48 protein-coding genes and 2 pseudogenes (1 of these 50 running past the window's edge) are annotated in these 57190 nt (G+C 71.2%); 32 read left to right on the top strand and 18 right to left on the bottom strand.

What is annotated here, in order from left to right:
* The 5 genes and pseudogenes from QF027_RS36375 to QF027_RS36355 form a co-directional block, all read left to right on the top strand.
* A pseudogene (locus QF027_RS36375) lies at positions 1-3955 on the top strand (NEW3 domain-containing protein) (it extends 261 nt beyond the left edge of the window).
* Positions 3952-4638 carry a peptidyl-prolyl cis-trans isomerase gene (locus tag QF027_RS36370; RefSeq protein WP_306975085.1) on the top strand — a complete coding sequence of 229 codons (687 nt, stop codon included), beginning with the start codon at positions 3952-3954 and terminating at the stop codon, positions 4636-4638. Before QF027_RS36375 ends, QF027_RS36370 begins: the two are co-directional and overlap by 4 nt.
* Before the next feature lie 118 nt (positions 4639-4756).
* Positions 4757-6130, top strand: a complete 1374-nt coding sequence (locus QF027_RS36365; protein WP_306975086.1) for an extracellular solute-binding protein — start codon at positions 4757-4759, stop codon at positions 6128-6130.
* Complete coding sequence (locus QF027_RS36360) at positions 6130-7152, top strand: carbohydrate ABC transporter permease (protein ID WP_306975087.1); 1023 nt, start codon at positions 6130-6132, stop codon at positions 7150-7152. Before QF027_RS36365 ends, QF027_RS36360 begins: the two co-directional genes overlap by 1 nt.
* Complete coding sequence (locus QF027_RS36355) at positions 7149-8030, top strand: carbohydrate ABC transporter permease (protein ID WP_306975089.1); 882 nt, start codon at positions 7149-7151, stop codon at positions 8028-8030. Before QF027_RS36360 ends, QF027_RS36355 begins: the two co-directional genes overlap by 4 nt.
* On the opposite strand, the gene QF027_RS36350 is transcribed toward QF027_RS36355, so the two are convergent.
* Entirely contained in the window at positions 7994-10222 is a 2229-nt protein-coding gene (locus QF027_RS36350; protein WP_307079377.1) for a glycoside hydrolase family 3 N-terminal domain-containing protein, read from the bottom strand. The two genes, QF027_RS36355 and QF027_RS36350, sit on opposite strands and share 37 nt — an antisense overlap.
* Positions 10219-11295 (bottom strand): N-acetylglucosamine kinase, encoded by a 1077-nt coding sequence (locus QF027_RS36345; protein ID WP_307079375.1) that lies wholly within the window; start codon positions 11293-11295, stop codon positions 10219-10221. Before QF027_RS36345 ends, QF027_RS36350 begins: the two co-directional genes overlap by 4 nt.
* 8 nt (positions 11296-11303) lie before the next feature.
* On the opposite strand from QF027_RS36345, the gene QF027_RS36340 reads away from it, so the two are divergent.
* Entirely contained in the window at positions 11304-12608 is a 1305-nt protein-coding gene (locus QF027_RS36340; RefSeq protein ID WP_307082631.1) for a glycoside hydrolase 5 family protein, read from the top strand.
* 71 nt (positions 12609-12679) lie between these two features.
* On the opposite strand, the gene QF027_RS36335 is transcribed toward QF027_RS36340, so the two are convergent.
* The 6 genes from QF027_RS36335 to QF027_RS36310 all read right to left on the bottom strand — a co-directional run bounded on the left by QF027_RS36335 (position 12680) and on the right by QF027_RS36310 (position 17925).
* The gene (locus QF027_RS36335) at positions 12680-14158 is read right to left on the bottom strand and encodes a glycoside hydrolase family 3 N-terminal domain-containing protein (protein WP_306975096.1); all 1479 of its coding nucleotides are present in this window, start codon (positions 14156-14158) and stop codon (positions 12680-12682) included.
* A 56-nt stretch (positions 14159-14214) separates the two neighbouring features.
* On the bottom strand, positions 14215-14415 hold the full coding sequence (locus tag QF027_RS36330; RefSeq protein WP_307079373.1) for a wHTH domain-containing protein: 201 nt from the start codon (positions 14413-14415) through the stop codon (positions 14215-14217).
* Between the two features lie 160 nt (positions 14416-14575).
* On the bottom strand, positions 14576-14983 hold the full coding sequence (msrB, locus tag QF027_RS36325; RefSeq protein ID WP_306975100.1) for a peptide-methionine (R)-S-oxide reductase MsrB: 408 nt from the start codon (positions 14981-14983) through the stop codon (positions 14576-14578).
* A gap of 13 nt (positions 14984-14996) precedes the next feature.
* Positions 14997-16388: a UDP-N-acetylmuramate--L-alanine ligase gene (gene murC, locus QF027_RS36320; protein ID WP_307079371.1), complete on the bottom strand. Its 1392-nt coding sequence runs from the start codon at positions 16386-16388 to the stop codon at positions 14997-14999.
* Positions 16389-16503: 115 nt separating this feature from the next.
* Entirely contained in the window at positions 16504-16977 is a 474-nt protein-coding gene (locus tag QF027_RS36315) for an indole-3-glycerol phosphate synthase (protein WP_306975104.1), read from the bottom strand.
* Between the two features lie 153 nt (positions 16978-17130).
* Positions 17131-17925, bottom strand: a complete 795-nt coding sequence (locus QF027_RS36310) for a pyrimidine reductase family protein (protein WP_307079369.1) — start codon at positions 17923-17925, stop codon at positions 17131-17133.
* A 73-nt stretch (positions 17926-17998) separates the two neighbouring features.
* Between QF027_RS36310 and zapE the strand changes: the two genes are divergently transcribed.
* From zapE to QF027_RS36230, 16 genes are all read left to right on the top strand, one after another.
* On the top strand, positions 17999-19081 hold the full coding sequence (gene zapE / locus QF027_RS36305) for a cell division protein ZapE (RefSeq protein ID WP_306986496.1): 1083 nt from the start codon (positions 17999-18001) through the stop codon (positions 19079-19081).
* A 208-nt stretch (positions 19082-19289) separates the two neighbouring features.
* Positions 19290-19667, top strand: a complete 378-nt coding sequence (locus QF027_RS36300; RefSeq protein WP_307079367.1) for a hypothetical protein — start codon at positions 19290-19292, stop codon at positions 19665-19667.
* A gap of 113 nt (positions 19668-19780) precedes the next feature.
* Positions 19781-20359: a carbonic anhydrase gene (locus QF027_RS36295; RefSeq protein WP_306975111.1), complete on the top strand. Its 579-nt coding sequence runs from the start codon at positions 19781-19783 to the stop codon at positions 20357-20359.
* Between the two features lie 5 nt (positions 20360-20364).
* On the top strand, positions 20365-21846 hold the full coding sequence (locus QF027_RS36290) for a SulP family inorganic anion transporter (RefSeq protein ID WP_306975113.1): 1482 nt from the start codon (positions 20365-20367) through the stop codon (positions 21844-21846).
* Positions 21847-21945: 99 nt separating this feature from the next.
* Positions 21946-22722, top strand: coding sequence for a slipin family protein (locus QF027_RS36285; protein WP_307079365.1), 777 nt, complete (start codon positions 21946-21948; stop codon positions 22720-22722).
* Between the two features lie 100 nt (positions 22723-22822).
* Positions 22823-24190, top strand: a complete 1368-nt coding sequence (locus QF027_RS36280; protein ID WP_307079364.1) for a PhoX family protein — start codon at positions 22823-22825, stop codon at positions 24188-24190.
* Positions 24191-24270: 80 nt separating this feature from the next.
* Positions 24271-25167, top strand: a complete 897-nt coding sequence (locus tag QF027_RS36275; protein ID WP_307079362.1) for a PPK2 family polyphosphate kinase — start codon at positions 24271-24273, stop codon at positions 25165-25167.
* Between the two features lie 21 nt (positions 25168-25188).
* The gene (locus QF027_RS36270; RefSeq protein WP_307079359.1) at positions 25189-26706 is read left to right on the top strand and encodes an FAD-dependent oxidoreductase; all 1518 of its coding nucleotides are present in this window, start codon (positions 25189-25191) and stop codon (positions 26704-26706) included.
* A gap of 60 nt (positions 26707-26766) precedes the next feature.
* Positions 26767-27588 (top strand): polysaccharide deacetylase family protein, encoded by an 822-nt coding sequence (locus tag QF027_RS36265; RefSeq protein ID WP_307079357.1) that lies wholly within the window; start codon positions 26767-26769, stop codon positions 27586-27588.
* A 9-nt stretch (positions 27589-27597) separates the two neighbouring features.
* Positions 27598-27777: a hypothetical protein gene (locus QF027_RS36260; RefSeq protein ID WP_307079355.1), complete on the top strand. Its 180-nt coding sequence runs from the start codon at positions 27598-27600 to the stop codon at positions 27775-27777.
* A gap of 16 nt (positions 27778-27793) precedes the next feature.
* Complete coding sequence (locus QF027_RS36255) at positions 27794-28510, top strand: peptidyl-tRNA hydrolase (protein ID WP_307079353.1); 717 nt, start codon at positions 27794-27796, stop codon at positions 28508-28510.
* Complete coding sequence (locus tag QF027_RS36250; RefSeq protein ID WP_307079351.1) at positions 28507-29139, top strand: TIGR03086 family metal-binding protein; 633 nt, start codon at positions 28507-28509, stop codon at positions 29137-29139. The genes QF027_RS36255 and QF027_RS36250 overlap by 4 nt, the downstream gene beginning before the upstream one ends.
* Before the next feature lie 150 nt (positions 29140-29289).
* Complete coding sequence (locus tag QF027_RS36245; RefSeq protein ID WP_307079350.1) at positions 29290-30594, top strand: DUF692 domain-containing protein; 1305 nt, start codon at positions 29290-29292, stop codon at positions 30592-30594.
* 273 nt (positions 30595-30867) lie between these two features.
* Positions 30868-31656, top strand: coding sequence for a DUF4142 domain-containing protein (locus QF027_RS36240; RefSeq protein ID WP_307079347.1), 789 nt, complete (start codon positions 30868-30870; stop codon positions 31654-31656).
* A 100-nt stretch (positions 31657-31756) separates the two neighbouring features.
* The gene (locus QF027_RS36235; RefSeq protein WP_307079345.1) at positions 31757-32599 is read left to right on the top strand and encodes a TIGR04222 domain-containing membrane protein; all 843 of its coding nucleotides are present in this window, start codon (positions 31757-31759) and stop codon (positions 32597-32599) included.
* Between the two features lie 116 nt (positions 32600-32715).
* On the top strand, positions 32716-34350 hold the full coding sequence (locus tag QF027_RS36230; RefSeq protein ID WP_307079343.1) for an alpha/beta hydrolase: 1635 nt from the start codon (positions 32716-32718) through the stop codon (positions 34348-34350).
* On the opposite strand, the gene hemQ is transcribed toward QF027_RS36230, so the two are convergent.
* Positions 34351-35082 carry a hydrogen peroxide-dependent heme synthase gene (gene hemQ / locus QF027_RS36225; RefSeq protein WP_307079341.1) on the bottom strand — a complete coding sequence of 244 codons (732 nt, stop codon included), beginning with the start codon at positions 35080-35082 and terminating at the stop codon, positions 34351-34353.
* A gap of 5 nt (positions 35083-35087) precedes the next feature.
* Positions 35088-36527 (bottom strand): protoporphyrinogen oxidase, encoded by a 1440-nt coding sequence (gene hemG, locus QF027_RS36220; protein WP_307079339.1) that lies wholly within the window; start codon positions 36525-36527, stop codon positions 35088-35090.
* Positions 36528-36686: 159 nt separating this feature from the next.
* On the opposite strand from hemG, the gene QF027_RS36215 reads away from it, so the two are divergent.
* Together QF027_RS36215 and QF027_RS36210 are read left to right on the top strand one after the other, a co-directional pair.
* Positions 36687-37676 (top strand): DUF4349 domain-containing protein, encoded by a 990-nt coding sequence (locus QF027_RS36215; protein ID WP_307079337.1) that lies wholly within the window; start codon positions 36687-36689, stop codon positions 37674-37676.
* A gap of 27 nt (positions 37677-37703) precedes the next feature.
* Positions 37704-39098, top strand: a complete 1395-nt coding sequence (locus QF027_RS36210) for an FAD-dependent oxidoreductase (RefSeq protein ID WP_307079335.1) — start codon at positions 37704-37706, stop codon at positions 39096-39098.
* Between the two features lie 3 nt (positions 39099-39101).
* Here the strand turns inward: QF027_RS36210 and QF027_RS36205 are convergent, their stop codons facing one another.
* A complete protein-coding gene (locus QF027_RS36205; RefSeq protein ID WP_307079334.1) occupies positions 39102-39422 on the bottom strand; it encodes a hypothetical protein in 321 nt (106 codons plus the stop codon).
* A 136-nt stretch (positions 39423-39558) separates the two neighbouring features.
* Here QF027_RS36205 and QF027_RS36200 point away from each other — a divergent pair, with 136 nt between their 5' ends.
* Positions 39559-40386, top strand: coding sequence for a rhomboid family intramembrane serine protease (locus QF027_RS36200; protein WP_306975152.1), 828 nt, complete (start codon positions 39559-39561; stop codon positions 40384-40386).
* A gap of 1 nt (position 40387) precedes the next feature.
* Here QF027_RS36200 and hemE read toward each other — a convergent pair whose 3' ends face one another.
* Complete coding sequence (hemE, locus tag QF027_RS36195; protein ID WP_306975154.1) at positions 40388-41443, bottom strand: uroporphyrinogen decarboxylase; 1056 nt, start codon at positions 41441-41443, stop codon at positions 40388-40390.
* Positions 41444-41601: 158 nt separating this feature from the next.
* Between hemE and QF027_RS36190 the strand changes: the two genes are divergently transcribed.
* The 3 genes from QF027_RS36190 (at position 41602) to QF027_RS36180 (ending at position 44517) form a co-directional block, all read left to right on the top strand.
* Entirely contained in the window at positions 41602-42228 is a 627-nt protein-coding gene (locus tag QF027_RS36190; RefSeq protein ID WP_373432088.1) for a DUF3000 domain-containing protein, read from the top strand.
* A gap of 211 nt (positions 42229-42439) precedes the next feature.
* Positions 42440-43102: a response regulator transcription factor gene (locus QF027_RS36185; RefSeq protein WP_019073943.1), complete on the top strand. Its 663-nt coding sequence runs from the start codon at positions 42440-42442 to the stop codon at positions 43100-43102.
* 134 nt (positions 43103-43236) lie between these two features.
* Complete coding sequence (locus tag QF027_RS36180; protein ID WP_306975169.1) at positions 43237-44517, top strand: ribonuclease D; 1281 nt, start codon at positions 43237-43239, stop codon at positions 44515-44517.
* Between the two features lie 102 nt (positions 44518-44619).
* Here QF027_RS36180 and QF027_RS36175 read toward each other — a convergent pair whose 3' ends face one another.
* Genes QF027_RS36175 through QF027_RS36165 form a run of 3 tightly spaced genes read right to left on the bottom strand, consistent with a single transcriptional unit; the run spans position 44620 to position 47701 of the window.
* On the bottom strand, positions 44620-45450 hold the full coding sequence (locus QF027_RS36175; RefSeq protein ID WP_307079331.1) for a carbohydrate ABC transporter permease: 831 nt from the start codon (positions 45448-45450) through the stop codon (positions 44620-44622).
* Positions 45447-46388, bottom strand: a complete 942-nt coding sequence (locus tag QF027_RS36170; RefSeq protein ID WP_307079329.1) for a carbohydrate ABC transporter permease — start codon at positions 46386-46388, stop codon at positions 45447-45449. Before QF027_RS36170 ends, QF027_RS36175 begins: the two co-directional genes overlap by 4 nt.
* Complete coding sequence (locus QF027_RS36165; protein ID WP_306975173.1) at positions 46388-47701, bottom strand: ABC transporter substrate-binding protein; 1314 nt, start codon at positions 47699-47701, stop codon at positions 46388-46390. Before QF027_RS36165 ends, QF027_RS36170 begins: the two co-directional genes overlap by 1 nt.
* Before the next feature lie 162 nt (positions 47702-47863).
* Between QF027_RS36165 and QF027_RS36160 the strand changes: the two are divergent.
* The 4 genes and pseudogenes from QF027_RS36160 (at position 47864) to QF027_RS36145 (ending at position 55113) form a co-directional block, all read left to right on the top strand.
* Positions 47864-50612 (top strand): annotated as a pseudogene (locus QF027_RS36160) (glycoside hydrolase family 2 protein).
* Entirely contained in the window at positions 50609-51646 is a 1038-nt protein-coding gene (locus tag QF027_RS36155) for a LacI family DNA-binding transcriptional regulator (RefSeq protein WP_306975178.1), read from the top strand. Before QF027_RS36160 ends, QF027_RS36155 begins: the two are co-directional and overlap by 4 nt.
* A 117-nt stretch (positions 51647-51763) precedes the next feature.
* Positions 51764-52990, top strand: a complete 1227-nt coding sequence (locus tag QF027_RS36150) for a thiolase family protein (protein ID WP_059207128.1) — start codon at positions 51764-51766, stop codon at positions 52988-52990.
* Complete coding sequence (locus QF027_RS36145) at positions 52987-55113, top strand: 3-hydroxyacyl-CoA dehydrogenase NAD-binding domain-containing protein (RefSeq protein WP_307079327.1); 2127 nt, start codon at positions 52987-52989, stop codon at positions 55111-55113. The genes QF027_RS36150 and QF027_RS36145 overlap by 4 nt, the downstream gene beginning before the upstream one ends.
* A 53-nt stretch (positions 55114-55166) precedes the next feature.
* Here the strand turns inward: QF027_RS36145 and QF027_RS36140 are convergent, their stop codons facing one another.
* From QF027_RS36140 to QF027_RS36130, 3 genes are all read right to left on the bottom strand, one after another.
* Positions 55167-55313 carry a hypothetical protein gene (locus QF027_RS36140; RefSeq protein ID WP_306975184.1) on the bottom strand — a complete coding sequence of 49 codons (147 nt, stop codon included), beginning with the start codon at positions 55311-55313 and terminating at the stop codon, positions 55167-55169.
* A gap of 10 nt (positions 55314-55323) precedes the next feature.
* A complete protein-coding gene (locus tag QF027_RS36135; protein ID WP_307079325.1) occupies positions 55324-56037 on the bottom strand; it encodes a hyaluronoglucosaminidase in 714 nt (237 codons plus the stop codon).
* A gap of 92 nt (positions 56038-56129) precedes the next feature.
* Positions 56130-57158 carry a hypothetical protein gene (locus QF027_RS36130; protein WP_307082629.1) on the bottom strand — a complete coding sequence of 343 codons (1029 nt, stop codon included), beginning with the start codon at positions 57156-57158 and terminating at the stop codon, positions 56130-56132.
* Positions 57159-57190 lie beyond the last annotated feature (32 nt).

The raw sequence follows: 57190 nt of genomic DNA, 5'->3' as shown, positions 1-57190 counted from the left end.
ACGGTCGCCGAGCCCGGCTGGACCATGTTCATGGTCAGCCACTTCCACTACGACCCCGTCTGGTGGAACACCCAGGGCGCCTACACCGAGACCTGGGACGTCGCCGACGACCCGGCCACCACCGGCCTGCCGGCCCGCACCTTCGACTCGCGCGGCCAGTCGGGCATGAGCCTGGTCCGCGCCCACAGCGACCTGGCCCGGCGCGACCCGGCGTACACCTTCGTGCTGGCCGAGGTCGACTACCTCAAGCCGTACTGGGACTCCTTCCCGGAGGAGCGCGGCTTCCTGCGCGAGCTGATCCGCACCGGCCGCGTCGAGATCATGGGCGGCACCTACAACGAGCCGAACACCAATCTCACCGGCGCCGAGGCGACCGTACGCAATGCGCTGTACGGCGACGGATACCAGCGCGCGATCCTCGGGGCGTCCCCGGAGACGGCCTGGCAACTGGACGCGTTCGGGCACGACCCGCAGTTCCCGGGGCTGATGGCCGACGCCGGGGTGACGTCCAGCTCCTGGGCGCGCGGTCCCTTCCACCAGTGGGGACCCACCCTGTCCGTCTTCGGCGAGGAGCCGCGGGACCCGACGCGGATGCAGTTCCCGGCGGAGTTCGACTGGATCGCCCCCTCCGGGCGCGGGATCCTCACCGCGTACATGGTCAACCACTACGGCGCCGGCTGGCGGATCGACAACGCGCCGACGCTGCCGGAGGCGGAGGCGGAGGCGTTCAAGCTCTTCCAGGGGCTCAAGAAGGTCGCGCTCACGCGCAATGTGCTGCTCCCGGTCGGCGGGGACTACGCGCCGCCGTGCCGCTGGGTGATGGACATCCACCGGGACTGGAACGCCCGTTACGTCTGGCCCCGGTTCATCAGCGCCGTTCCCCGGGACTTCTTCGCCGCCGTGCGCGCGGAGCTGGACGCCGAGGGCCGCAGGGCCTCGCCGCAGACCCGGGACATGAACCCGATCTACACCGGCAAGGACGTCTCCTACATCGACACCAAGCAGGCCCAGCGCCACGGCGAGACGCTCCTCGCCGACGCGGAGGCCTGGGCGACGCTCGCCTCCCTCGTCACCGGGCACGCCTATCCGGACGCGGCCCTCGACAAGGCCTGGCGGCACCTCGTCTACGGCGCCCACCACGACGCCATCACCGGTTCCGAGTCGGACCAGGTGTACATCGATCTCCTCACCGGCTGGCGGGAGTTGGCCGACCTCGCCGAGACCGTGCACGCGGACGCCACCAAGGCGCTGGCCGACCGGGTCGAGCCGGGCACCGGCCCGGACCTGGTGGTCTTCAACCCGGCGACCTGGGAACGCCAGGACGTGCTGACCGTCGACGACCCGGGCCTGGTGCCCGTCGGCGACGACTTCCAGCCGCTGCCGGCCGTGCGCGAAGGGGACGGCACCCTGCGGGTCGTCGTCCCGCAGGTGCCCGGCATGGGCCTCAAGACCCTGCCCCTGGCGGCCGGTTCCCTCCCCGGGTGGACCCCCGGCGAGGGGACGACCATCCGCAACGAGTTCTACGAGGTGACGGTCGACGCAGCGCGCGGTGGTGCCGTGAGCAGTCTGCGGGCGGTGACCGAGGGCGGCCGGGAGCTCCTGCCCGCCGGGGAGATCGGCAACGAGCTCGTCGTCCAGGAGGAGTTCCCGAGGCACCCGCGCTTCGGCGAGGGCCCCTGGCACCTCACCCCGACCGGCACGACCGCCGCGCGCGGCCGTGACGTGACCGCCGAGGTCGATGTCGATCACTCCCCCGGCCGGCTCCCGGATCACCGTCCGCGCCGACCTCGGCCTCTTCAAGTACACCCAGCGGCTGACCCTCTGGGCGGGCGTCGACCGCCTCGACGTCTCCACGACGATCGACGGCTACGACGGCGCCGACCGCCTGATCCGGGTCCGCTGGCCCTCCGACGTGCGGGGCGGGCTGCCCGTGCACGAGGTCGCCGACGCGGTGATCGGGCGCGGCTTCGGCTTCGTCGAGGTGGACAGCGAGCAGTTCCCGTGGACGCTGGACAACCCGGCCAACACCTGGTTCGCACTGGGGTCCACGGCCCGGGTCCTCCTGCACGACGACTCCGGTGCGCCGCTCGGCAGGCGGGCCATCGGTGTCGCGGAGCTGGTGTACGCCGACTGGGACGAGGCCGGTGAGCTGGGCACCCCGCTCGCGGCGGCCCTGGTCCGCGCCGGCGTCACCGCCACCTCGACCATCGCGGGCGGCCCCCGCTACGGAGATCTGGAGGTGGACTCCAACCTCCCCGACATCCGGATCGCCGTCGGCGGCCCGCAGCGCAACTCCCTGGTCGCCGAGGCGCTCGCCATGGACCCGGCCGCCGACCGCGAGCTGCGCCGCCAGGTCGCCGAGCGGGGCGTGGCGGCCGTGTGGGTCGCACCGCGCGCCTCTCTGCGCGAGGAGTGGGTACCGGGCGCCGACCTGCGCGACCTGGAACGCCTGCCGCTGCTGGTGATCGCGGGCGCGGACCCCTCGGGTGACGCCAAGGCGGTCGACGCGCTGATCGCCGACCTGGAGGACTTCACCGTCACGGCCACAGCGCCGGGCGGTGGCGAGGCCCTGCCGCCGGGCGACGCCTGGGACGGGCGCGGCTTCGCCGTCCTGAACCGCGGCACGCCGGGCTGTGTGGTCACCTCCTCCGGAGACCTCTACATGTCCCTGATGCGCTCCTGCACGGGCTGGCCGTCCGGCATCTGGGTCGACCCGCCCCGCCGCACGACCCCCGACGGGTCGGGCTTCCAGCTCCAGCGCTGGTCGCACACCTTCGAGTACGCGGTCGTGGCGGGCGAGGGTGACTGGCGGGACCTCCGACTCCCCGCCCGCGGCCATGAGTTCAACCATCCGCTCACGGCCCGGCTGCGCGGCGAGGGCACGTCCCCGCTCCTGCCCAGGAAGACCTCCCTGCTGGCGGTCGAGCCCGCCCGCGAGGTGCTCCTCGACGCCCTCAAGCCGCTGGGCTCCCCGCTGGCCCGGGGCGGCACGACGCCGGCGGACCCGGGGCGCGGGGTCGTCGTCCGCGTGCACGAGGTGAACGGACGGCCGGTGCGGGCCCGGGTGCGCGGGCCGGTCGCCTGGACGGAGGGCGCCCGGGCGGACGTACTGGAAAGGCCCGGGGAGTCGCTGATCCCGGACGGCGAGGGGGCGCTGGAGGCGGAGCTGACCGGCTTCGAGGTGGCTACCGTCCTGGCCACGCCCCCACAGGCGCCCGAGCCGACGGCCGATCCCGGGGTCGCCGCCCACGAGCCCGCCCAGCCCGTCCACACCCGCTACTGGCTGCACAACTCCGGGCCCGCCCCACGCGGCAACATGCCCGTCTCCGTCTACCTCTCCCCCACGGCGCTGACCGCCTCCGGCCCCGTCACGGCGACGGTCCGGGTCAGTTCGGAGCTCACCGACACCTCGACGAACGGCACCGTGGTCTTCGAGGTGCCGCCCGGCTGGTCCGCGGAGCCCGCCGAACTGCCGTACACGCTCGGCCCCGGCGGCTTCTCGCTGGCCGAGGTGACGGTGACACCGCCACCGGACGCCGATCCCGGCCGCCACTGGCTCACGGCCCGGCTGTCGTACGGCGGTCAGAACTACGAGGACGTCGTCGGCCTCGACGTGCCCGGCGGTCCGCCCGCCGGTCAGGGGCTGGTGTGCGAGCTGAACGCCGACCGGGTCACCGTGCGAAAGGGTGAGCGGGCTCAGGTTCCGGTGAGCCTGCGCAACACCACACGGGGCCCGGTCGGCGGCCAGCTGTGGACGGTGTCGTCGTGGGGCACGTGGCGGGGCGTGGGACCCGGGCTGCGGGGCTTCACGGTGCCGGGCGGGGAAGAGGTGGAGTGCGCGATCGAGGTGGATGGCTCGTCGATCCCACCGGGCTCGTACTGGCTGATGGCGAAGGCGGCGTGGAACGGCCACGTGGCCTACACGAGGGCGATCGCCCTGGAGGTGACCCCGTGACGCCGGAACACGCGGCGCTGATAGACGGTGAGCCGCTACCAAGAGAACGGGTCGACTCGTTCCTGAAAGCGCCCCGCAGGGGCGCGGGGCTGTATCGATTTGCGGCTCCGCCGCGGGGCGCGACCAGCCACCACGAACCCGCACCCGCCAGACGGCAACCAGAGGCACCCTCTGCCGCGAGACAACGCCGTCGCTGGGCCACTCAAGTCGTCGTCACCGACGAACTCGCCCGCCGAGCCTGCGCCGACCGGGGCCTGAAAGTACCGGAAGAGGTGTCACCCGCCTCCGTCCTGGCCGTCGCCGAGACAGACGTCGCAGACCTCGGCAGCATCGTCGCCGCAGCCCTCGCCCACTCCCCCGCCGCCCGCACCCTCCTCGCCGCCCTGGAGTCCGAACAGACGGTCCCGGAAACCGCCGTACGGGACTATTACGACCGCAACCGGGACCGCTTCCTCACCCCGGACGCCCTCAGGCGGGGCGTCGATCCCTTCGACGAGGCCGCGCCCAGCGACACGCTGCCGTACGACGAGGTCCGCGAAGGCATCTCACGCGAGCTCCGCAAGGCAGCCGGCCGCAAGGCATTCTTCGGTTGGCTGGACCAGGCACGCGGCGGTGTGACCTACGCCCACGGGCACGAACACCCCGGCGATCCCTCGCACCCGGACCACGAACACCGTCACTGATCTCGCACGGAACCTAAACGCAACACGGGAAACCATTGACCTCCGATGAATTCTGGTCCACCTTTTCATCAATCGGAGTCGGAGTTGGTTCATTGAACCAGCCGTGGAGGGGCATCACATGCGCGCAAAGAGACTGACCCGCACCCTGACCTGTTTCGCCGTTCTGTCGCTGACGGCCGCCGGCTGCGGCCTGTCCGGCGGCGGATCCGACAGCGGTGACGCCACCGCCGGCGGCTGCAAGGTCGACAAGGGCAACGTCGGGTCGGGCAAGCTCACCGGCGAGGTCAAGGGCGACATCACCTTCCAGACCACCAACCTGAAGAAGGACTTCGGGGACTTCTTCAACGGAGTGATCAAGGACTTCGAGACGGCCCACCCCGGCACCAAGGTCAAGTGGATCGACGACCCGGGCGACTCGACGTTCGGCCAGCGCACGGTCGCCGACGCCCAGGCCTGCACCCTGCCGGACGTCCTCAACGTCGACTCCCCCACCGCGACCTCCCTCACCAAGGCCGGCTACCTGCTGAACGTGGGCGTCAAGGACCCCGACGCCGCCAAGCCCTTCGTCCCGGCCTTCTGGAAGTCCAGCGTCATGAAGGACCCCTCCGGCGCGTCGGTCCACACGGTCCTGCCCTGGTACACCGGCGGCATCGTCCTGACGTACAACACCGACCTGCTGAAGAAGGCGGGCATCGACCCGGCGAAGCCGCCGACGACCCTGTTCGGGCTGTTCGCGGACTACGAGAAGGTCGCCAAGGCGGGCGACGGCAAGTTCTACGCGACGATGGCCAACCCGGTGTGGCGGATCCCGTCCGACTGGGACCAGATGAACATCAAGACGCTGTCCGCCGACGGCAAGTCCGCCGTCTTCGCCGACGACCCGCGCACGGTCCAGTGGGTCGAGTGGATGACCAAGCTGTACAAGGAGGGCGCGATGCCGAAGGACTCGCTGTCCTCCAGCAACGACCCCTCCACGCTCTACAGCCAGGGCAAGGTCGCCTACGGCTCGACCAACCCGAGCTTCGTGCGCTTCGTGCAGCAGAACAGCCCCTCGGTCTACGACAAGACCGCGGTCGGCCAGCAGCCCTTCGACGCGCTCGGCCACACCACCGGCGCCCCGCAGTACATAGCCACCGCGGCGACCAGCAAGAACGCCCCCACGGCACTGGCGTTCTCCGAGTTCCTCACCAACGCCGAGAACCAGACGGCCTGGTGCAAGGACCCGAAGGTGGTGATCTTCCCGACGACCTCGGCCTCGCTGGACGACCCGTTCTTCCAGAAGGTCACCGGTGACGACCCGTTCGCACAGGCCCGCAAGCTGGTCGCCGAGCAGCTGAAGACGGCCACCGCCTACCAGACCAACATCTCCTCTGCCATGCAGAACGCCATCGTCGCCCAGGTGCAGCTGGCCATGCAGGGCAAGAAGAGCGCGGCGGACGCGGTGAAGGACGCCCAGGCGAAGGCCAACGAGATGCTGAAGCAGAGCAGCTGATGGCGGCGACGCACACCACGAACCCGGTGTCCGTGCCCGGTGCGGAGGCGAAGGTCTCCGCACCGGGCCCGGCCCCGTCCCGCGCCCGCCGACTCGCCAGGGCCGTCCTGCCGGGACCCGCACCCGGCGCCAACGGCGCCGCCATGTACCGCCGTTGGTGGCTGCCCTGGCTGTGGACGGCGCCCGCGATCGCCTGCGCGGTGATCTTCGGGGTGTTCCCGTTCCTCAACACCGTCCTGCTGTCGTTCACCAACGCCAAGCCGCTGGGCGGCGCGTCGAGTTTCGTCGGACTCGACAACTACACGCGGATGCTGGACGACTCGGACTTCTGGCTGGCGACCCGCAACAGCATCCTGTACGCGCTGATCGTCGTACCGCTGATGGTGCTGCTGCCGCTGCTGCTCGCCGTGCTGGTGGAGAAGAACCTGCCGGGCATCGGCTTCTTCCGGTCCGCCTTCTACACACCGGTGCTGGCCTCCAGCGTGGTCGTCGGACTGAGCTGGCAGTGGCTGCTGGCCGACGACGGACTGGTCAACACCTGGCTCCAGAAGGCCCACTTGATCAGGTCGGCCGTCCCGTTCCTGTCGGACTCCTGGCTGATCCTGCTGTCCGCGATGGGCCTGACCCTGTGGAAGGGGCTCGGCTGGTACATGGTGTTCTACCTGGCCGCCCTCGGGAACGTCCCCAAGGAACTCCACGAGGCCGCCGCCATGGACGGCGCCGGAGCGGCCCGCCGCTTCTGGCACATCACCGTGCCCGGCGTACGGCAGGCCATGATGCTCGTCGGCACCCTCACCGGCATCGGATCGCTCAGGGTCTTCACCGAGATCTACATGCTCGGCAGCGCCACCGGCGGCCCCGGTGGCGCCGACCGCACCCTGCCCTTCTACATCCGGGACGTCGGCCTGGACCCGATCACCGGCAACGCGGGGTACGGCTCGGCCGTCAGCGTGGCCCTGTTCCTGCTGACGCTGGGACTGACCCTGCTGGCGCAGCGCCTGACGAAGGAGGACGAGGCATGACGACCGCTGTCGCACCCAAGCGCCGCCGCCTGATGCCGCGTTGGCGGGACTACGGCCGCCCCCGCGAACTCGTCGTCCGCTATCTGCTGCTCCTTCTGGTCCTCGGCCTCACCGTCGGCCCGCTGCTCTGGCAGCTCCTCGCCTCCCTGAAGAGCACCGGCGAGGACGTCTTCGGCGCGAACGCCACCCTGCTGCCCCACCACCCGACCCTGCGGGCCTACCGGACCGTCTTCGACCAGGTGCCGGTGGGCACGTACATCAGGAACAGCCTGATCGTGGTCGCCCTGTCGGTCACCAGCCAGCTGGTCTTCTCCACCACCGCCGGCTACATGCTCTCCAAGCCCGGCTGGAAGGGCCGCAAGGCGGTCTGGGTGGTCCTGATCGCCTCGATGATGTTCCCCTTCGAGTCGATCATGGTGTCGCTGTTCCTGAGCATCCGGGACATGGGCCTGGTCGACCACCTGGCCGGGGTGTGGCTGCCCGGATTCGTCGGCGCCATCAACGTCCTCCTCATGCGCGGCGCGTTCCTCGCGGTCCCGCGCGAGATCGAGGACTCGGCCATGCTCGACGGCGCGAACGAGTGGCAGCGCTTCCGGCACCTGTATCTGCCGTCCGCGTGGGGCGCGATCCTGGTGGTCGTCATCAACACCTTCATCAGCGCCTGGGACGACTTCCTGTGGCCGCTGATCGTGCTGCGTTCCGAGAGCAACATGACGCTGACGCTGGGACTTTCACGCCTGCAGAACTCGTCGTTCGGCTACGACCAGCGGATGGTCATGGCCGGCTCGGTGATCTCCGTGATCCCGGTGCTGGTGCTGTTCGTGATCACCCAGCGGTGGTTCTACAAGGGTGTCTCGTCAGGGGCCGTCAAGCTGTGACCCCGCACGCCGAGCGCCTCCCCGGCTGACGCGGCGACCCTGATCTCGACCGTCCGGGAAGGGGCGAGCTGCTCGGGGTCCAGGGTCAGCGAGACCGTACGGCGCTCACCCGGAGCCAGGCCGACACCCTCGAACGCGCACAGTTCGAGGGTGCGCGGCCAGGTGGGAGTGAGCAGACGGCGCAGATAGACCTGGACCACCGAACGCCCGTAGCGCTGACCGGTGTTGGTGACATCGACCTCGACCGTGAGGCCCCTCAGCCGTGGCGTGCCGTACGCGAAACTCGTGTACGACAGCCCGTGCCCGAAGGAGTACCGCGGCTGCGCGCTCTCGTCCACGTATCCGCCGTACTCGGTGTCCTTGTGGTTGTAATAGACGGGGAGTTGGGCCGCCGAGCGCGGGACGGAGACGGGCAGTCGGCCGGCCGGCTCCGTGAGCCCGAGCAGTACCCGGGCGATCGCCTCGCCGCCCCACGGGCCCGGATACCAGGCGGTGAGCAGCGCGGCCGGGGTGTCGGGGACCAGGTGCGGGCGGCCCTGGATCAGGACGACCGCCGTAGGTGTGCCGGTCGCGACGACGGCGTCCAGGAGCGCGTACTGGGCCCTGCCGAGCCGCAGTCCGGCCAGGTCGACGCCCTCGCCGCAGGTCATCTCGGACACGGCTGTGCGTGCGGCCCCGTTGGCGTCGAACTCGGTCCCGGGGGTACGGGCGCTGCTGCCGCCCAGCACCAGGACGGCCAGGTCGGACGCGGCCGCCTGGGCGATGGCCTCGGGGATCCGGGAGAGGTCGGCGCCGGTGAGGGCGCAGCCGGGGGCGTGGCGGATCTCCAGGCCGGGCGGAGCGAGGCGGCGCAGGGCGTCGAGGACGCTGCTGCCGGTGCCGGGGCGCTGCGGGGCCGTGTAGTCGCCCAACTGGTGTGCGGTGGTGGCGGCCTGGGGTCCGAGAACGGCGATCCGTGAGACGCGCGCGCCGATGGGCAACACGCCGTCGTTGCGCAGGAGCGTGACGGCCGCCCGGGCGGCCTCCCTGCTGATCGCCTCACCGGCGGCCGGCGGGCGGGCCGTCGCGTCCTGCTGTTCGAAGAGGCCCAGCCGGAACTTGAGCCGCAGCACCCGGGCGACGGCGGCGTCGAGGGTCTTCTCGCTCACCAGCCCACGCTCGACCGCCTCCTCCAGATGCGTGAAGCCCTCGTCCCACAGGCTCAGATCCACACCGGCGTCGAGGGCGAGAGCACCCGCGGAGACCTTGTCCCCCGTGATCCGCGCCAGCCGGTCGACGGCCAGGCCGTCCGCCATGACGAGCCCGTCGAAGCCCCAGTCCTCGCGCAACAGCCCGGTGAGCAGGGCGCGGTTGCCGGAGCAGGGCATCCCGTCGACCTCGTTGTAGGCGGCCATGACGGCGGCGGCGCCCGCGCGGACACCGGCCCGGGCGGCGGGGAGGTGGATCTCGTGGAGTTCACGCAGGCCGAGTTCCGACTCGGCGGAGTTGCGGCCGCCGACGGTGGCACCCTGGCCGGCGAAGTGCTTGAGGACGACAGGAGCCTTGTCGGCGGCGAAGACGTCGTCGTCCGGGACGCCCTGCATGCCCCGGACCAGCGCCTCCGTCAGCCGGGCGGCCAGGTAGGGGTCCTCGCCGAAGCACTCCTCCGTACGGCCCCAGCGCGGGTCGCGGACGATGTCCAGCGCCGAGACGAGGGCCACGTGGCCGCCGCGGGCACGCAGTTCGGCGGCGGCGTGCGCGGCGGCGCGCTCGTGGAGGTCGGGGTCCCAGGTGGCGCCGATCGCCAGATTGACCGGAAGGACCGTGCCGTCGAGGGCCATGTGGCCGTGCGGGACCTCCTCGACGAAGAGTGCGGGGATGCCGAGCCGGCTGCGGCCCACGACGTGCCGCTGGACCAGCTCGGCGAGGGCGGCTCCGTCCTCTGCGCCGGGCCCGCTCCCGTGCTCCACGCCGGACCAGGCGTCGGCGCGCTGGAGGCCGTACAGGGCACCGAGTCCCTCGAAACGGTCGGTCTCGGCGTGCAGGGCCTCGGTGAGTTCGAAGCCGCCGTCGGGCGTGCGGCGGTAGGCGTCCCAGCCGTACATGCGCTGGTTGAGCTGGCCGACCTTCTCGCGCAGGGTCATCCGGGACAGGAGGTCACGGACGCGGGCGTCCACGGGTGCGGTGGGGTCGCGGTAGAGGACATCGCTCATGACGGGTGCGCCAGCCGTGCGAGGGCCACCGCGCCGGGACAGCCGTCGGCCACCCAGTCGAGGCGCAGGCCGTGGGTGTGGAGCCGTTCGGCCAGCGGGGCCGTGAGCGGACCCCGGGGGCCGAGCAGGCCGCCCGTGGCGACGATCCGCTCGCCGGGGCGCGGTTCCAGCGCCCGTACGGTCTCCAGCAGGTGGTCCGCCGCCTCGCTCAGGATCGCCTCGGCCACGGCGTCCTGCTCGGCGGCCGCGTCGGCGACCAGCGGGGCGAAGCGGGCCAGCCGGATCGGCGGATCGGCCATGACGGCGGGCAGCAGATGGCGGCGGAAGTCCTCACGCCGGGCGCGTGACCAGCCGGGGACGCCGGTGGGGTGGGCGCCGGTACCGCTCGGGAGGGCGGTGCCGCCACGGTCGTACGAAGGGATTCCGCCCTTCGGGAGGACGTCGACCGGCAGGCCGAGGGTGCGGCCGACCCAGCCGGCGAGGACGGTCGGACGGCCGCGGCCGTCGGCCATGCGCAGGGCCGCGCGGACCGCGCTGCGGCCGATCCAGAAGCCGCTGCCCTCGTCGCCGAGGAGCCAGCCGTCGCCGTCGACCGTGGTCGTGGCGCGACGGTCGGTGATGCGCATGGCGACCGCGCCCGTGCCCGCCACCAGGGCGAGGCCGTCGGAGGGGGTGCCGGGGGCGGCGGCGAAGGCGGCCTCGATGTCGCTGCAGACGCCCACCCGGCCGGTCGGGATGCCGAGGCGGCCCAGGGCCTCGGTCAGGGCCGTGCGGGCCCTGGAGGTGCCGGGGTCCTCCTCGGAGGCCGCCGTGGCGCCCGCGAAACCACCGGTCACGGCCACCACCCGGGCGCGCGCACCTTCGGGCACCACCCGGGCCAGCGCCTCGGCGAGGTGGTCGGTGAGCTGCGGGACCGGCACGGTCATGGCGTTGCCCGGGCCACCGGTGCTCTCGCCCAGCACGCGCCCGTCGTCGGCGGCGGCGAGGACCGCGCGGGTGCGGGTGCCCCCGGCGTCGAGGCCGACGACCAGGTCGCGCCCGTCGCGCAGTTCGTGGTTCAAATCATTACCCATCAATGACTATGGTGATTGATACATTCGCGCAGGACAAGAGCAGAACAAGAGCCGGACCGAGGTCGGACCGGGCCGAACCCGAGGAGGATCCCATTCCCACGCTCCGCTTCGGCGTCAACTACACGCCCCGCCACGGCTGGTTCCACGCCTGGCACGACTTCGATCCGGGCCGCGCCCGCGAGGACCTGGCCCAGATAGCCGGGCTCGGGCTCGACCACGTCCGGGTCTTCCACCTCTGGCCGCTCCTGCAGCCCAACCGCACGCTGATCCGCACCGCCGCCGTGGACCAGCTGGCGCAGCTGGTCGAACTGGCGGCCGAGGCGGGCCTCGACGTCCTGGTGGACGGCGTGCAGGGCCATCTGTCGAGCTTCGACTTCTATCCGGAGTGGACCCGCAGCTGGCACCACCGCAACGTCTTCACCGACCCGGAGGCGATCGACGCCCAGGCGGACCTGCTCCGCACCCTCGGCCGCGCTCTCGCCGGCCGCCCGAACCTCATCGGCCTCCAGCTGGGCAACGAGCTCAACAACCTCATCGAGCACAACCCGGCCACGGTGGCCGAGGTCGACCACTACCTGGACACCCTGCTGGCCGCCGCCCGGGACGGCCTGGGCTCCCAGGGCCTGGTCACCCACTCCGCGTACGACGCGGCCTGGTACGGCGACGACCACCCCTTCACCCCGGAGGCCTCGGCCCGCAAGGGAGACCTCACCACGGTCCACCCCTGGGTCTTCTCCGGCGGCTGCGCGAGCCTCTACGGCCCCCGCTCCCCCCAGGTCCTGCACCTCGCCGAATACGGCACGGAACTGGCCAAGGCCTACGCCGAGGACCCCGCCCGCCCGGTCTGGGTCCAGGAAACCGGCGCCCCCGAACCCCACATCCCGGCCGCCGACGCCCCGCACTTCGCCCGCGAGACGATCCTGAACGCGTCGGGGTGCGAGAACCTGTGGGGCGTGACGTGGTGGTGCTCCCACGACGTGGACCGGTCACTGGCGGACTTCCCGGAGCTGGAGTACACGCTGGGGTTGTTCGACGCGGAGGGGCGGCCCAAGCCGATCGCGGAGGCGCTGGCGACGACGATCGCCGAACTGCGAGCCGGATCACTGCCGGCTGAGCCGCGCGACACGGCCCTGGTCCTGGACTGCACGCCGTCCACGCGATCGGTGTCGGGGCCGGGCGGGGCGTACTTCGAGGCGTGGATGAAGCTGCGCCAGGAGGGGATGCGCCCGGCAGTAGTACGGGCCGACCGGGCGGAGGACGAGGCGTACCTGGCGGCACGGGGAATCAAGGAGATCATCAACGCGCCCCTTTAGGCGCGCGGGGCTGTGTCGATATGCGGCTCCGCCGCGTGGGCGCGACCAGCCCCCACCGGCCCGCAGACGAATCACCGCGCTCCCGCCAGCACTTCAGCCACCGCCCGCAAATTGACCCGCCCCCGCCCGTAAGAACACAACGCACCCCCCTCCGGCAGCCCCGTGGCGACCCGCACCGCCCCCGGCCGCCGGGCCACCAGCTCATCCCGCATGCGGGCCTGCCACGGGTACAGGCCCGCATCACAGGTGGCCACGACCAGCGGCGCACTCCCGGCGTCGGTCAGAATCACGTCGACCAGCGCGGCAGGATCGGCCGGCTCCCCGGCGACCGCCGTCCCCGTGGCCGTCGGATCAACGGCGAGCACCTCGGTCAGCAGATCCTCCCCACCCCAGTTCAACGCCGGATGCGGCGCCGGGAACAGGTCCACGACATGCGCCCCGGACACGGCACCCGGCGAAACCTGCCCCCGCAGGGCCCGCCGAGCCGCCTCCAGCCCGGCCCCCGCATCCCATACGTCCACCTCGCTCACCGGTGTCGCATACCGTTCCGCCAGCCGCTCCACCCGCCCCGCGGCCTCCCGAACCCGTTCCTCGCCCAGCACCCCGTCCCGCAACGCCTCGAGCACAGCGTCCCGGCACTCCAGGGTCACCCTCAGATCCGCCACGGCGACGATGACCTGGTCCGCTCCGGAGGCGAGGGCGATCCGCGCCCCCGCGGCCTCCCCGTACAGGTCCGCGATCGACTTCATCTCCAGCGCGTCGCTGACCAGCACCCCGTCGAAGCCGAGCTCGTGCCGCAGCAGATCCCCCAGGATGCGCCGGCTGAGCGTGGCCGGCCGGTTGGGGTCCAGCGCCGGAAAGACGACATGCGCGCTCATCAGCATCGGCACGCCCGCGGCGATCGCGGCCCGGAAGGGGCCGAGGTCCAGTTCGTCGTACGGCCGCGGGTCGACGGCGAGTTCGTGGTGGCTGTCGGTGAGCGTGCCGCCGTGCCCGGGGAAGTGCTTGGCGCAGGAGGCGACGCCCCGCGCCTCGGTGGCCGCGATCCAGGCGCCCAGGTGCCGGGAGACCAGCTCGGACTCGGTACCGAAGGCCCGTGTGCGCACGATCGGGTTGTCGGCCTGTCGCTGGATGTCGGCGACGGGGGCGTAGGAGGCGGTGATGCCCAGCGTGGCCAGATGTCCGGCGAGGGCGTCGGCGCAGCGGGCGGTGAGGTCCGGGTCGTCGACGACGCCGAGTGCGTAGGAGCCGGGGACCTCCGGGGCGCCCGCGGCGACCAGGTGCCCGATGCCGCCGCCCTCGTTGTCGATGGCGACCAGCAGGTCCGGCCTCAGCGCCCGCAGCGTGTCGGTGAGCCGGCGCACCTGTTCCGCGTCGCGCACGTTGCGAGTGAACAGGATGACTCCGCCGAGACCGCGGTCGATGAGCCGCTTCAGGGTGTCGGGGACGACCGTGGTGCCCTCGAACCCGGCGACGAGACAGCGGTGTGCGGCCTCGTCGAGGTCGACGGGCAGGGCGGTGCGGGCAAGCTGGCGCTCGGTGTGGGTCACCCCCGGAATCCTCTGGCTCGTCCAGCCGAAAGTCAACATGCCAATGGTTCGGTCATTCATCGCTCCGCGGGGCGGACCGTCACTCGAGCCGTGTCCCAGCCCAGCCGGTCCGCGGAGGCGACGAGGTGACCCGGGCCCGCCGGGCCGGTGTCGTCCAGGGGGCCGCCGTAGAGCGCCTGCTCCTGGAGATCGTTGCCGGTCCGGAAGGTCTCGCCGACGACCCGCGTGGACAGCAACGGGTTCACACTCCCGCCCACGCCCCCGGCACCGCATCACAAAGAGGGCTCATGTGGCCGGAGTTGATCGGTCGGCGTCCGCGGTCCCCGAACAGCCGGCAGACCGCCACGGGCAGCGTCACCCCGGGCGGCCCCCACCGCCCGGCACGCGTCCGGAGGAAACGTGACCAGAACCGCTCCGTCAGCCCTCGTCCGCCGTCAACCGCAACGAGATGCTGTTGATGCAGTACCGCTGGTCGGTGGGCGTCGGATACCCCTCACCCTCGAACACGTGCCCGAGATGCGAGCCGCAGCGGGCGCAGCGGACCTCGGTGCGGACCATGCCGTGGGAGCGGTCCTCGATCAGTTCGACCGCGTCGGTGTCCTTCGGGTCGTAGAAGGACGGCCAGCCGCAGTGGGACTCGAACTTCGTGGTGGAGGTGAAGAGCTCGGCCCCGCAGGCGCGACAGGAGTACACGCCCGTGGTCTTGCTGTTGGTGTACTCACCTGTGAAGGCGGGCTCCGTCCCGGCCTGCCGGAGTACGGCGTACTCGGCCGGGGTCAGCTCCGCACGCCACTGCTCGTCCGGCTTTTCGACGTCGTACGACATGAAGCTCAGCCCCTTACTTCGCGAGACGGTCCAGAATCAGCGGGCCGAGGTCCGTCACGTCACCCGCGCCCATGGTGAGAACGAGATCACCGGCCTTCGCCATTCCCGCGACCACCGACGCCACGTCCGCCTTGTCGTGGACCGGCGTCACGTCCGCGCCCGCGGCCCGCGCCGCGTCGATGATCAGCTCGCTCGTCACCCCGGGGATCGGGTCCTCGCGGGCCGGGTAGATGTCAAGGACCAGCGAGCCGTCCGCAGCAGCGAGCGCCTCGCCCATCTCCTTGCCGAGCTCCTGCGTCCGCGAGAACAGATGGGGCTGGAAGACGACCAGGATGCGGGCGTCACCGGCCGCCGCCCGCATGGCCTCCAGGTCCGCCGTCATCTCGGTGGGGTGGTGGGCGTAGGAGTCGATGACCTGCACCCCGGCCGCCTCGCCCTTGAGCTGCAGGCGCCGCTTGACGCCCGTGTACGCGGCCAGGGCGGGAGCCAGTTCGGCGGCCGGGACACCCAGCGCGACGCCCGCCGCCAGCGCGGCCACCGCGTTGTGCGCGTAGTGGCGGCCGGGCACGGACACGGTGAAGGTGAGCGGCGAGCCGTCCATCTCCACGGTGACCTCGCTCTTCAGCCCCTGCGGGACGACGGACAGCACGCGCACGTCGGCGTCCTCGGCGTCGCCGTAGGTCACCACGCTCACGTCGCACGCGGTGACGCGCCGGGTCAGCTCCCGCGCGCCCTCGTGATCCGCCGAGATCACCAGTGTGCCGCCCTCGGCGACGCGGTCCACGAACGTCTCGAAGGAGGCGTAGATCTCGTCCATCGACGCGTAGTTGGCGTGGTGGTCGAGCTCGACGTTGAGGACGATCGCGACCTCGGGGGCGTACTTGTGGAAGCTGCGGTCGGATTCGTCCGCCTCGGCGACGAAGATCTCGCCCTCGCCGTGCAGGGCGTTGGAGCCGGGGGCGTCCAGGTCGCCGCCGATCGCGTACGACGGCTTCAGGCCCAGTGCGCTCAGCGAGACGGCCAGCATCGACGTGGTCGTGGTCTTGCCGTGGGTACCGGCGACCGCGATCGCCCGCAGGCCGTCCATCAGCGAGGCGAGGGCGTCGGACCGGTGCACCACCGGGATGCCGAGCTCGGCCGCCCGCGCCAGCTCCGGGTTGTCGGCCCGGATCGCCGACGACACGACCACACAGGTGGCGTCGGACGCCAGGTGCTCCGCCGCGTGCCCGATGTGCACGGTCGCGCCCAGCGCCCGCAGCGCCTCGGCGGTCGGGGACTCCTTGGCGTCACTGCCGGCCACCTTCGCCCCACGCTGCGCGAGGATCTTCGCGATCCCCGACATCCCCGCCCCACCGATCCCGATGAAGTGCGGTCGGTCCATGGCGGTAGGAAGGCCGGGGGCCATGTGGTGTCTCCCTGTGCATACGGCTACGGCGAAGGCCCCAGCTTATTGCCTGCGGCGACCGCGCCCACCCCCACCGGCCCGCGGCCGACGAACGAGCCGGCTGCTCCTTGCCGGGCTACTCCTTGCTGTGCGAGAACAGCTTCAGCACCGGTACGCCCACCTTGTGCCGCGCTCTCGACGCCCAGTCCCGGTGGAAGAACTCCTCCACGTAGTGGGGATCGGTCAGCACGATCACCTCGTCGGCTCCGGTCTCTTCCACCAGCGCTTTGAGCGCGTCCAGCGGATGGTCCTCGATCAGCCGTCCCTCCGCCTCGCTCCCTGAAATCCGCAGCGCCTGGAGAGACACCTCCAGCGCCCGCTCCCCGAAGGGCTTCGCGTCCTGGCCTTCGGGGGTCTCCCGCTCCCGTACGGCCTCGTCCAGCTCGCCCAGCGCCACGTCGTCGATGGCCCGCAGCAGGCGGTCGGCCTGATTCCCCCGCGGCTGGAGCAGCACGTGGAACGCGACCGACTCATCACCGTGCAAGGTGGTGACGAACTCCACATCGGCGGACGTCAGGGCCTTCTCGATCATCAAAACGCTTGTGAACACCGTGCGTCCCCTTCTCTATGCTCTGCGGAAACCATCCTGCCCCGTGGTCGCACGGTACTGCCGGATTCAGTGCGCCCACCGGAAACCAAGCGGAACGACAGATTCCACCGATGTCGACGTCAGCGGTACCGATCGCACCCGCGTCCGGGGTGGTCAAGCCCTGCGGTACCTGCTGTAGAGGAATCCGTCCTCCTCCAGCAGGGAGTCCAGTGCGAACCGTGCCGGCACCGCCACCGACGGCCCCCCGGCGATCCGCTGCGCGTCCCCCGCGGTGAGCATCGGGGACAGGGTCAGGCAGAGCTCGTCGAGCACTCCGGCGGCCACCAGCTGGCCGAGCAGCCGGGGGCCGCCCTCGGTCAGCAGCCGGGTGTGTCCCAGCTCGGCGAGCGCCCGTACCGCCCGCGCGGGGTCCACGCCGACGCCGTCCCCCGCGATCACCACGCGCGCGCCCGCCTTCTCGGCCGCGGCGATCCGGTCCGGGGCGGCCGCGGCACCCGTGAGGATCAGCGTGGGCACCACGGGCGAGGTGTACAGCGGGAGGGAGAAGTCCAGGTCCAGGCTGGCGGTGATCACCGCGATCGCCGGGACCGGGCCCTGTCCGGCCGCCTCGCGCAGCTCCGCGAACTCGTCACGCACGCGTGCCGGCCGGTACCCCTCCTGGCGGACGGTTTCCGCACCGGCGATCACCACGTCCGCCAGTGCCCGCAGCGTCCCGAAGATCCGCATGTCGGTCGCGGTGGAGATGGGCTGCGAACGGCCGTCGTGCTGGGCGGCCCCGTCGATCGTGGACACCATGTTGGCGCGCAGCCACACCTCCGGGGCCCCGGGGCCGGGCCCGAGCTCGGGATACGCGTAGGCGGCGGCCAGCTCGGCGAGGCCCCACTCGTGGTCGGCCTCCTCGGAGCTCCGGGTCGCTGTCTCGTCGGTCACAGGGAACAGGCGTCGCATGTCGTGCAGTGTGGCACGGCCCTTAACATGGTGAACCGTGTCTACTTCCCCCGCCGCGTCCGGGTTCGGCTCCATGGCCGACACCGCCCCGCTCTCCCTGTGCGACCGTGAGCCGCACGTCCCCGCGGACCGGCTGGTCGCCGAGATGGTGCCGCCGCCGCGGTTCGACTCGGTGCGTTTCGACACGTACATCCCGGACCCGAACCAGCCCAGCCAGACCGAGGCCGTCCGAGTCCTCGCGGGCTTCGCGGCAGGCCTCTCCGGCGCACACGCGGTCGGCGGCGGCAAGCGCGGCTTCCTCGGTTTCGGAAAGGCGTTCGGGAAGCCCAAGGAGGCCAGAACCCCGGCAGGCCCGCGCGGCGTCTATCTCGACGGCGGCTACGGCGTCGGCAAGACCCACCTGCTGGCCTCGCTCTGGCACGCCACTCCCGCCGAACCCTCCCTCAAGGCCTTCGGCACGTTCGTCGAGCTGACCAACCTGGTAGGCGCCCTCGGCTTCCAGAAGACGGTCCAGACGCTCTCCGGCCACCGCCTCCTGTGCATCGACGAGTTCGAGCTGGACGACCCGGGCGACACCGTCCTGGTCTCCACCCTGCTGGGCAAGCTGGTCGACGCGGGCGTGGCGCTCGCCGCCACCTCCAACACCCTGCCGGGCAAGCTCGGCGAGGGCCGGTTCGCGGCCGCCGACTTCCTGCGCGAGATTCAGGGCCTCGCCGCACGCTTCCGCCCCCTGCGCATCGACGGCGAGGACTACCGCCACCGAGGGCTGCCCGAGGCGCCGGCGCCGTTCGCCGACGAGGAGGTCAGCAAGGCGGCGTACGCCACCGAGGGCGCCTCGCTCGATGACTTCCCGAGCCTGTTGGCGCATCTCGCCAAGGTCCACCCGAGCCGGTACGGCGCCCTGACCGACGGCGTGAAGGCGGTGTGCCTCACGGACGTCCAACCGGTGCCGGACCAGTCGACGGCGCTTCGGCTCGTGGTGCTCGCGGACCGCCTCTACGACCGCGAGGTGCCGGTGCTGGCCTCCGGGCTGCCCTTCGACCGGCTGTTCAGCGAGGAGATGCTGAACGGCGGCTACCGCAAGAAGTACTTCCGCGCGATATCCCGGCTCACCGCGCTGGCGCGCGACGCGAAGGGTCTGGTCGAGGGCGCCTGAGGCGCTTCTAACGCACCACATCCACAAGATCAAGAGCCGGTTCGCGCCACGACCCGGCACGCTTCAGCCTCTCTTCAGCTGGAAACGTTAAGTTAACCCTGCAAACAACTTTGCCGGGCTAAGCTGTTTCTTGACCAGTCATTGACCAATGCTTGGTCTGGACTAGAAGTGTGAACTGCCGAGAGGGGGGCGCATGTTCCGAGGTGCGATGGTACGGACCGTGCTGGCGGTCCTCACCGCCGCTCTTCTCGCGCTCCCCTTCTTCACATCCAGCGAGGAATTCGCAACCGCGCACACAGTCCGTCAGGCCAAGGCCAAAGCCCAGACCGGAACCAAGCTCTCCGGCAAGGCGGCACGCGCCGAACCCTCTGGCAAGCGCCAGTGCAACCACCTCGGGGACCCGACCGGTCCCCTGCGCACCCGCGACCGGCACCGCGCCGTCGACTTCGCCCCCGAGGGGCCCGAGCGCCCGCTGTCGGCTCAGGAGCCGGCGGCCGCGCCCGAGCGGGTCGCAACCGGCGATTTCCCCCTGTCGAGACCCTCGACAGCCCACGCTGCAGCGGCACTTCAAGTGTTCCGCTGCTGACGGCAGAACCGTTCCCCCCATCTGTTCCCCCACCTGTCATGTAAGCCGACGCGCCTTTCGGCGCGCCAGGTAAGCCCGACGCGTCCCCATTGCGCGCCAGGAGGAGTCACCACATGCAGCCCCTCATCGACAACGCCCGTACGTTCGGACAGCGCCCTGAGGAGTTCGCCAAGCTGGCCGAAGGCCAGTCCCCCCAGGTTCTGTTCATCACCTGCTCGGATTCCAGGGTCGTCCCGGCCCTGATCACGGGCGCCCGCCCGGGCGAGCTCTTCGAGCTGCGCACCGCGGGCAACATCGTCCCCCCGTACGCCTCCGAGCACCCCACCAGCGAGGCGGCCACCATCGAGTACGCCGTGGAGGTGCTGGGCGTCCGCGACATCGTGGTCTGCGGCCACTCGCACTGCGGTGCCGTCGGCGCCCTGGTGCGCGGCGACGACCTGGACGCCGTACCGGCCGTACGCGACTGGCTCACGAACGCCACCCCGCGTCCCGCGGGCGCGGCCGAGGACCCGTGCGTCGCCGAGGGCGTGCAGAGCCACGTCCTGGCCCAGGTACTGCGCCTGCGGTCGTACCCCTTCATCGACAAGAAGCTGGCGGAAGAACAACTGACCCTGCACGCCTGGTACTACGAGGTGCACACGGGCGCGGTGCGCGTCCACCGCGCCGAGTCCGACGCGTTCGAGGGCCTGTGATCGCCATGATGACCAAATACCCTCACCTGCGGCAGGACTTCGCCGCCTCCCTGGTCGTCTTCCTGGTCGCGCTCCCGCTCTGCGTGGGCGTGGCCGTCGCCTCCGGCGTCCCGGCCGAACTCGGCCTGATCACCGGCATAGTCGGCGGCATCGTCACCGGTCTGATGCGCGGCAGCAGCCTCCAGGTCTCCGGGCCCGCGGCCGGTCTGACCGTGCTCGTCTTCGAGGCGGTGAACGAGTTCGGGCTGCCCGCGCTCGGTGTCATCGTGCTGGCCGCCGGACTGATCCAGCTCGTCATGGGCGCCCTGAAGCTGGGGCGCTGGTTCCGGGCGATATCCGTCTCGGTCGTCGAGGGCATGCTGGCCGGTATCGGTCTCGTGATCATCGCGGGCCAGCTGTACTCGGCGGCCGGTCTGAAGGCGCCCGCCTCCGGACTCGACAAGATCCTGGGCCTGCCCGGCGCCGTCGCCGACGTGCTCGGCAGCACCACGGCACTCGCCTCGCTCGCCGTCGGCGCGGGCACCATCGCGGTGCTCGTCCTGTGGAAGAAGCTGCCCAAGAAGGCGCAGACGGTGCCGGGCGCGCTCGCCGCGGTCCTGCTGGCCACCCTGGTCACCCAGGTCTTCGGCCTGTCGATCGCCACCGTCGAGGTGAACGGCCTGCTGGCCTCCGTCCAGCCGCCCGGCATGGACGCCTTCGGCGAACTCGCCAACCCCGCCATCTTCGGCACGATCATCGCCTTCACCCTGATCGCCTCCGCCGAGAGCCTGTTCAGCGCCGCCGCGGTGGACCGGCTGCACGACGGCCCGCGCACCGAGTACGACAAGGAGCTCATGGCCCAGGGCGCGGGCAACGCGGTCTGCGGCGCGCTCGGCGCCCTGCCCATGACCGCGGTCATCGTGCGCAGTTCGGCCAACGTCCAGGCGGGCGCGAAGACCAAGGCCTCCCGGGTCATGCACGGCGTGTGGCTCCTGCTGTTCGCGGCCCTGCTGCCCTCGACGCTGGCGCTGATCCCGCTGCCCGCGCTCGCCGGCATCCTGGTCCACGCGGGCTTCAAGCTGATCCCCTTCCGGGAGATCGTGTCGCTGTGGCGGGGCCACCGCGGTGAGGCGCTGATCCTGGTGGTCACGGCCGTCTCGATCGTCGCGGTGAACATGTTCGAGGGCGTGCTGATCGGTCTGGCCCTGTCGGTCGTCAAGACCGCCTGGGAGGCCTCGCACCTCAAGCTGGAGATCGTCGACAAGGGCGCGGGCCCCATCCAGGCCCATCTGTCGGGCAACGCCACCTTCCTGCGGCTGCCGAAGATCCTCGACAGCCTGGAGTCGCTGCCCCAGGACCGGCCCGTGGAGCTGGACCTGACCGGTCTGCACCACCTGGACCACGCCTGCGGTACGGCGCTGGAAAACTGGGCCGAGCGGCACAGCGCGGTCGGCACCGAACCGGTCCGGGTCACCGAGCCCGAGCCGGTGAAGGCCACCGCTCCGTAGCACTCCCTGCCTGGTCCGGGGCCGATCGTGGCCCCCGACCAGGCACCGGGCATATCGTTGCAGGAGCAGACATACGGACCTCTGGACGAGGAGGTCGGAATGCTCCAGGAACTGGTGACGGCGGCCGTGGCGGCCGGTGCCGCGGGGTTCGTCTACCTCACGGCGGCGGCCCGGGTCGTCAAGCAGTACGAGCGCGGGGTGGTCTTCCGCCTCGGGCAGCTCGCGGGTGAGGTGCGCGAGCCCGGGTTCACGGTGATCGTGCCGTTCGTGGACCGGCTGCACAAGGTGAACATGCAGATCGTCACGATGCCGGTGCCGGCCCAGGAGGGCATCACCCGGGACAACGTGACGGTGCGCGTGGACGCGGTCGTCTACTTCCGCGTCGTCGACGCCGCCAACGCCCTGGTCAAGGTCGAGGACTACAAGTTCGCCGTCTCCCAGATGGCCCAGACCTCGCTCCGCTCGATCATCGGCAAGAGCGAGCTGGACGACCTGCTGTCCAACCGCGAGAAACTCAACGAGGGCCTGGAGCTGATGATCGACAGCCCGGCCGTCGGCTGGGGCGTGCAGGTGGACCGCGTGGAGATCAAGGACGTGTCGCTGCCGGACGCGATGAAGCGGTCGATGGCCCGGCAGGCCGAGGCCGACCGTGAGCGTCGGGCCCGGATCATCAACGCCGACGCCGAACTCCAGGCCTCGAAGAAGCTCGCGGAGGCCGCCAAGGAGATGTCCGAGCAGCCCGCCGCACTCCAACTCAGGCTGCTGCAGACGGTCGTGGCGGTGGCCGCCGAGAAGAACTCGACGCTCGTCCTGCCCTTCCCGGTGGAGCTGCTCCGCTTCCTGGAGAGGGCGCAGGAGCACCCGACCGGCACATGACGGGCGGGGACACGCTACGCGCGTGGTTCCCGCGGGCCGACCCAGGTGATAGACACAGCGACGTCACAGTCCTGTCCGCCAGCAGGAAGGTTGCTCCGCCATGTCCGCAACACGACGTCAGGTCCTGGCCCGCTCCGGCGCCTTGGGCGTGGGCATCGCCTTCACCGGCGCCCTCTCCGAACTCTTCGCCGGCACCGCCGCCGCCCAGTCCCTCGGCCACACCGGTTACGGCCCCCTCGTCCCCGACCCGAAGGGCCTGCTGGACCTGCCGAAGGGCTTCCGCTACAAGGTCCTGTCCCGCGAGGGCGACCAGCTCCGCTCCGGCGAGGGCAAGGTCCCCTCGAACCACGACGGCATGACCGCGCTGCCCGGCAGACACGGTCGCGTCCACCTGGTCCGCAACCACGAGAACCGCCCCACCGCGGCCATCGCCGTCCCCACCGTCGAGGGCCTCACCTACGACCCGGCGGGCAAGGGCGGCTGTACCGCCCTCACGCTGGACTCCCGCAACAACGTGCTGTCGGAGCGGGTCGCCATCGCCGGCACCGCCGTCAACTGCGCGGGCGGGCCCACCCCTTGGGGCACCTGGCTGACTTGCGAGGAGACCGAGGACAAGGCCGGCACCAACGGCTACACCAAGGACCACGGCTTCATCTTCGAGGTCGACCCGGTCGACCCGCACCGCTCCGGGGCCGTACCGCTGACCGCGATGGGCCGCTTCCAGCACGAGGCCATCGCGATCGACCCGAAACGCGGCATCGTCTACGAGACCGAGGACGCCTTCCTCAAACCCTTCGGCCTCTTCTACCGCTTCCTGCCCAACAGGCCCGAAGGCGGCCTCGGTTCACTGCGCGCGGGCGGCCGGCTCCAGGCGATGCGGGTGCCCGGGGTGCCGGACCTGTCCGTGGTGCAGGAGACCGGCGCCTGCTTCGAGGGCATCGAGTGGGTCGACGTACCGGACCCGCTGGCCACCGAAACGCCCGTCCGGCTCCAGGACTTCGGCCCGAAGGGCATCACCCATGCCCAGAAACTGGAGGGCTGCTACTGGGGCGGGAAGAGCGTCTACTTCGTCTCGTCGTTCGCGCACAGCGCCGAGGGTTCGGCCGCCGACCACTTCGGGCAGATCTGGCGCTACGACCCCTCGGCGCGTCGGCTGACCCTGGTGATCGTCTTCGGTCCGGACACCGACGTCCAGCTGCCCGGCGAGTCCCCGGACAACATCTGCCTCGCGCCCAGCGGCGGTCTGATGGTGTGCGAGGACGGCAACGGCGCCCAGCACGTCTTCGGCGTGACGCGGCAGGGCGAGGTGTACGCCATGGCCCGCGGCCGGCAGAACATCGGCACACCCGAGGCGCCGGAGTGGGGCGAGTTCGCGGGCGTCACCTTCTCCCCCGACGGGCAGACGATGTACGTCAACTGCTACACGCCCGGGACGACCTTCGCGGTGACGGGCCCCTGGCGCCGGTAGCCGCCCCGCACGACGGCTGGCGCGCCCCGGCCCCTCGGCGCAGGATCGAGGGGCCGGACCCGGACCGGAAAGGGTGCCCCATGTCGAAGAAGGACTCGAAGGGCCGCACGACGAAGAAGGGCCCCACGGCCGGCGACGACCTCGCCCTGCGCGAGCTGCTGCGGGTACCCGGCGGCAAGCCGATGGACCTCGCCGCCCACGACAGCCGGGAGATCCCGGCCGGCCCCCGCGACAAGCAGGCGGGCCTGGCCGCGATGACCGATCTGGCCACCCCGCTCGCCGACCTTCAGGAACGCCTGTGGGCGGCGAGCACGGCCGGCGACCGGCGCCGGGTCCTGCTGGTGCTCCAGGGCATGGACACCAGCGGCAAGGGCGGCACGGTCAAGCACGTCATCGGTCTGTTCAACCCGTCCGGGTGCCGCATCCACGCCTTCAAGGCACCCACGCCCAAGGAACTCCGGCACCCCTTTCTCTGGCGCATCAAAAGGGCCCTCCCGCAAGCCGGTGAGCTGGGCATCTTCGACCGCTCGCACTACGAGGACGTCCTCGTCGCCCGCGTCCGTGCCCTCGCCCCGGCCGCCGAGATCGAGCGCCGCTACGACGAGATCAACCGCTTCGAGAAGTCCCTCGCCGGCGACGGCGTCACCGTGATCAAGTGCTTCCTGCACATCTCGTACGACGAACAGCGCGACCGCCTGCTCAAGCGCCTCGACCGCCCGGACAAGCACTGGAAGTTCAACGTCTCGGACATCGACGACCGCGCCCTGTGGCCCGCCTACCAGCAGGCGTACGAGTTGGCACTGGAGCGCTGCTCGACACCGCGCGCCCCGTGGTACCTGGTCCCCGCCGACCGCAAGTGGTACCGCAACTGGGCGGTCAGCCGACTTCTCCTCGAACACCTGTCGGATCTGGACCCGCGCTACCCGAAGGCGGACTTCGACGTGGAGGAAGCCCGCAGGCGGCTGCTCGAACAGTGAATACCGGGGTACTCGGGGCGCATGACCGAGAACCGGCACGTCAAGGGCTCGTACTGGCTGGAGACGGCACCCGGCGGACCCCAGCCGCCACTGACCGAGGACCTCGACGTCGACGTGGCCGTCATCGGCGCCGGCATCGCCGGGCTGAGCACGGCGTGGGAACTGACGCGGGCCGGGCGCCGGGTGGCGGTCCTGGAGGCCGGACAGGTGGCCGCGGGGGTCACCGGGCACACCACCGCCAAGCTGACCGCCCTGCACACCCTGATCTACGACAAGCTGCGCCGCACCCGCGGCCCCGAGGGCGCCCGGCTGTACGCCCGCTCGCAGAGCGAGGCGATCGAGCGGGCCGCCGGGATCGCGGACGAGCTGGGCGTCGACTGCGACTGGGAACAGCGCAGCGCCTACACCTACGTCCGTGACCCGAGCCGCGTCGACGAGCTGCGGGCCGAGGCGGCGGCCGCCCGGGAGGCGGGGCTGCCGGCTTCGTTCGTGACGGAGACCGGGCTGCCGTTCCCCGTGGCGGGCGCGGTGCGGGTGACCGGGCAGGCCCAGTTCCATCCACGCAAGTACCTGCTGGCCCTGGCCGAGGACCTCGTCGCCTCCGGTGCGGCCGTCCACGAGCACACGGCCGTCGTCGGCCTCGACGAGGGCGAGCCGTGCCGCCTGACCACCGACACGGGGGCGACGGTGACGGCACGGGACGTCGTGGTCGCCACCCACTACCCGATCTTCGACCGTGCCCTCCTGTTCACCCGGCTCTCCCCGCGCCGCGAGCTGGTCGTCGCCGGGACGATCGAGCGGGAACGGGATCCGGACGGTATGTACATCACGCCGGAGGAGGGCACCCGCTCGGTCCGTACGGCTCCCTGGGACGCCGACCGGCGCCTGCTCATCGTCACCGGCGAGCACTTCACGCCCGGCACCGGCGACACCCGGAGCCGTTTCGACCACCTTGGTGCCTGGGCTTCCCGGCACTTCCCCGACGTGGACCTCACCCACGCCTGGGCCACCCAGGACAACGACCCCACCGACACCGTGCCGCTCGTCGGCCCCCTGCACCCGGGCGCCAAGCACACCTACGTCGCCACCGGCTTCGGCGGCTGGGGCATGAGCGGCGGAATCATGGCGGGCCTCCTGCTCACGGCCCAGATCACCGGCGAGAAGTGCGCGTGGAGCGACCTGTACGACCCGCGCCGCCTGCGCTCGACGGTCCGCGAGGCCCCGTCCTTCCTCAAGACCCAGGCACAGGTGGCCCGCCACTTCGTCGGCGACCGGCTGCGTCCCGCACCTCCGCTGGAGTCCCTCCCGCCCGGCGAGGGCGCGGTCGTCCGGGTGAACGGCGACCGTCTCGCGGTGTACCGCGACGACGAGGGCACCCTGCACGCCGTCTCCCCGCGCTGCACCCACCTCGGCTGCCTGGTCTCCTTCAACGGTGCCGAGGACGCCTGGGAATGCCCCTGCCACGGCTCCCGCTTCGACACGAACGGCAAGGTGATCCAGGGGCCGGCGACCAAGCCGCTGGAGCGGCGGGACATCTGAGCGGGTGACGTTGCGGCCGAGATGAGAGGTAAATAGGACAGTTCGCCCTATTTTCATACGGTGATCACTCTTGTACGACGAGTCACCGCCGCCTGTGCCCTCAGCGCCGCCCTCACCGCCTGCGCGGCCACGCCGCAACCCGTCCGCCCGGCATCTTCCGCGGCCCCTACGGCTCCTTCCGCGCCCCCCACTCTCGCCCCCGGGCCCGGCGGACTGACCCCCGTCTTCAAGAACGGGTCGCGCAGGCACGGCAGGACCGTCGCGCTCACCTTCGACGCCGACATGACGGCGGACCAGGGGACGCGGGCGGCAGCCGGCGAGCACTTCGACAACCCGGGGCTGATCGCGGCCCTGCGGGCACTGAAGGTGCCGGCCACCGTGTTCATGACCGGGCGGTGGGCCGAGCAGTATCCGGAGCAGGCACGCTCCATCGGGCGGGACCCGCTCTTCGAGGTCGCCAACCACTCCTACAGCCACTACGCCTTCACCGACGACTGTTACGGGCTGCCGAGGGTCTCCGGTGACCGGATGCGGGCGGATGTGGAGCGGGCGTACGCGGCGTTCGGGAGGGCGGGGGTGCCGGACGCGAGGCCGTACTTCCGTTTTCCCGGCGGGTGCTACGACCGGCGGGCGCTGAAGGCGCTGGCCCCGGTCGGCGTGACCGCCGTCCAGTGGGATGTGGTGAGCGGGGACGCGTTCGCGACGGACGCGGAGGCTGTGACCCGACAGGTGCTGGACGGGGTGCGGCCGGGGTCGGTCGTCGTCATGCACTGCACGCGCAGTGCCGCGCCGACGACGGAGCGGGTGGTGCGGGCGGTGGTGCCGGAGCTGCGTGAGCGGGGGTTCCGGTTCGTGAAGGTGTCCGAGTTGATCGGGTCCTAGGCTGGAGATATGAGCGAGGACCACTGCACCATCGGCAACGTGCCGAAGCCTCCGGTCGCCGACGGACCGCCGTACGCGGAGTGCGTGCTGTGCCGGAATCCGACGGAGTATCCGGAGTCGTACAAGGGGATCACCCTGTGCCCGGTCTGCGAGTGGCAGGAGGCTCAGCGCACGGCCTGCTCCGGGTGACCTTAGGGTTGTCCGGGTGAGCCACGACGTGACGCCCTTGACCGACAGCCCCTTCCGCTCCGAGCCGACCGCACGCGACCAGGCACCCCAGTTCGTGCTGCCCCTGGTCGTCCGTATCGAGAAGACGGCTCCGCCTGCTCGCACCGACGCTCTCGAGACCGCCGCCCGCGCCGTTCTCGTCCTGCTCGGCGACGAGCGTTCCGTCGGCGACGGAGAGTGGGCCGAGGTGGTGCGGGACTGGCAGGACGCCCGGATCCGGAAGGTCGTACGGCGGGCGCGGGGCGCCGAGTGGCGGCGGGCCGAGGGGTTGCCCGGGATCACCGTGACGGGGAAGTCGGCGGAGGTACGGGTGTTTCCGCCGGTGCCGCTCGACGGGTGGCCCAAGGAGTTGGCCAGGCTTCAGGTGTCCGGGACCGATCTCGACGATCCCGAACCGCCGGCGGCCGTGGACGGGACGGCTCCCGTGCTGTGGCTCAATCCGGACCTCGACATGTCGGCCGGCAAGGCGATGGCTCAGGCCGGTCACGGCGCCCAACTGGCCTGGTGGGAACTGTCGGACGAGGAGCGGGCCACCTGGCGGGACGCCGGGTTCCCGCTCGCCGTACGGGCCGCGGACCCCGGGCGGTGGGGTGAACTCACCGCCAGCGGGCTGCCGTTGGTCCGTGACGCCGGTTTCACCGAGATCGCGCCGGGCTCCTGCACGGTCGTCGCGGACCATCCGGCGCTGCGATGACCCGGGTCGATGGACGGGTCGAGCGGGGCACCCCCTGCGCGGGGTGGGACCTGCGGCGGCTGGTGGCGCACATGACCGCCCAGCACCACGGGTTCGCGGCCGCGGCCCGAGGCGTGGGCGGCGATCCGGGGTACTGGCGGGAGCAGGAGAGGACGGGCGAGCCTGCCCGTGCGCATCGGGCTGCTGCGGACGCGGTGCTCGGGGCGTTCGCCGAACCGGGCGTTCTCGAGCGGGAGTTCGTGCTGCCGGAGCTGGGCGGAGGGTTTCGCGGCCGCACGGCGATCGACTTTCACTTCGTCGACTACGTGGTGCACGCGTGGGACGTGGCGGCCACGCTGAGTGTGCGCCTCCACCTGGCGGACGAGGTGCTCACCGCGGCCCTGGCCGTGGCCCGACGCGTTCCGACGGACCCGGCCGGCCGCGGGCCGGACTTCGCGTTCGCGCCCGCACTCAAGGTCGCGGAGGGGATCGGGCCGCTGGAGGCGACACTGCGACTGCTGGGCCGCCAGCCGCGGGCGTGGCTCGGAACCAGCCGGCGGCAGTGGTCCGTACCCGCGTTGAAGGTCGCGGAGGAGACGCTGCGACTGCCGGGCCGCGAGCCGTGGGCGTGGCCCCGAAGCGGCACGTGACGTCGTCGGCTGTGCCGGGGCCGAACCTCAAATGTTGCTCTGAAGGTCCCCCGGGCACGGTTCGGGTCCGCGGCCCGGGGCCATACCTCCGTCACGCCGAGCGGACGGCGACCGGAGCGGATGCGGGAGAGGCCGAGGAGGGGACGGACCATGGAGCGACTGGGGACGGGGATCGGATGGCGGCCGGAGATCGCGGACGCGGTGGAGCGGATGCCGGGCATCGACTGGGTCGAGGTCGTGGCCGAGAACCTGTGCCCCGGGCACCTCCCCGAGTCGCTGCGGCGGCTGCGCGAGCGCGGGGTGACCGTGGTCCCGCACGGCGTCTCGCTCGGCCTCGGCGGGGCCGACCGACCCGACGAGGGGCGGCTCCTCGCTCTCGCCGAGCGGGCCGAGGCGCTGGGCTCGCCGCTGGTCACCGAGCACATCGCGTTCGTCCGCGCGGGCGGTCCGCTGACCGCCTCCCCCCGCCTGGAGGCCGGGCACCTGCTGCCCGTCCCGCGCACCCGGGACGCCCTGGACGTCCTCTGCGAGAACATCCGTATCGCGCAGGACGCGCTGCCGGTGCCGCTCGCCGTGGAGAACATCGCCGCGCTGCTCTCGTGGCCGGGCGAGGAGATGACCGAGGGGCAGTTCCTGTACGACCTCGCGGACCGGACAGGGGTACGGCTGCTGATCGACGTGGCCAACCTGCACACCAACCACGTCAACCGCGGCGAGGTCCCGGCCGAGGCACTCGCCGGGCTCCCTCTGGAGGCCATCGCGTACGTCCATGTCGCGGGCGGGTTCGAGCGGGACGGAGTGTGGCACGACAGCCACGCCCACCCGGTGCCGCGGCCCGTTCTCGACATCCTCACCGACCTCGCGTCCCGCATCTCGCCGCCGGGGGTGCTGCTGGAGCGGGACGAGAACTTTCCCGAACCGGGCGAACTGGAGCGGGAGCTGGGGGCCATCCGGGAGGCGGTGGAGAAGGGCGGCGGGGCACGGGCCGACGGTGCGTGGCGCGCCGGCGCCCCCGTGGGGCCGTCGAGCGTCTCGACCGACCCCGCCCGCCAGCGGCTCGCCCTCGCCCAGACCGCGCTGCTGTCCGCACTCGTGGCGGGGACTCCGGTGCCGGAGGGGTTCGACCGGGTACGGCTGGGGGTGCAGGCGCGGGCGCTCGCGGGAAAGCGGGCGGATGTGGTGGCGAAGGTCGCACCCGAACTGCCGGTGATCCTCGGAGCGGGCTATCGGCCGGCGTTCCTGGCGTATGCGCAGGGGGCGCCGATGACGGACGGGTATCGGAGGGACGCTCTGAGCTTCGCCGAACAGCTGCTGCTGAGCGGGGAGTTGGCGGAGGCGAGGGTGCGACGGGAGTTGCGGGAGTGGTGGCTGGAGCGGTCGGGACCGGTACCCAGGTCCCGGAGGCCGGGGGTTCGGTTCGCCCGGGCCACCAGGAGGGTGTTGCTCAGGCGATGACGCGAACCGCGCGACCGGCCCGGCCCACCGGCCCGCGGTCGGACGGCTGACGCCGATGTGCCCGGGTCAACACCACGGCCACGCACTCTGCCCGACACTCACGGTTCGCCCCCGTTCCTCCCCGAATCCGACCTTCCCACGCTCCCCTATTAACCCCGTTTTGACCGGATTCCAACGGTTCATCCCCGTGCAGAAGTTGACATTGACCCGGCAGTAATATGTCAACCCCGCACCTGAATCCCACTAGCGTGCGGTGCCGCAACAGGAGGCACCATGCGACCGCGACCGCCCGTCAAGGGGCGAGGCATCTTCTCCGGCACCGGGGTCATCATCGCCGGGCTGACGGCGACCCTCGTGGCCTTGCTCATCCCGATCTGGTCCTATGCCGACCGCTCCGGCACGGGACTGAGCGTGCTCAACGCCGGGACCGTGACGACGCCGTACGGGCCGCTCTCGGCACTGGACCGGGAGTTCGTCACGAAGGTGCGGCTAGCGGGGCTGTGGGAGCTGCCCGCGGGCCAGCAGGCGGAGCAGAAGGGCACGACGCAGGCCGTACGGACGGCGGGGCAGCACCTGGTCGAGGGGCACACGTTCCTCGACGCACGCGTGCGTGACGTGGCGTCGAAGCTCGGACTCGCCCTGCCCAACGAGCCCAGCGATCAGCAGAAGCAGTGGCTCGACACTCTGAACCAGGCCCAGGGCGTCGACTACGACCGCCAGTTCGCCAACATCCTGCGCCTCGCGCACGGCAGGGTGTTCTCGGTGGTCGCAGAGGTTCGCGCGAGCACCCAGAACTCCCTGGTCCGCGCCCTGGCCGACGACGCCAACACCACCGTGCTGGACCACATCAAGATCCTGGAGGCCACCGGGTACGTCGACTTCGGCGCCCTGGCCCGGGACATGGCCACCGGCAGCACGCCACCGATCACCAACTCCCCGGCTCCGCCCGGCCCGACGACCGACCCGGGCGCGGTCGTTCCGGTCACCCCGTCGCCGTACGCCACGACCTTCACTCTGCCCCCGGCCGCCTCCAGCCCGCCCCCGGTCCCCGTCCCGTCGTAGTCCGCTTCCGGACAAACGGAACGTCACACACCGACAACACTCCGTCCGGATCGTGAACAGCCCATGGCGCCGCCGGGAGCCTTTGGCATAGAAACGCGGCATGTTCTGGGTTCTTCTTCTGCTGCTGGCCTGGGCCGCCGCCGGCACCGCGTGTACGCGGCTGTGCCTGGCCGCCGTACACGCCGCGGCTGCCGACGCGGATGCCCGGAGACACGATCTGACGCTGTACGAGGCCGCGTTCCTGTCGGGCGGCCCGCGGCGGGTCGCCGATCTGACGCTCGTCTCCATGGCCCGGCAGCGACGGCTGCTGCTGGCCCACACCGGCTGGGCGACCGTCGTCGATCCGCGGGGGCGGGACGAGATGGAGCGCACGGTCATCGGGGCCATCGGCCCTGAGGGGCAGTCCCGGATCGCGCCGGTGCGCGCCGACGCGGCCGCGGCGGACGCGGTGCGCAGCATCGCCGACCGGCTCGTGGACGCGGGCCTCGCGGTGCCCGCCGGTGCCCGGTCCGGCATCGCGGCGGCGGTCCGCCAGGTACGGCTGGCCTCGGTGGCCGTCGTCGCGCTGGGCGCGATCGCGCTGCTTGTACCCGCACCGTCGGAGATGCCGCGGCATCTGGTCGCCCTCTGGTTCGCGCTGCCGCTCGCGCTCTCCCTGAGCTGTCTGGCCATCGCACGGATGGAGGTCCACCCGTACTCACGCTGGGCGTCCCCGGCCGGCCAGCGGCTGCTCGGCGCCCTGACCCGGCGCACCGGCGGCACGGACGAGCGGACGTATCTCACCTCCGTCGCCGTACGCGGCATCAGCGCGGTCGGGGAACCGGATCTGCGCGCGGCCTTCGCCCACCGTGAGCAGCACCGCGGCCGTCCTCGTGAGGAGTGGCGAGGAGAGCGGCCCGGCGGACACGGCGAGGAGCACCGTCGGCCGCACGGGCGCGACTGAGCTCACCCGGGGGCGCACGGAGGCATTGGGGCCGACACCGGCGGGGCGGTGCTTGCCTTCCCCCACAGTCGAACGAACCATCCCTTTTGTCGCTGCCGCGCACCGAAGGGATACCGATGAGAGCCCCCGCCCTCTACACGGCCGCCGGGTCATTGCTTCTGACCACGCTCGCCGCCGCACCGGCCGGGGGCGCTCCGGCCGCCCCGGGCGCGGCGGAACTCCACGGCACCGCGATCGCCGCCGCGCGCGCCGGGACGGCCGGAGTTCGCTTCGGCGCCTGCCCCGCGGCGGAGGACCTGCCCGACAGCGTCGAGTGCGGCACGGTGTCCGTCCCGCTCGACTACGCGCGCCCCGACGGCCGACAGATCAAGCTGACCGTCAGCCGGGTGCGGGCCACCCACAAGGACCCGCACAACAGCAAGCGCAGGGTGCCCGGGCAGGGCGCCCTGGTCTACAACCCCGGCGGCCCCGGCGCCTCCGGCATGTACTTCCCGCTGGTCGGCGCGCTCCCCGAGTGGAAGGGGCTCGCGGCGGCGTACGACCTCGTCGGCTACGCACCGCGCGGGGTGGGCCGTTCGGCGCCGCTGTCCTGCACGGACCCGAAGCAGTACCTCAAGGCGCCCACGCAGACACCGACGTACCCCTCGCTGTCGTACAAGAAGGAACGCATCGCGCAGGCGAAGGCGTACGCGCGCGGGTGTGCGAAACGGGCGGGCGTGGCTCTCCGGTACTACACCTCCCTGAACAACGCCCGGGACCTGGACGTGCTGCGGGCCGCGCTGGGCGAGCGGAAGCTGACGTTCGTGGGGGCCTCGTACGGGACCTACTTCGGCGCGCTGTACGCGACGCTGTTCCCCTCGCACGTACGGCGGATGGTCTTCGACGCGGCGGTGAACCCTGACCCGGAGCAGGTCTGGTACCGCAACAACCTGGATCAGTCGGCCGCGTTCGAGGAACGCTGGGCGGACTTCCGGGAGTGGATCGCCGGGCACGACGACGTGTACGGGCTCGGGGACACGGCAGAGGAGGTGCTGCGCAGCTACGAGAAGGCGGCGGCGCGGCTGGCCGCCGAGCCGGCCGGGGGGAAGGTCGGGCCCGGGGAGCTGCAGGGGGCGTTCCTCACGGCCGGGTACTACGACGACTTCTGGCCGCATCGGGCGCAGGCCCTGTCGGCGTATCTCAAGGGGGACCCCAAGCCGCTGATCCAGCAGGCCGGGCCTCATCAGGAGGCGGCTGAGGAGGCGGAGAACTCGAACGCCGTCTACACGGCCGTCGAGTGCAACGACGCGCCCTGGCCGACGGACTGGAAGGTGTGGGACCGCGACAACACCCGGCTGGCGCGGGTGGCGCCGTTCGAGACGTGGGACAACGTGTGGATGAACCTGCCCTGCGCGTACTGGCTCGCGCCGCGGCAGCGGGCCCTCGATGTGCGGACCGGGCCCGGTGAGCTGCCGCCGACGCTGATTCTCGCGGCCGAGAGGGACGCGGCGGCTCCGTACGCCGGCGCCCTGGAACTGCACTGGCGGCTGTCCGGCTCGGTGCTGGTGACCGAGCGGGACGCGGGCACGCACGGCATCGCGGGCGGCCCGAACCCGTGCGTCAACGGATACCTGGACGCCTACCTGCTGGAGGGCCGCCTCCCGGTGCGGCGCGCCGCATGCGGCCCGCACCCCGAGCCCACGCCGAAGCCGAAGATGAAGACGAAGACGCAGGACAGCTCTCGGAAGGCGGCCGTCGGACCCGCTCGCTGATCAGGCGAGGCCCGCCACCAGCTCACCGATCTCCTTGCGGCGGCCCGTGTAGAACGGGACCTCCTCGCGGACGTGCATCCTCGCCTCCGAGGCGCGCAGGTGGCGCATGAGGTCGACGATGCGGTAGAGCTCGTCGGCCTCGAACGCCAGGATCCACTCGTAGTCGCCGAGGGAGAAGGAGGCGACCGTGTTGGCGCGGACGTCCGGGTAGCCGCGGGCCATCTTGCCGTGGTCGGCGAGCATGCGGCGGCGGTCCTCGTCGGGGAGGAGGTACCAGTCGTACGACCGCACGAACGGGTAGACGCTCACGTAGTCGCGGGGGTTCTCGTCCGCCAGGAAGGCCGGGATGTGTGAGCGGTTGAACTCGGCGGGGCGGTGCAGCGCCATGTTCGACCAGACCGGCTCCAGCGCGCGGCCCAGCCTGGTGCGGCGGAAGAGGTTGTACGCCTCCTGGAGCTGGTCGCTGGTCTCCGCGTGCCACCAGATCATGACGTCGGCGTCGGCGCGCAGCCCGGACACGTCGTAGGTGCCGCGGATCGTGACGTCCTTGGCGACGAGCTGGTCGAACAGCTCCTGGACCTCGTCGGCGTACCCCGTGCGGTCCTCGGGGAGCACGTCCTTCAGCTTGAAGACGGACCAGAGCGTGTAACGGATGACCTCGTTGAGGTCCTTGGCCAGCTTGCCCTTGTTCGGGACCCTGCCGGACTCGGGGGTGGGGGCGTCGTTGCTCATGGGCCCTATTCTCCCGCTCCGCCGTGCAGACTCTGCACCGGGTTGGCGGTGAGCTCCTGTACGGCGGTCAGGTCGCCCTGGATCTGGTCCACCGCCGCGTAGGCGCTCGCGATGCAGGCCGGGATGCCGACGCCGTCGTACTGCGCGCCGCACACCGCGAGGCCGGGAAGCTTGGCGACGTGCTCGCGGATGCGGGCCACGCGCGCGTGGTGGCCGACGGGGTACTGGGGCAGGCCGTCGGTCCAGCGGGTGACGCGGGTGTCGAGGGGGGTGGCGTCCAGCCCGGTGGCCTCGCGCAGGTCGTGGCGGGAGACGTCCACCAGGGCGGTGTCGTCGCGCTCAAGGATCTTCGTCTCGCCGTAGCGGCCGACGGAGGTCCGCAGGACGACGACGTCCGGGTTCTCGTCGGCGATCCAGCCCCACTTCTGGGAGGCGAAGGTGGACGCCTTGATGGTGCGGCCGTCGACCGGCGGGACCAGGAATCCGCTGCCCGCGGGCAGGGCGGTGTCGGAGCGGCGGTAGGCGAGGGTGACCAGGGCCATGGAGGCGTACTCCACGGTGTCGAGCTCGGTGGCGGCCTCGGGGGCCTCGGCGCGCAGGAGGCCCGCGGCGGCCGCGGCGGGGGCGGCGACGATCACGGCGTCGGCGTGCAGGACGCGGTCCGCGGCCACGACCCTCCAGCCACCGGACGGCTCGCGGCGCAGCTCGGTCACCGGGGCGCCGGTGACGATCTCGCCGCCGCGCGCGCGGACCGAGTCGGCGACGGCGAGCGGGAGGGTGCCCACGCCGCCGCGGACACCCATGAACACGGGCCCGGTCTGCCGGCCTGCGGCCATCCTCGCCTGGATCTCGCGGACGCCCTCGGTGAGCGAGGTGTGGGTCTGGGCGACCTGGAAGAGCTGCGGGACCGCCGAGCGCATCGAGATGCGGTACGCGTCGCCCGCGTAGACCCCGCCGAGGAGGGGTTCGATGAGGCGGTCGACGACCTCGCGGCCCAGGCGTGCCGCCACGTACTCACCGACCGCCACGTCGTCGCCGACCTCCGTGCGGGGCAGCTCGGCGTCCTGCTCGATGCGGGCGAGGCCCTCCTCGGACAGCACGCCGGCCAGGGCCTCGGCGGTGCCGGGAACGCCCATGACGTGGCCCTTGGGCATGGGGCGCAGGGCGCCGCGGGTCCAGATCGAGGCGGTCGCGGTGGCGGGCGGCTGGAGGCGGTCGTCGAGGCCCACCTCGCGGGCCAGGGCCACCGCCTCCGGCCTGCGGGCCAGCATCGACTCGGCGCCGAGGTCGACGCGGGCACCCGCGATCTCCCCGGGCAGCAGCTTGCCGCCGACCCGGTCGGACGCCTCCAGCACGGTGACGCGCGCACCGCGCTGCGCCAGCCGGTGCGCCGCGGCCAGTCCCGCGATGCCGGCTCCGATGACGACGACCCGTGATCCGCTCATGGCCCCAGCCTCTCAGACCCCACTGACAGTCCGACGGCGGCCCGGTGTCCTTCACGAGTCCCGACCGTGACCGCATCGGAACCACCGAAGTCCAACGTTCGCACCCGCTCCGGCGTCGAAGGAGCGTCAGTTGTTCACGACCCTCGGGGGGACGCCCGCATGCACACATCACGATCACGACGTTCCGTACGGCCCGCGCGGGCCCTGGCCGGCCTCCTGCTCGCCGCGGGCCTCGCCCTGACCGGGTGCAGCGCAGGCGCCGACAGCAGCGACAGCGGCGGCAGCGCCCTGTCCGACGACAAGGCGGCGCAGAGTCAGGCGGAGGGCGCGGCCGGCGACGCCGACGGCGCGGGCGGCAAACAGGCCTCCCAGGCGCCCGCTCCCACCGCGAACCACATCATCCGCACCGCCACGCTGACCGTGCAGGTCAAGAAGGTGCCGAAGGCGCTCGCCGCGGCCCGCACCGCCACCGAGAACGCGGGCGGATTCGTCGGCAAGGAGTCCACCTCCCGCGACGAGGAGGGCCGGGAGCAGACGGAGGTGGTGCTGCGGGTGCCCGTCGAGAAATACGACGAGGTCCTCGCCGACCTGGAGGGCGCGGGCAAGCTCCTGGAGCGCACCGCGAACGCGCAGGACGTCACCGACCAGGTCGTCGACGTGGAGAGCCGGATCGCGACGCAGCGCGCGAGTGTGGCGCGGATCCGGGAGCTGATGGACAAGGCGACCAAGCTGAGCGACGTGGTGACCCTGGAGGGCGAACTGAGCACCCGTCAGGCCGACCTGGAGTCACTGCTCGCCCGCCAGGCGTCCCTCAAGGACCGCACGAGCCTGGCCACCATCACCCTGTCCCTGTCCGAGTCGCCCGTCGCCAAGACCGAGAAGGACGACGACCCCGGCGTCGTCGACGCGCTCGCGGGCGGCTGGGACGCGTTCGTGACCATGCTGCGCTGGGTCGTGGTGGCGCTGGCCGCGGTACTGCCGTTCCTGGCGGCGGTCGCGCTGATCGTGCTGGTGTGGCTGCGGCTGATCCGGCCCCGGCTGCCGCGCCGGCCGGCGCCCGCGGCCGCCTCGACCGCTCTGGGCCCGCTGCCCATGGCACGCCCTGTCCCGGATCCGGGGCGGGAGCAGGAGCGGGGCGAGCAGGACTGAAATGCCGCGCCCTCGTAGCGTGTTCGCATGAACATGAGCCGTACGCGGGACACGAGGGAACGTCTGGTCGTCATCGGCGGCGACGCCGCGGGGATGTCCGCGGCGTCGCAGGCACGCCGGTTGAAGGGCCCCGACGAACTGGAGATCGTGGCGTTCGAGCGGGGCCACTTCACCTCCTACTCGGCCTGCGGCATCCCGTACTGGGTGGGCGGGGACGTCACCGAGCCGGACCAGTTGATCGCCCGTACGCCCGAGGAGCACCGGGCCCGTGACATCGATCTGCGCATGCGCACCGAGGTCATGGAGATCGACGTCGGCCGACAGCGGGTACGCGCGCGTGACCTCGAGTCGGGGGCCGAGTCCTGGACGTCGTACGACAAACTCGTGATCGCGACCGGCGCCCGCCCGATCCGCCCCGACATGCCGGGAGTCGACGCCCCCGGTGTGCACGGGGTGCAGACGCTCGACGACGGCCAGGCGCTCATCGACACGCTGGCACACACGCGTGGCCGCAAGGCGGTGGTGGTGGGCGCCGGGTACATCGGTGTGGAGATGGCCGAGGCGCTGATCAACCGCGGGTACGAGGTGACGGTGGTCAACCGGGGCAGCGAGCCCATGTCCACGCTCGACCCGGACATGGGCCGCCTGGTGCACGAGGCCATGGAGGGTCTGGGCATCACCATGGTCGACGACGCCGCGGTGACCAAGGTGCTCACGGGCGAGGACGGCCGGGTGCGGGCGGTGGCCACGGAGAACGCCGAGTACCCGGCGGACGTGGTGGTGCTCGGCATCGGCGTACGCCCGGAGACGACGCTCGCGAAGGCGGCCGGTCTGCCGCTGGGCAGCCACGGCGGTCTCCTGACGGACCTCGCGATGCGGGTGCGCGGCCACGAGAACATCTGGGCGGGCGGCGACTGCGTCGAGGTCCTCGACCTGGTCTCGGGGCAGGAGCGGCACATCGCGCTGGGCACCCACGCCAACAAGCACGGCCAGGTCATCGGCACGGGCGTCGGCGGCGGCTACGCCACCTTCCCCGGGGTCGTCGGCACGGCCGTCAGCAAGGTCTGCGACCTGGAGATCGCCCGGAGCGGCCTGCGCGAGAAGGACGCGCGTCGGGTGGGCCTCCAGTTCGTGTCGGTCACGATCGAGTCCACCAGCCGGGCCGGCTACTACCCGGGCGCCTCCCCCATGACGGTGAAGATGCTCGCCGAGCGCCGCACGGGGCGGCTGCTCGGCGTGCAGATCGTCGGGAGAGAGGGCGCGGGCAAGAGGGTCGACATCGCCGCGGTGGCCCTGACGGCGGGGATGACGGTGGAGCAGATGACGGCCCTGGACCTGGGGTACGCGCCGCCGTTCAGCCCGGTGTGGGATCCGGTGCTGGTGGCGGCCAGGAAGGCCGCCGCGAAGGTGCGGGCCTCCTGACGGCTACGCCGTTCCGTTGATGCGTTCGATGGCCTGGCGGGCCTGGTCGGCCGGCGGCCTGGGCGGCAGCGAGGAGATGGAGGCGCTGGCGGGCATCGCGGCCGGCTGCTCACCCGCCGGCTTGGCGTGCGAGGCGGGCCGCGTGGTCCTGAGCCGGTTGCTCACCGCCTCGTCGAGCGTCACCGGCCGCTGCATCTGCGAGGCCAGCCGGCCGGCCTCCTGACCGAGCCTGGCCACGTCCTCCCACGGCAGCCGCAGCACCAGGGAGATCTCGGCCTCACCGTCGGGAAGAGCGTGCATCGGAGGAGCAATTCGGTCGTTCATCGGTGGTTCCTCACGTAGTCCCCGCGGCCCGCCTTCCCCGTGCCGCGGGCGGTTGAGGAGACATACGCACGCGTGCGCGCGGGTGTTCACCGACGCGCCACCGATTCGCGGGGCCCATCGCGGGCACTACTTCCTTGTGGTCATCCCCGTCCATGACGTGAACCCTGTGCGCCGTACCCCCGTGGTGACGTACGCGCTCATCGCCGCGAACGTCCTCGTGTTCCTGTTCACGCCCGGCCTGGCCGGCTCCGTGGCGGGCGACAGCAGCCTGTCGCAGCTGTGCCATCTCCAGGCTTTCCTGGACCACTACGCGGCGGTCCCACAGGAGTTGATCCACCATCAGATGCCGCGGCTGGTCCCCACGGGCGACGTAGGCACGAGCGCGCAGGGCTCGGCGGGCTGTGTGGTGGCCCCGCCGGACTACGACAAGTCCCCCGCGCTGTCGGTCCTCACGGCGATGTTCCTGCACGGCGGCTGGCTGCACCTGCTGGGTAACATGCTGTTCCTGCTGATCTTCGGCAACAACGTCGAGGACCGTATGGGGCATGTGCGCTTCGCGCTGTTCTACGTCGTCTGCGGCTACGCGGCGTCGTACGGCTTCGCGCTCCTCAACGACGACTCGGGCGACCCGCTGATCGGTGCGTCCGGGGCCATCGCCGGGGTTCTGGGCGCCTATCTGGTGCTGTATCCGAAGGCCAGGGTGTGGGTCCTGGTGCCCTTCCTGGTCTTCCTTCCGCTCAGACTGCCGGCCTGGCTGGTGCTGGGCTTCTGGTTCGTGCTGCAGGCGGTGTACTCCTCCGGCGAGGGCGTCTCCGCCGCCGGCACGGTGGCGTACGCGGCGCACGTCGTGGGCTTCCTCGTCGGGATGCTGCTGGCCTGGCCGCTCAAACCGGGCACTCCCCCGCCGCCGGAACCGCGCGGCCTGCTGTTCGGCAGGAAGGCGCGGCCCCGGCACACCTGGTGAGTCAGCGGGTGGTGTGCGTGTGGACGTAATCCACGAGACGGGTCAGGGCGTCCGGGTCGGTGGACGGCATGACGCCGTGGCCGAGGTTGAAGACATGGCCTTCCAGGCCCTCGGCCGAGTCCAGGACTTCGCGGGTCTTGGCCTCGACCGCCTCCGTGGAGGCGAACAGGACCGTCGGGTCGAGGTTGCCCTGGAGCGCCTTGCCGGGGCCGACGCGGCGGGCGGCCTCGTCGAGCGGGACGCGCCAGTCGACGCCGACGACGTCCGCGCCGGCCTCGCCCATGAGCTTCAGCAGTTCGCCGCATCCGACGCCGAAGTGGATGCGGGGGACGCCGTACCCCTCGACCGCCTTGAAGACCTTCGCGGAGGCGGGCAGGACCGAGCGGCGGTAGTCGACGGGGGCGAGGGCGCCGGCCCACGAGTCGAAGAGCTGGACCGCGGAGGCGCCGGCCTCGATCTGGACCTTCAGGAAGACGGCGGTGATCTCGGCGAGGCGGTCGAGCAGGTCCGCCCACAGCTCGGGGTCGCCGTACATCATCGCCTTGGCGTTCTCGTACGTGCGGGACGGGCCGCCCTCGACGAGGTAACTCGCGAGGGTGAAAGGGGCGCCCGCGAAACCGATGAGGGGGGTCGGGCCGAGCTCGCGGGTCAGCAGACCGATGGCCTCGGTGACGTAGGAGACGTCCTCGGGGGTGAGGTCGCGCAGTTGAGCCAGGTCGGCGCGGGTGCGGATCGGGTTCTCGACGACCGGGCCGACGCCGGGCCTGATGTCGAGGTCGACGCCGATGGCCTTCAGCGGGACGACGATGTCGCTGTAGTAGATCGCCGCGTCCACGTTGTGGCGGCGGACCGGCTGGAGGGTGATCTCGGTGACCAGCTCGGGCCGCATGCAGGACTCGAGCATCGGGATGCCCTCGCGGACCTTGCGGTACTCCGGCAGCGAGCGCCCGGCCTGCCGCATGAACCACACGGGGGTATGCGGGACGGGTTCCCGGCGACACGCCTTGAGGAAGGCGGAGTCGTAGGTGGCTGACGGCGGCGTCTCAGGTGCACTCACGTCGGAAAGTCTCGCACGGTGCGACGAGTGCCGAGCGCGCGGTGTCTGTGTGGGCATGGAGCCAAGTCCGGGTGTCTAGGGCGGCACCACGCCGCCCTTCCCTTTAACCTTCCCGCATGGCTGCGGCTCAAGGACGACTGTCGGACGGCGCTGGTGGGATGGACGACGCGAAGGAAGGGGACCGGGATGGCGGCGCTGCGGCTCCGCCGGCTTTCCAGGCCGCGGTTCAGGCCCTGCGTGGCAGTCGGCTGCGGCCGCAGATCGAGATCGAGCCGACACGGGCCCCACAGCGGCTCGCCCCGCACGCGTACGCGCTGGAGGCCACCGTCGTCGACGGCGACCAGGACCTCGCCGACGGGCGGCTCGTCCTGCTGCACGACCCGGACGGCCACGACGCCTGGCGGGGCACCTTCCGGCTGGTGACGCTCGTGCGCGCGGAGCTGGAGGCGGAGATGGCCGCCGACCCGCTGCTGCCCGAGGTGTGCTGGTCGTGGCTGACGGGCGCGCTCTCGGCGCGCGGGCTGTCGTACGGCGAACCGAGCGGCACCGTCACGCGCGCGAGCTCGCACTACTTCGGTGGTCTGTCCGAGCGCCCCGCGACCTCGCAGATCGAGATCCGGGCCTCCTGGACGCCCCGCGAGGGCCTGGGCGGCGTGCCGGACACGGCGGGGCACCTCACCTCCTGGTGCGACCTGCTGGCCCAGGTCGCGGGTCTGCCGCCGGCCGGTCCGGGTGACGCGTCGATCGTGACGTTGCCACAGCGGCGGGACCCGCAGGCGCGCTGACCACCCACACGGAGCATCAATTTGTCGATACGGCCACTTTCAGTCAGGAGTGGGCCGTCGAACGAACCGATATGTTCACCGAACGATCGACCGTACGTCCGAATTGCACTAATTGTTACTCACTAGATCGTGATCATTCTCTAAAGGACGCCGGGTTCGGTGCCGAAGACGTCTGTGACCTTCCAAGCCGTCCCGCACCCCAGGAGGCCCGGTGTCCGTTCTCCTCGAGCAGCCCGCAAGCCTGGTCGCCTACCGCCCGAACAAGCCCACCGCCATGGTGGTCGTGGCCGACCCGCGTGTCCGATCCACCGTCACCCGTCACCTCTGGGCGCTCGGTGTGCGCGATGTCATTGAAGCCTCGTCCGTGGCGGAGGCCCGTCCCCGAATCGGCAACCCCAGAGACATCTGCGTCGCCGATGTCCACCTTCCCGACGGCTCCGGCCTGACCCTGCTGTCCGAGACCCGCGCCGCGGGCTGGCCCAACGGCCTCGCCCTCTCCGCGGCCGACGACATCGGCGCCGTGCGCAACGCCCTCGCGGGCGGCGTCAAGGGCTACGTCGTCACCGGCACCCGCACCAACGTCGGGCTCCCCACCCGGCCTGGCGCCGCCCCCATCGGCTCCGCCGCCGCCCGTATGCACCGCCGCCCCCCGGGTGCCCCGAGTCACCCGGGTGGCTACCGCGAACTCTCCGGCCGTGAGGTCGAAGTACTGCGGCTGGTGGCCGAAGGGCAGTCGAACAAGGCGATCGGCGTCTCGATGGGCCTGTCCGCACTGACCGTCAAGAGCCACCTCGCCCGGATCGCCCGCAAGCTCGGCACGGGAGACCGCGCCGGCATGGTGGCGGTGGCCCTCCGTACCGGCATCATCCACTGAGGCTCTTTCGAGCCTCGCTGTTCACGGACGTGAACCAGAGCTTTTCACCGGGCTGACTGGTTTACGACCCTCAGGCGCCTGCCGACGGAACGTTCCGTCGGCAGGCGCTGTCCATACACAGATACCCTTGACATGTGACCGACGCCCAAGAGACCGCAGCAGACGTTTCACTGCGAACCACCGGAGGCGGCCCTCCGGACGATGGCGGATCTTCTGCAGCGGAGGCGCCGATCCCTCTGCTGGAGCCGCGCGAGGGCATTCCGCCCGTGATCGCCGACGAGGACTCGCTCGCCGAGGTGATCGCCGCGTTCGGCGCAGGCTCCGGCCCCGTCGCCGTCGACGCCGAGCGGGCGTCCGGCTACCGCTACGGACAGCGCGCGTATCTCGTCCAGCTGCGCCGCGCGGGTGCGGGGAGCGCGCTGATCGACCCCGTGGCCTGTCCCGATCTCTCGGGCCTCGGCGAGGCCCTCTCCGGTGTGGAGTGGGTGCTGCACGCCGCCACGCAGGACCTTCCCTGTCTCCGCGAAATAGGCATGGTGCCCTCGCGACTGTTCGACACCGAGCTGGCCGGGCGGATCGCCGGGTTCCCCCGGGTCGGGCTCGGCGCGATGGTCGAAGGAGTGCTGGGCTTCGTACTGGAGAAGGGGCACTCGGCCGTCGACTGGTCGACCCGCCCGCTGCCCGAGCCGTGGCTGCGGTACGCCGCCCTCGACGTGGAGCTTCTCGTCGACCTGCGCGACGCGCTGGAGAAGGAGCTCGACCGGCAGGGGAAGCTGGAGTGGGCGCTTCAGGAGTTCGACGCGATCGCTTCGGCTCCGCCGGCCGAGCCGCGCAAGGATCCCTGGCGTCGGACCTCCGGGATGCACAAGGTGCGGCGGCGTCGGCAGCTGGCCGTCGTGCGGGAACTGTGGGAGGCACGGGACCGTATCGCCCAGCGGCGGGATGTGTCGCCGGGCAAGGTGCTGTCCGATGCGGCGATCGTCGAGGCGGCGCTCTCCGTGCCGGCCAATGTGCATGCGCTGGCCGCCTTGAACGGGTTCGGGCATCGGATGGGACGACGGCAGCTGGAGCAGTGGCAGGCCGCGGTGGACCGGGCCAAGGCCCTTCCCGAGACACAGCTGCCGCAGCCCGGGCAACCGCTCACCGGACCTCCGCCGCCGCGGGCCTGGGCCGACAAGGATCCCGCAGCGGCCGCGAGGCTGTCCGCTGCGCGGGCTGCGGTTTCCGCGTTGGCCGAGTCGCTGAACATGCCTCAGGAGAACCTGATCACTCCGGACACGGTGCGGCGGGTCTGCTGGGAGCCGCCGGCCGTGGTCAGCGCGGAGTCGGTCGGGGCGGCGTTGGCCGGTCACGGGGCGCGGGCCTGGCAGGTCGAGCAGGTGACTCCTGTGCTGGTGGCCGCGCTTTCCGCCTAGGCGCCGTGGGACTGTGAGACACGGCGGCCGCGGGCTGTCGGTGGCTGGTCGCGCCCACGCGGCGGTAGCCGCACATGGGCACCGCCCCGCGCCCCTGGCAGGTCATCTGGTCGCGCCCCGCGTGAAGCCGTTGTAGATGAAGCGCTGCAACGACAGGAAAACGATCAGGGTCGGCAGGATCACCAGGACCGCTCCTGCCGAAATGACCTCCCAGTGGGCCGCGTAGGGGCCTCGGAAGCGGAACAGCGACGTCGAGATCACGCCAAGATCTTCCGAGGGCATGTAGAGGAAGGGGATGTAGAAGTCGTTGTAGACGGTGATGCCCTTCACGATCACCACGGTCGCGGTCGCCGGCTTCAGCAGCGGGAAGATGATCTTTCGGTAGATCGTGAAGGCGTTGGCGCCGTCCAGGCGGGCCGATTCGTCCAGGGAGATCGGGATCGAGCGGACGAACTGCAGAAAGATGTAGATCGAGACGATGTCCGTGCCCATGTAGAGGGCGATCGGGGCCCAGAGGCTGTCGAACATGCCGAAGCTGTTGACGATCTGGAACGTGGCCACCTGGGTGGTGACGCCGGGGACCAGGGCGGCCGTCAGGAAGAGCGCCACCACCAGTTTCTTGAAGCGGAAGGTGAACCGGTCGATGGCGTAGGCCGTCATCGAGCCGATGAGGACCGTGCCGCCGATCGAGATCAGCAGGATGATCGCCGTGTTGGTGAAGGCGGAGAGCATCTCGCCGTCCTGGAACGCCGTCACGTAGTTGTGGAAGTTCAGCAGGTCGTGCGGGAGTTCGAGGGCCCCGCTCGTGTTGGCCATCTCCTTCTCGGACTTGAGGGAGGTGAGGAGGACGACCACGAGCGGCAGCAGGACGACCAGGGTCGCGGCGATCAGCGAGAAGTAGACAAGGGCGCGGGCGATCGTACGGCGGGTCATACGAGGTCCACCTTGTCGTCGGGGACCAGGCGTCGCTGCACCCAGGTCACCAGCAGGATGATCAGCAGGAGGACGACGGCGGCCGCCGAGGCCAGGCCCGTCTTGTTGAAGCGGAAGGCCAGGTTGACCGTCTGGATCACGAAGGTCTCGGTGCCGGTCGCGCCGCCGGTCATGATGTACGGGATCTCGAAGACCGACAGCGAGCCGGAGATCGAGAGGATCACCGTGAGGGCCAGGACCGGCTTGATGCCCGGCGCGATGATGTGGCGGAACTGGTGCCAGCGGTTCGCGCCGTCCAGCTCCGCGGCCTCGTACAACTCCCCCGGGACGGACTGGATCGCGCCCAGGAAGAGCACGAAGTTCAGGCCGAGATAGCGCCAGACCGAGACGCCGGCCAGCGAGGTGTTCGCGGAGACCGGGGTGCCGAGCCAGGCGTGGTCGGTCTTCACTCCGAACAGGCTCAGCACCGAGTCGAGGGTGCCGCCGTCCTGGAAGAAGTAGAGGAACACGAAGCCGATCGCGACGCCGTTGATCAGGTACGGGAAGAAGAGCACGCCCTTGAAGAAGTTCCGGAAGCGGACGTTGAAGCTCAGGATCGTCGCGAAGTAGAGCGCGAGGACGATCTGGACCACGGAGGCGGCGAGGTAGTAACCGCTGACCCAGAAGACCTCGAAGAGATCCGGGCGGGTGAACACCTCCCGGTAGTTCTCGACGCCCGTGGAGTGCAGTTCGGGGCTGACACCGTCCCAGTCGGTGAAGCTGTACGCGATCATGTTGGCGATCGGCGCGTAGGTGAAGGTGATCAGCAGGGCGAGCGGGGCGACCAGGAACAGCCAGGGGGTCACGCCCCGCCGGACGCGGGTGCGGCGCGTGGGCGGTGCCGGGACGGGGGCGGCCGGGATCACCTCCACGGCCGCCTTCTGTGTGGTGTCCGTCATCAGGACCCCAGGTTCTTCTGGGTGTCCGTCCAGCGCTTGCTGAGGTCGGCGAGGAAGTCGTCGAGGCTGCCCTTGCGGGCGCCGCGGGCGAGGTCGACGAGCTTCTGGCGGTACTCGGGGGCATAGAGGCCGACCTCGGACTCGTTGTCGATCTGCTTGACCTTCGCGCCCTGGGCGTCGTCCAGTTCGATGAACTTCACGCCCTGGTCCTCGTACGGCTTCAGGACCGACGGCAGCGGCGCGTCCTTGAGCGGGGAGAGGGCGAGGTTGTCCTCGACATAGCCGGACTTGTCGGTGAACCAGTCGATCCAGGCCCTGGCCGCCTCCTTGTGCGGGGAGTGGACGTTGACCGCCTGGTTGTAGTCGGGGGCGATGGTCGCGCAGAACTTCCCGCCCGTCTGGGCCGGGAAGGGCATGAAGCCGATGTCGTCGGGGTTCACGCCGGCCTTCTTCGCCGCGTCCTGGAACTGCACGATCGCCCAGGTGCCGAGCCACTGCGTGGCGATCTCACCCTTGGCGGTCCGGGGCTTGGACTCCTCCCAGTTGCTGGTGGTCGGGTCCTTCTCGATCAGCCCCTCGTGGACGATGTCGTACAGGAGCTGGTCGCCGACGCGCAGGTCCGCGCCCTTGGCCCAGGGGTCGCCCTCGGCGAGCTTGTCGGTCGCCTTCGGGTCGCAGGTCACCGCGCCGTCGACGGACGTCCACGAGGACAGCGGCCAGCCCGCCGAGAAGTTGGTGTAGTACGGGATCGCGTCGGTCTTCGCCTTGATGGCCTTGAGGTCGGCGACGAACTCGGCCGGGGTGGTGGGCCATTCGGTGACCCCGGCCTCCTTCCAGATCCGCTTGTTGTAGACGAACCCGGGACTCACGGCGACGGGGCTCTGCCCGTACACCTTGCCGTCGACGGCGGTGAAGTCGGTGAAGCGGTACTTCTTGGCGCGCTCCTCCTGGGTGCCCAGCGAGGCGAAGAACCTCGGGTAGTCGCTCTTCTTGATGACGGCCGGGATCAGCAGGACATCGCCGTAGTTCTCGGTGTTCATCCGGATCTTGACCTCGGCCTCGTAGTCCGTGATGCCCTCGAACTCGACCTTCACCTTCGGATAGGTCTTGCTGAACTCGGCGGCGTACCTCTTCAGCGTGCCGTCCTGCACGAGGTCGGTGCGGACGGTGAGGACCTTGATGGTGCCGGTGACCTTCGACGGATCATCAGGTGCCTTGGCATCGGCGCCCTTTGAGGATCCACCGGTGCCGGTGCACCCGGGGATCAGCAAGGCGGCTCCCACGGCCATGGCCAGGGCTGTACGGCGGTTCATGTGCATCAGCTCCGTTCAGGGGACGGACGAGCACGAGCGGGTTGGCTGGTTCGGTACTCTGACAACGTTTTCTTAACCGGTAAAGTCCGTATCTCGCCAACGATGCAGCCGTGCCAAAAAGCATCTGCGGCAAAGGACTTGATCGGTTTAGGGAGTGTGTACATGCTTCAGGCCACACCGCTCACCGAGGGATGGATCCTGCGACACTCCGGCGGAACGGTGGACGACGAACTCCCTGCTGTCGTGCCGGGATGCGTGCACACCGATCTGCTGGCGGCGGGTGTGATCCCGGATCCCTTTCTCGGGCGCAACGAGACCGAGGTCGCGTGGGTGGGGCGGCGGGACTGGACCTACGAGACCGACCTCGGGCTCATGAACGGGCATGAACAGACCGACCTCGTCTTCGACGGTCTGGACACCGTGGCCGAGATTCATCTGGACGGCCGGCTCCTGGGCCGGACGAGGAACATGCACCGCTCCTACCGCTTCGACGTGACCGGCATGTCCGGACGGCTCGCCGTGCGGTTCGTCTCCGCCTACGCCGAGGCCGAGGCGGTGCGCGGGAAGCTGGGTGAGCGGCCCGCCGCGTATGCCGAGCCGTATCAGTACCTCCGCAAGATGGCCTGCTCGTTCGGCTGGGACTGGGGGCCCACGCTGGTGACGGCCGGGATCTGGCGGCCGGTGCGCCTCGAGCGGTGGTCGACGGCCCGGATCGCCCGGGTGCGGCCGCTCGTGACCGTCGAACAGGGCGTGGGCGTGGTGGAGTTGGCGGTCGAGGTGGAGCGCGCCAGGGTCGAGGCACCGCTGACGGTCGAGGCGGCGATCGGGGGCGAGCGGGTGCGTGCCTCGGTCGACGGCACGCAGGGGGTCGTACGCCTCGAAGTGCCGCGGGCGCGGCTGTGGTGGCCTCGTGGACACGGTGAACAGCCTCTGTACGAGGTCGAGTTGACCCTGCTGCAGGAGGGCCGCCCGCTGGACGTGTGGCGGCGCCGGGTCGGCTTCCGGAGCGTCGAGCTGGACCGCGCGGCCGACGCCCACGGCACCGGGTTCACCCTAGTCGTCAACGGCGAACGGCTCTTCGCGCGCGGCGTGAACTGGATCCCGGACGACGTGTTCCCCTCCCGGATCACCCGTGAGCGGTACCGGGAGCGGCTGGGACAGGCGGCCGACGCCGGGGTGGACCTGGTGCGGGTCTGGGGCGGCGGGATCTACGAGAGCGAGGACTTCTACGACGCCTGCGACGAGCTCGGGCTGCTGGTCTGGCAGGACTTCCCGTTCGCGTGCGCCGCCTACCCGGAGGAACAGCCGCTGCGGGGCGAGGTGGAGGCGGAGGCCCGGGAGAACGTCGTCCGGCTGATGCCGCATCCCTCGCTCGTGCTGTGGAACGGCAACAACGAGAACCTGTGGGGGTTCCGGGACTGGGGATGGGAGGCGCGGCTCGCCGGGGACTCCTGGGGCGAGGGGTACTACCTGGGCGTACTGCCGCGGGTGGTGGCCGAGCTGGACCCCACACGGCCGTACACGGCGGGGAGCCCCTGGTCCGGGTCGTGGGAGGCACCACCCGAACGATCCGGCACACGGGACGCACCACTCCTGGGAGGTGTGGAACCGGGAGGACTACGCCGGGTACCGGGGTGAAGTACCGCGTTTCGTGGCCGAGTTCGGCTGGCAGGCACCGCCCGCGTACGCCACGCTGGCGCGTGCGCTGCCCGGGGAGGTGCTCGCGGCGGACTCCCCCGGTGTGCTGCACCACCAGAAGGCCGACGACGGGAACGGCAAGCTTCGACGTGGGCTGGAGCGGCATTTCGCCTTCCCCGAGGGGGACTTCGACCGCTGGCACTACCTCATGCAGGTCAACCAGGCGCGGGCCGTGGCCGCCGGGATCGAGCACTGGCGGTCGCACTGGCCGGTGTGCGCGGGGGCGGTGGTGTGGCAGCTCAACGACTGCTGGCCGGTGACGAGTTGGGCCGCGATCGACGGGGACGGACGGGAGAAGCCGCTCTATCACGAGCTGCGGCGCGTGTACGCGGACCGATTGCTGACGGTCCAGATGCGCGGGCAGGAGCTGGTTCTGGCCGCCGTCAACCAAGCGGGCGAGCCGTGGGCGGGGGTGCTGCGGCTGCGGCGGATGTCGGTGGACGGCGAGGTGATCGACGAGACCGAGCTGGACTTCCGCGCGGCCCGACGCACGGTCGCCGATGTGACGGTACCGCCGGAGCTGGTGCCGGTGGGGCCGAAGGAGTTCCTGGTGGCGGATGCGGGCGGGGAGGGCGGTGTGGACCGGGGAGCGGCTGTGGGCGCCGGCACGGACCGGGGAGCGGCTGCTGACACGGACCGGAAAGGGGCTGCGGGCACAGACTGGGGAGCGGCTGCGGGCACGGACCGGGGCTCGGGCACGGAAGTCGGCGCCACCCCGGAAACAGGCGCGGGCACGAGCCGGGACGCGGGCGCGGGAGTGGGTGTGGACGGCGGTGTGGGCCAGTGGTCGGACACGGAAACCGACGCAGGCGCAGAAGCGGGCACAGACCGAGACCCCGGCACCAAAGCCGGCATGCATGCGACTGCGAACACGGGCCACGGCTCGGGCCCGGACACGGGCGCGGGCCAGGGCGTGGGGGCGAGGCCAGACGGTGTGCGGGCGCTGTACTTTCCCTCGTCGGACCGGAACATCCCCTACCCGCGGCCGGAGTTCGACGTCTCCGTGGCGCCGGGGATCGTGACCGTGACGGCTCACACCCTCGTACGGGATCTGCTGCTCCAGGCGGACCGGCTGGATCCGGCGGCTCGGGCCGACCGGGGGCTGGTCACGTTGTTGCCCGGGGAGCGGGTGACCATCGGGGTCAGCGGCTGGAAGACTCCTGACCCGGAGGCCGCTCGATCCGCCCTGTACTGCCTGGAGCCCAGCCGATGACAGCCCAGCCGGCCGCGCGCGTCACCATCAAGGACGTCGCCGCCCGCGCCGGTGTGTCCAAGGGGGCCGTCTCGCTCGCCTTCAACCACAAGCCGGGGCTGTCGGAGGCGACCCGGGACCGGATCTTCCGGGCCGCGCGGGAGCTGGGCTGGGCGCCGAACCTCACGGCACGGACGCTGGCCGGGTCGCGGGTGGACGTGGTGGGCCTCGCGATCTGCCGGCCGGCGCGGCTGCTGGGCCTCGAACCCTTCTACATGGAGTTCGTGTCGGGCGTGGAGAGCGTGCTGATCGAGCGGAACTGCTCACTGCTGCTGCGGCTCGTGCGGAACGTGGAGGAGGAGGTCGGGCTGCAGGAGTCGTGGTGGCGCGGCCGGCAGGTCGGGGGGTCGATCCTGGTCGACTTCCGTGCCGACGATCCGCGCGTCGCGGCCACCGAGCGGCTGGGCCTGCCCGTCGTGGCCGTGGGGCATCCCGCGTTCACCGGCAGCCTCACATCCGTGTGGACCGACGACGCCACCGCCGTGACGGACGCCGTACGGTATCTGGCGGCGCTGGGGCACCGGCGGATCGCCCGGGTGGGGGGTGCGGCGGCGCTCGGGCACACGGCGATGCGGACGGCCGCGTTCGACGAGGCGGCGCGGAGCCTGGAGCTGGCGGGCGCCTGGCAGGTGACCACCGACTACTCGGGAGAAGCCGGGGGGCGGGCCACCCGGTCCCTGCTGACCGCCCCGTCGGCGGACCGGCCCACGGCGATCGTCTACGACAACGACATCATGGCGGTGGCCGGGCTGTCGGTCGCGGCGGAGATGGGGCTGAACGTTCCGCGCGACGTCTCACTGCTCGCCTGGGACGACTCCCAGCTCTGCCGGCTCACCCATCCCACGCTCTCCGCGATGAGCCATGACGTGCACGGATTCGGCGCGGAAGCGGCTCGGACGTTGTTCGGGGTGATCACCGGGGAGGGGCCGGGATCGCACCCCGTGCCCACTCCGGTGCTGACCCCGAGGGGCTCCACCGCGCCTCCGGCGGTGTGACCTTCGCCGCTCCGGCCTCCAGGGGTGGGCAGTCACGTTACTCATAAGTAGCATGGGTCTGAGCGCGCGCTCAGCGCATCGCAGCAGTGCAGATCCCGCATCTGGAGGAGAGCCATCGTGCCTCGTACCGTCAGGGACGTCGTCTTCGTCGACGGCGTCCGCACCCCGTTCGGCAAGGCGGGCCCGAAGGGCATCTACCACGAGACCCGCGCCGACGACCTCGTCGTGAAGGCGATCCGGGAGCTGCTGCGCCGCAACCCGGGTCTCGACCCGAAGAAGATCGACGAGGTCGCCATCGCCGCGACCACGCAGATCGGTGACCAGGGGCTCACCATCGGCCGTACCGCCGGGATCCTCGCCGGTCTTCCCCAGTCCGTCCCGGGCTACTCCATCGACCGCATGTGCGCCGGCGCTCTGACCGCCGTCACCACGGTCGCCGGATCGGTCGCCTTCGGTGCCTACGACATCGCCATCGCCGGTGGTGTCGAGCACATGGGCCGTCACCCCATGGGCGAGGGCGTGGACCCGAACCCGCGGTTCGTCAGCGAGAAGCTGGTCGACGAGTCGGCTCTGTTCATGGGCATGACCGCCGAGAACCTGCACGACCGCTACCCGCAGATCACCAAGCAGCGCGCCGACGAGTACGCCGTGCGCTCCCAGGAGAAGGCCGCCAAGGCGTACGCCAACGGCAAGATCCAGGCCGACCTGGTGCCCATCTCGGTGCGCCGGACCAACCCGGAGGCCGGGGAGACCGGCTGGGGTCTGGTGACGGCCGACGAGCCGATGCGTCCCGGCACCACCCTGGAGAACCTCTCCGGGCTGAAGACGCCGTTCCGTGTGCACGGCCGGGTCACCGCGGGCAACGCGGCCGGTCTGAACGACGGCGCCACCGCGTCCCTCATCGCCTCCGAGGACTTCGCCCGCGAGAACGACCTGCCGGTGAAGATGCGCCTCGTCTCGTACTCCTTCGTGGGTGTCGAGCCGGAGGTCATGGGCTACGGCCCGATCCCGGCCACCGAGAAGGCGCTCGCCCAGGCGGGTCTGTCCATCTCCGACATCGGCCTGTTCGAGATCAACGAGGCCTTCGCCGTCCAGGTCCTGGCCTTCCTCGACCACTACGGCATCGCGGACGACGACGAGCGCGTCAACCAGTACGGCGGCGCGATCGCCTTCGGTCACCCGCTGGCCTCCTCGGGTGTGCGTCTGATGACGCAGCTGGCCCGCCAGTTCGAGGAGCAGCCCGAGGTCCGCTACGGCCTGACCACCATGTGCGTCGGCTTCGGCATGGGCGCGACGGTCATCTGGGAGAACCCGAACCACAAGGACGCCGGAGGCAGCAAGTGAGCACCACTGAGCTCTTGAAGGGTGCGGCCGAGCTGTTCCCGGACGAGGTAGTCACCCAGGCGCACGTGCGTCACCTGGACCTGCCGTTCAACGCGGGCCGCTTCGCGCTCATCACGCTGGACAACGGCTTCGACCACACCAAGCCGACCACCTTCGGCCCGGCCTCGCTGGCGAATCTCGACACCGCCATCGACCAGGTCGAGAAGGAGGCCGCGGCCGGCGAGATCGTCGGTGTCGGCATCACCGGCAAGCCGTTCATCTTCGCCGTCGGCGCCGACCTCAAGGGCGTCGAGCTGCTCAAGGAGCACAAGGACGCGCTGGCCATCGGCAAGGGCGGCCACGAGGTCTTCAAGCGCCTCGCGGGCATCGCGGTGCCGACCTTCGCGTACTACAACGGTGCCGCGATGGGCGGCGGCGTCGAGGTCGGTCTGCACTGCACCCACCGCACGGTGTCCGCGGCCCTGCCCGCCTTCTCGCTCCCCGAGGTCTTCCTCGGCCTGGTCCCCGGCTGGGGCGGCTGCACCCTGCTGCCGAACCTGATCGGCGCCGACAAGGCCGTCTCGGTGATCATCGAGAACTCCCTCAACCAGAACAAGCAGCTCAAGGGAGCTCAGGTCTACGAACTGGGCATCGCCGACGCATTGTTCGAGGGCGCGGACTTCCTGGAGCAGTCCCTGCTGTGGACGGCGTCCGTCCTCAAGGGCGAGATCGTCATCGACCGCCCGGTGATCGACCGCGGTGAGGCCTGGGACCAGGCCGTCGCCAAGGGCCGTTTCATCGCGGACTCCAAGGTGCACGGGGCCGCTCCGGCCGCCTACCGCGCCCTCGACATCATCGCCGCCGCCAAGAACGGCGACCTCCAGCAGGGCTACGACGCCGAGGACAAGGCCCTCGCCGACCTGATCATGGGTGGCGAACTGCGCTCCGGCATCTACGCGTTCAACCTGGTGCAGAAGCGCGGCAAGCGTCCTGCGGGCGCCCCGGACAAGAACCTGGCCCGCCCGGTCACCAAGGTCGGTGTCGTCGGCGCCGGTCTGATGGCCTCCCAGCTCGCGCTGCTCTTCCTGCGCCGCCTCGAGGTGCCGGTCGTGCTGACCGACATCGACCAGGAGCGCGTCGACAAGGGTGTGGGCTACGTCCACGCCGAGATCGAGAAGCTGCTCGGCAAGGGCCGTATCAACCAGGACAAGGCCAACCGCCTCAAGGCCCTGGTCACCGGTGTGCTGGACAAGGCCGAGGGCTTCTCCGACGCGGACTTCGTCATCGAGGCCGTGTTCGAGGAGATCGGCGTCAAGCAGCAGGTGTTCGCGGAGGTCGAGGCGGTCGCCCCGGCGCACGCGATCCTCGCCACCAACACCTCCTCGCTGTCGGTCACCGAGATGGCGTCGAAGCTGAAGAACCCCGAGCGGGTCGTGGGCTTCCACTTCTTCAACCCGGTCGCGATCCTCCCGCTCCTCGAGATCGTGCGCGGCGAGCAGACCGACGACGCGTCGCTGGCCACCGCCTTCGCCGTCGCCAAGAAGCTGAAGAAGACCGCGGTGCTGGTCAAGGACGCCCCGGCGTTCGTCGTCAACCGCATCCTCACCCGCTTCATGGGCGAGATCCAGAACGTCATCGACGAGGGCACCCCGGTCGAGGTCGCGGAGAAGGCGGTGGAGCCCCTGGGCCTGCCGATGTCACCTCTCGTCCTCCTGGAGCTGGTCGGCCCCGCGATCGGTCTGCACGTCTCGGAGACCCTCAACCGGGCGTTCCCGGACCGCTTCACGGTCTCCCCGAACCTCGCGGCCGTCGTCAAGGCGGGCAAGCGCGGCTTCTACGTCTACGACTCCGGCAAGCCGGAGCTGGACCCGGAGGTCGCCGCGCTGCTGAAGCAGGGCGACTCCGTGCTGACCGAGGAGCAGGTCCGCGAGCGCGTCCTCGACGCCGTCGCCCAGGAGATCGGGCTCATGCTCGACGAGGGCGTGGTCGCCGAGGCCCAGGACATCGACCTGTGCCTCATCACGGGCGCCGGCTGGCCCTTCCACCTGGGCGGCATCACGCCGTACCTGGACCGCGAGGGTGTCTCCGAGCGCGTGAACGGCAAGAAGTTCCTGGCTCCGGGCGTGGCATCGGTTCCGGCGTAGCGACCGGTCGTACGACCGTGAAGGGGGCCTCCGCGGCGGCGGAGGCCCTCTTTTCACTCACCGGACGCGTCGGCCGCTGTCAGCCGCGCCTTCAGCTCGGCGTTCTCCGTCTCCAGGTGCGCGATGCGCTTGCGGGCGAAGTACAGCTCCATGACGGCGTCCTGGAACTCGGCGACGAGCTGTTCGGGCGTCAGTTCCATCGTGGTCCCCCTACGCCGGTGCCAGCAGCGTGACCTTGCCGCTGCCGCCCTTCCAGTACAGGGCGCCGCCCTGGGCGTAGAGGGAGCCACCGCCCAGGGCGGCGGGCGCGTTGCTCGGCGTGGCCGTGACGTCCGCGAGCCGTACGGCGCCCTCGGCGAGGATGGCGGACGCGGCGTCCTGGGCCACCTGGACGACATGGAGCTGGGACTGGGGGGTGTCGCCCCGGCCGACACCGATGCCCACGCGGCCGCTGCCCTTGACGACCAGGTCGTCCAGTCCCTTGTTGTTGCGCAGGACGAGCAGGGCGCCCTTGGTCGCTCCGCTGGTGGCGGTGACGAAGATGCCCTGGGCGGCGGTGCCACCGCTCTGGTCCGTGACGCCGTGCGTCTGGAGGTCGATGGACAGGGCGGAACCGTCGGCGTCCGACCCGTCGACGTAACCGTCGTGGGTGATCTTCACCGTGCCGCGGGCGGTCTCCACGCCGGTGACGTTCAGGGCCGAGGTCTGCGGGTTCTTCGAGGCCACGTTGAGTGCGGCCCCGGCCCCGGAGGTGGCCGCCATGACGGCGGTGACCGCGTGCGCGGTCGTCGACTGGGTCCAGAACCGGGCGGGCGCCGTGTAGTCGGTGTAGTCACCCACCGCGACCGCCTCCGTCCCGTTGGCGGCGACGGTCACCGCCCCTGCCGTGAACGCGCCGAGGAACAGTCTTCGTCCCACTGCCATGGGATCCCCCTTGTCCGTACCGGATTGGATCACCATTCCATCACGGACCACGCACGCATGTGCGACGCTTGACCGTTCGAGGCGGGGAGCGCTCAGACCTCCTGCCAGGCCGCCAGCGCCAGTCCCGGCTCGTCCTTCTGCCGGGCGATCCGGAGCTCCCCGTCGGGGGTCACCGTCGCGGCGACGATACGGCCGTCCGCGTCCTCGGCGAGGGCCACGGCGGTGCCCACCGGCAACTGCGGCCCGGACTCCGTCCACCACAGGCCCGCCGACTCCTGCTCGGTCGGACAGGCGGCGAAGGAGACCCGGCCGGAGGCCGAACGCTGGGCGAGCAGGGTGCAGTCGTGGCCGTCCAGGGTGCAGCGGAGCAGAACCGCCGGGCCGGGGCCGGCCGCCGCGAGCAGGGGGGTCGGCTCGGTGTCCGGGCGCCAGGCGTAGAGCATGCCCTCGGGGTCCGCGAAGAACAGCGTGGTGTGTTCCTTGGAGGTGGGCAGCGCGCTGAGGGTGCCCGGCTCGACGCGGACGGGCAGCGGGTCGGCCGGTACGGGGGGCGCGCCCGCTTCTTCCTGGAGCCAGCGCAGGATGCCGTCCGGGTTGGTGCCGTAGAGCTCGACCCGGCCCGACTCCCCTGTCACGGCGGCCAGTTCCTCGTGCACGTCGGAGCCCTTCAGGTCGGACCAGCCGTTCCAGCCGCCGCGTTCCTTCTGGATGCGGGCGTGCACGCCGTTGGCGCGGTTGCCGACGAAGACATGCGCCCGGCCCTCCGCGTCGACGGCCACGGCGGGGACGCCGGTGCGGGCGCCCGCCCTGTCGGGGTGGCCGACCGGACTCCAGTCGAGGGCGGCGAGGTGGACGCGGAAGTGGGTGGAGTGCACGAGGCCCGCTTCTCCGGCCTTGGTGGGACGCCAGGAGACGAGGTGTGCGTAGCCGTCGGCGCCGTGTCCCACGGCGAGTTGGGGATGCAGGCGCTGGTCGCCGCCGACCTTGCGCCAGGGCAGCCAGGTGTCGCCGCCCGGGCGGCGCTCCGCCCTGCACCACACGCCTTCGTCGCGGGTGGCGTAGACGCCGAGTCGGCCGTCGCGGGCGCGGATGAGCCAGTCGCCGTTCACTGTACGGACCACTGACACGGGCCCACTCTAATCGGGCGGTCGGT

Source organism: Streptomyces canus, from assembly GCF_030816965.1.
Taxonomy (GTDB): domain Bacteria; phylum Actinomycetota; class Actinomycetes; order Streptomycetales; family Streptomycetaceae; genus Streptomyces; species Streptomyces canus_E.
The sequence above is the reverse complement of the archived record's forward strand: the minus strand, read 5'-3'. Positions and strand labels throughout refer to the sequence as shown.

What these genes read in the sequence shown, in the direction of transcription:
- QF027_RS36365 (WP_306975086.1), top strand. Translation starts at nt 4,757, where the DNA reads ATGCGCGCAAAGAGACTGACCCGCACCCTGACCTGTTTCGCCGTTCTG.
- QF027_RS36360 (WP_306975087.1), top strand. Translation starts at nt 6,130, where the DNA reads ATGGCGGCGACGCACACCACGAACCCGGTGTCCGTGCCCGGTGCGGAG.
- QF027_RS36355 (WP_306975089.1), top strand. Translation starts at nt 7,149, where the DNA reads ATGACGACCGCTGTCGCACCCAAGCGCCGCCGCCTGATGCCGCGTTGG.
- QF027_RS36350 (WP_307079377.1), bottom strand. Translation starts at nt 10,222, where the DNA reads ATGAGCGATGTCCTCTACCGCGACCCCACCGCACCCGTGGACGCCCGC.
- QF027_RS36345 (WP_307079375.1), bottom strand. Translation starts at nt 11,295, where the DNA reads ATGGGTAATGATTTGAACCACGAACTGCGCGACGGGCGCGACCTGGTC.
- QF027_RS36340 (WP_307082631.1), top strand. Translation starts at nt 11,304, where the DNA reads ATGGTGATTGATACATTCGCGCAGGACAAGAGCAGAACAAGAGCCGGA.
- msrB (WP_306975100.1), bottom strand. Translation starts at nt 14,983, where the DNA reads ATGTCGTACGACGTCGAAAAGCCGGACGAGCAGTGGCGTGCGGAGCTG.
- murC (WP_307079371.1), bottom strand. Translation starts at nt 16,388, where the DNA reads ATGGCCCCCGGCCTTCCTACCGCCATGGACCGACCGCACTTCATCGGG.
- QF027_RS36310 (WP_307079369.1), bottom strand. Translation starts at nt 17,925, where the DNA reads ATGCGACGCCTGTTCCCTGTGACCGACGAGACAGCGACCCGGAGCTCC.
- zapE (WP_306986496.1), top strand. Translation starts at nt 17,999, where the DNA reads ATGGCCGACACCGCCCCGCTCTCCCTGTGCGACCGTGAGCCGCACGTC.
- QF027_RS36300 (WP_307079367.1), top strand. Translation starts at nt 19,290, where the DNA reads ATGGTACGGACCGTGCTGGCGGTCCTCACCGCCGCTCTTCTCGCGCTC.
- QF027_RS36295 (WP_306975111.1), top strand. Translation starts at nt 19,781, where the DNA reads ATGCAGCCCCTCATCGACAACGCCCGTACGTTCGGACAGCGCCCTGAG.
- QF027_RS36290 (WP_306975113.1), top strand. Translation starts at nt 20,365, where the DNA reads ATGATGACCAAATACCCTCACCTGCGGCAGGACTTCGCCGCCTCCCTG.
- QF027_RS36285 (WP_307079365.1), top strand. Translation starts at nt 21,946, where the DNA reads ATGCTCCAGGAACTGGTGACGGCGGCCGTGGCGGCCGGTGCCGCGGGG.
- QF027_RS36280 (WP_307079364.1), top strand. Translation starts at nt 22,823, where the DNA reads ATGTCCGCAACACGACGTCAGGTCCTGGCCCGCTCCGGCGCCTTGGGC.
- QF027_RS36275 (WP_307079362.1), top strand. Translation starts at nt 24,271, where the DNA reads ATGTCGAAGAAGGACTCGAAGGGCCGCACGACGAAGAAGGGCCCCACG.
- QF027_RS36270 (WP_307079359.1), top strand. Translation starts at nt 25,189, where the DNA reads ATGACCGAGAACCGGCACGTCAAGGGCTCGTACTGGCTGGAGACGGCA.
- QF027_RS36260 (WP_307079355.1), top strand. Translation starts at nt 27,598, where the DNA reads ATGAGCGAGGACCACTGCACCATCGGCAACGTGCCGAAGCCTCCGGTC.
- QF027_RS36250 (WP_307079351.1), top strand. Translation starts at nt 28,507, where the DNA reads ATGACCCGGGTCGATGGACGGGTCGAGCGGGGCACCCCCTGCGCGGGG.
- QF027_RS36245 (WP_307079350.1), top strand. Translation starts at nt 29,290, where the DNA reads ATGGAGCGACTGGGGACGGGGATCGGATGGCGGCCGGAGATCGCGGAC.
- QF027_RS36240 (WP_307079347.1), top strand. Translation starts at nt 30,868, where the DNA reads ATGCGACCGCGACCGCCCGTCAAGGGGCGAGGCATCTTCTCCGGCACC.
- QF027_RS36235 (WP_307079345.1), top strand. Translation starts at nt 31,757, where the DNA reads ATGTTCTGGGTTCTTCTTCTGCTGCTGGCCTGGGCCGCCGCCGGCACC.
- QF027_RS36230 (WP_307079343.1), top strand. Translation starts at nt 32,716, where the DNA reads ATGAGAGCCCCCGCCCTCTACACGGCCGCCGGGTCATTGCTTCTGACC.
- hemQ (WP_307079341.1), bottom strand. Translation starts at nt 35,082, where the DNA reads ATGAGCAACGACGCCCCCACCCCCGAGTCCGGCAGGGTCCCGAACAAG.
- hemG (WP_307079339.1), bottom strand. Translation starts at nt 36,527, where the DNA reads ATGAGCGGATCACGGGTCGTCGTCATCGGAGCCGGCATCGCGGGACTG.
- QF027_RS36215 (WP_307079337.1), top strand. Translation starts at nt 36,687, where the DNA reads ATGCACACATCACGATCACGACGTTCCGTACGGCCCGCGCGGGCCCTG.
- QF027_RS36210 (WP_307079335.1), top strand. Translation starts at nt 37,704, where the DNA reads ATGAACATGAGCCGTACGCGGGACACGAGGGAACGTCTGGTCGTCATC.
- QF027_RS36205 (WP_307079334.1), bottom strand. Translation starts at nt 39,422, where the DNA reads ATGAACGACCGAATTGCTCCTCCGATGCACGCTCTTCCCGACGGTGAG.
- QF027_RS36190 (WP_373432088.1), top strand. Translation starts at nt 41,602, where the DNA reads ATGGACGACGCGAAGGAAGGGGACCGGGATGGCGGCGCTGCGGCTCCG.
- QF027_RS36175 (WP_307079331.1), bottom strand. Translation starts at nt 45,450, where the DNA reads ATGACCCGCCGTACGATCGCCCGCGCCCTTGTCTACTTCTCGCTGATC.
- QF027_RS36170 (WP_307079329.1), bottom strand. Translation starts at nt 46,388, where the DNA reads ATGACGGACACCACACAGAAGGCGGCCGTGGAGGTGATCCCGGCCGCC.
- QF027_RS36165 (WP_306975173.1), bottom strand. Translation starts at nt 47,701, where the DNA reads ATGAACCGCCGTACAGCCCTGGCCATGGCCGTGGGAGCCGCCTTGCTG.
- QF027_RS36155 (WP_306975178.1), top strand. Translation starts at nt 50,609, where the DNA reads ATGACAGCCCAGCCGGCCGCGCGCGTCACCATCAAGGACGTCGCCGCC.
- QF027_RS36140 (WP_306975184.1), bottom strand. Translation starts at nt 55,313, where the DNA reads ATGGAACTGACGCCCGAACAGCTCGTCGCCGAGTTCCAGGACGCCGTC.
- QF027_RS36135 (WP_307079325.1), bottom strand. Translation starts at nt 56,037, where the DNA reads ATGGCAGTGGGACGAAGACTGTTCCTCGGCGCGTTCACGGCAGGGGCG.